Here is a 57,671-nt window from a genome sequence, read left to right as displayed (position 1 = left end):
AGTCGCCATCGTGCTGGCGGTGGGCGTGCTGGTCGCCACCACACGCTTTCGCGCTGAAGTGCTGTGGTTTATCCCGGCGCTGTTCCTGGTGATCCGGCCGGCGGCGGTTTTTATCGGACTGCTGGGAACGCCGGTCAGGGGTTCGCAGCGCCGCCTGATGGCCTGGTTCGGCATTCGCGGCATCGGCTCGCTGTATTACCTGCTCTATGCCATCAACCACCACCTCCCGCCCGCGCTGGCGCAACGGCTGCTTTCCATCACGCTCGCGGTGGTCGTCGCCTCGGTGATTGCCCACGGCATTTCTGTCACGCCGTTGATGAAACGCTATGAGGCGCGCAAACCGGGTAAACGCCGCGGGCCCTGAACAAGCGGTCCGGCGGGCGTCCGCACAGCGTCACAGAAAGTCACCTTATTGATAACGATAACGATTCTCATTTGTATAATCGCACTTTGACCGATTAACAAAGACACAGGAGTCGTCGTGAAACCAGCAATCAAACCCGCCATCCTTGCCGCCCTGGTGGCCCTGCTTGCCGTGCCGGCCATGGCCCAGCCCGCAGCAACGGCAGCGGCCGGTACCGCGCCTGGCACAGTGGCGGCACCAGCCACCACGGCGGCCGCCGTGGCAAAGCATTACGCCCACCTGGTGCAATCAAACTATGACGACACGCTGGCCAGCACGCTCATCCTGCAAAAAGCAGTGCAGGCTTTTACCGACGCACCGTCGGACGACGGCCTCAAGGCCGCGCGCAAGGCCTGGCTGGACGCGCGCGAGTATTACGGCCAGACCGAGGCCTTCCGTTTTTACGGCGGCCCGATCGATGACAAAAACGGCCCTGAAGGCCGCATCAATGCCTGGCCCATGGACGAGTCCTATGTCGACTACGTGAAAGACGCACCCAACGCCGGCATCATCAACAACCGCAAGGCCGTGATCAACAAAAAACGGCTGGCCAGCCTGAACGAGCGCAACGGCGAAGAAAACATCGCCACCGGCTGGCACGCGATTGAATTTTTGCTGTGGGGCCAGGACCTGAGCACCACCGGCCCAGGCAACCGTTCGTTTGAAGATTTTGTGGACGGCAAGAAACCCAACGCCGACCGCCGCCGCCAGTACCTCAAGGTGGTGACCGAACTGCTGGTCGACGACCTCGGCACCCTCACCAAAGCCTGGGCGCCCACGTCGACCTCCTACCGCGCGAAGTTCGAGCGCGGCGGCATGGAGTCGGTGCGCAAGATGTTTGTCGGCCTGGGCTCGCTTTCGCGCGGTGAACTCGCCGGTGAACGCCTCGAAGTCGCCCTGGCCAGCCAGGACCAGGAAGATGAGCACTCATGCTTTTCCGACAATACGCACCGCGACGTGGTGAACAACGCCAAAGGCATCCAGAACACCTGGCTGGGCCAGTACAAGCGCGCCGACGGCACGACGCTGGCCGGCCCGTCGCTGCGTGACCTGGTGGCGGTGAAAAACCCGGCACTGGCAGACCGCACCAGCAAGCAGATCGCAGCATCCGTCGCCGCCGCCGAAGGCATTCAGGCACCGTTTGACCGCGAAATCGTCGGCGCCAAAGACGCACCCGGCCGGCTGCGCGTGCAAAAAACCGTCGACAGCCTGGTGCAGCAAAGCAAGGACCTGGTGGAAGCCGCCAACGCCGCCGGCATCACCAAGCTGACGCTGGTCAAACCTTAATGGCCAAGGCCGCGTCGTCCCGGATGGTCACGCGCCCTGCGCGTGCAGTGCTTGCCTGCGTGGCCGCAGCGGGACTGGCAGGACTGGCCTTCTGGGCGTCGGCAGGGCCGGGTGCGCAAGCCGGCACGGCGCCCGACGACGAGAAAACCGGCGGCGACACCACGGTGTTTGCCACCGGCCACAACGCGTTTTCATTTCCGCTGGCCAACCTGGACGATGAGGAACGCACGCGTTTTGTCATCGGTAATTCTTTCTTCAAGCGCAACTGGGTACAGGCGCCGTCCTCCACCACCGCGCGTGACGGCCTGGGCCCGCACTTCATCGCCCGCTCCTGCGGCGGCTGCCATGTGCAGGACGGCCGCGGCGCACCGCCCGACTTCAACCGCGGCCTGGCCGACCAGCCGGTCGGCCTGCTGCTGCGCCTGTCGGTGCCGGGCAAGGACGCACACGGCGGGCCGCTGCCGGATCCGGTGTACGGCGACCAGTTTTCCAATTTCGCGGTGCAGGGCGTGATGCCCGAGGGGCAGATATCCCTGCGCTACGACGTGGTGCGCGGCAAGTTTGCCGACGGCACACCCTACCAGTTGCAAAAACCCCGCTACGGTTTCAGCAAACTCCATTACGGCCCCATGGCCAAAGATGTGATGGTGAGCCCGCGCATCGCGCCGCAGATGGCCGGCGTGGGTTTGCTCGAAGCGATTCCCGAAGCGGAAATCCTGCGCAATGCGCGCGAGCAAGCCGCCTCCGACAGCCCAGTGCGCGGCGTCGTCAACCAGGTGTGGGACGCGCCGACGCAGCAGATGCGCACAGGCCGCTTCGGCTGGAAGGCCAACGTCGCCACCCTGGCACACCAGACCGCGGGCGCCTTCCTCGGCGACATGGGCATCACCTCGCCGGTCTTTCCGAAAGAGACCTGCACAGCCGCCCAGAAAGACTGCCTGGCGGCGCCGCGCGGCGCACAGGGCAAGGCGAGCGAGATTGACGAGAAAACATTCAACGACGTGGTGTTTTATGAAACCACACTGGCACCGGCGGCGCGCCGCAATCCGCGCGATGCCCAGGTGGTGCGCGGCCAGAAACTGTTTGCCGACGCACAGTGCGCCGCCTGCCACCGCCCGAGCTACGTCACCGGCGAAAGCCCATTTCCGCGGCTGGGCAGCAAGGCCGTGCAGGGCCAGACCATCTGGCCCTACACCGACTTGCTGCTGCACGACATGGGCGAAGGCCTGGCCGACGGCCGGCCCGACTTCCTGGCCGATGGCCGCCAATGGCGCACGCCGCCGCTGTGGGGCATCGGCCTTGTGCCCGACGTGAACGGCCACAACCGCCTGCTGCACGACGGCCGCGCGCGCGGCGCGCTGGAAGCCGTGCTCTGGCACGATGGCGAAGCCAAAGCCAGCAAGGACAAAGTCCTGCGGATGAATGCGCAGGAACGCACCGCGCTGGTGAAATTCCTTGAATCGCTATGAGTGCCATGAAGGTATCGAGTGCCTGACCCAGGCATTGCAAGCGACAACCCATAAGGGAGCAGCCCGATGAATTCCCTCACCTCTTTGTTGCAGCCGGCCTGGCGCAGAGCCGTGCCGGCCATCGCCATGCTGCTGGCCGGCGGCGCGGCGCAGGCGCAAGTGGTCGCGCCCAACGTTGCCGTGCCGTTTTACACGGCGGGTGATTTCATGCGCGGCATCCATCGCTTCTGGTATGCGCCGCAAGCCGCCGCATTTGCCGAGCAGGCCGGCGGCCTGCCTGCGGCAATGCAAGCCGTGTGCGACGCGACCGCCACCACCGCACCCGAAAAACTGGAGCAAGCCAAAGAGCGCTGGAAAACCACCGCGCTCGCCTGGGACCGTCTGAGCGGCGTGCAGGCCGGCCCGCTGGTGCAGCGGCGCTCGGCGCGGCAAATCGACTTTTCGCCGACGCGGCCCGAGCTCATCAAGCGGGCAATTCAGTCAGCGCCGCAAGATGCCACCGCCATGGAAAGCATAGGCTCGCCGGCCAAAGGCCTGCCGGCGCTGGAGTGGCTGCTGTGGAGCCAGCCTGTTTCGTCGTCTGCACCCGCCACACCGGCCTGCCGCTACGCGGTGCAGGTGGCCGCCGACATCCAGCGCGAAGCCGACACGCTGGCCAAAGCCTTCGGCGAACTGGCGGCGCGCAAACCCGGCGAGTCGGAAGAAAGCAATGGGCCGGCGATGAGCGAGCTGGTCAATCAGTGGACCGGTGCGCTGGAACGCCTGCGCTGGGCCGAGATGGAAAAGCCCCGCATGGCCGGGGTGCAAGGCAACCGCAATGCCGCCTACGCGCGCAGCGCCAGCGGCCAGACGGCGGCGCGCTGGGCCGCGCAATGGCAGGCGCTGCGCACACTGGGCGCATCGCAGGCGCGTGAAGCCCCTTTGCCCGGCGCCGGCCTGGCGCCGCTGGAAACCTATTTGCGCGGACTGGGCCGCAACGAGCCGGCCAACCAGCTCGCACAAGCGGTGAACAAAACCGACAAAGCCATGCAAAGCGCATCGCCCGCCAACAAAGCCGGCATGGGCAGCGCCGGGCGCTCGCTGGCCGACCTGAAAAAACTCGCCGAAGCCGACATCGCGCCCGCGCTGGAAGTGAGCATCGGCTTTTCAGACGCCGACGGCGACTAGGCATCCACCATGAAAAAGGCTGACGCCCTGACAACACTGCAGCGCCGGCAATGGCTGGTGCTGGCGGCGGCCGGCACCGGCGCCTGGCTCAATCCCGCCCTGACAGCCGCCGTCACAGTCACTGCCCGGCCGCAGCAATTGGCCGCCGCCTGGGAGGCCGCGCACGGCTACCAGGTCGGTGTGCTGGCGTATCGCAGCGCCGCGCTCCGGGTCAGCGCCGCACTCGACGTACCGACGCGCGCCCATGGCGTGTGGGTCGAGCGCAGCGGCACGCTGCTGGCGGTGGCCCGCCGGCCGGGCGACTGGCTGCTGCGCTGGAAGCCCGAAGGCAACGGCACCGGTCAAGCCATCTCCTGGGGTTGGGCCGACCCTGACCGCGCCTTCAACGGCCACGTGATCGCTAGCCCCGACGGCAAAACGCTCTACACCACCGAAACGAATCTCGAAACCGGTGAAGGCCTGATCGGCCTGCGTGATGCCGCCACACTGGAGAAATTTGGCGAATGGCCGACCCACGGCATGGACCCGCATGAACTTTTGCTGGATGACGACGGCAGTTTGGTCGTGGCGAACGGCGGCATCCCCGCGCTGCCTGAAACCGGCCGGCTGAAAATTCACATGGACCGCATGGATGCCTCGCTGGTGCGGCTGGACACACGACGCGGCGCGCTGCTGGGACAGTGGCGACTGGCCGACAAACGCCTGAGCCTGCGGCACATGGCCTGGGGCCGCGCACCGGCGGCAGGCGGGGCGCGTGTCCTGGGCATCGCACTGCAGGCCGAGCATGACGACACGGCAACCAAAACCGCCGCGCCTGTGTTGGCGTTTTTTGACGGCCAGAAGTTGCAAACCTGCGCCGCTGCTGACGGGCGCGTGCTGGCCGGTTACGGCGGCGACATCGCCTGGGCCGCGGGCGGTTTTGCCGTGGGTTGCCCGCGCGCCAACGGCGTGGCCGTGTGGCAGGCCGATGGGCGCTGGACAGGTTTTTTTCCGCTGGAAGAAGCCTGCGCCGTCACGTCGGCCCCGGCCGCGGGCCAGGCTGACGCCATGTTGTGGGCAGGCGGGCGGCTCGCCGCACTGACACGCGACGGCGCAGGCCACACAGCTTTGCCGGCGGTCAGAAATGTGCGGCTGGACAACCACTGGGCGCCGCTTGCGGGTTAGATAACGGTTGGGCTGGCTGGGGGCATCGATGAATCGCTATCTTTTTGATAGCTGCTCGCGCCTGTTCTTATTGGGCTACCGGCACATTTGGCAAACAAAAAGGCCCTGAAACCGCGTCCTGGCAGGGATTTTTCCGGATTTTTGTCGTCCCCCGGACAACCAAAAAAGGCTATTTTCAAAGCGAAAAACGGCTTTGACCCAAGCGGGTCCTGCGCAAGCAGCTATTGTTTTTATAGCGCCCCGATGACCTGCGGATTCGAACGCAGCTTATTCGGCGCCCTATTCGGCACCGTTATTCGGCGGACTTCACAGCTTCTTCCACAGCTCGCCATCCCTGGAGCGGTAAGTGCCACCCGTGGCGCAGCAGCCCCCTGCACCGAAGGCGATGCGTCCGAGGGTGACGGTGACGACACCGTTGTCTGCCTGCAGCGATTGCCGCTCGCAATACGTGAAGAAGGGATAGAGATCGGGTTCGAGCACCATCTGCCAGTCGCCCTCGCCGCCCTTTCCGGGCTCCCTGGCCTCCTTTGGTATGGCGCGGTAGACCTTGCAATCATGCACCGCGAGGTGCACCGGCTTACCCTCCAACAGTCCCTTGAATACGCGCTCCGGCGGTATCGCTGCCATGGGGTCCGGCTCGGCAGGTGACGGAGCCGGGACACTGCCGCCGCCTGCCAGCCCCAATCCAATCCCAAGCCCGACAACCAGCAGGAGCTGACCCCACAGCATGTTCCGCTCAGGCCTTGTCACCGGTGAAAACGCCTGCCACGCCAGCGCAGCAGCAGCCGCGGCCGAAAGCGCTGTGGCGACCCAGACCAGCAGCTCGGCGGCTTCGGTGGCTGGACTGATCGTCCAGCCAACAGCCAGCACGGCCGCATTGACCAGCAACAGCACGAGGCAAGCCCATGGCCGCACCCGGGAGAACAAGCCAGCAATCAGCAAGAGCACCGTGCACAGCAACACCGCGGGCAGGACCACCACGCCTGAAAACAGCAGTTCGAACACGCCCAGCAGCCAGCCACCACTGCCCGCGACCTTGCCAACGGTGTACAGGTAAAGCGCCAGACCCAGGCCCGGCAGGGCCAACAGCTGTGCGGCGACAAAAGCAAAGGCGTAAGGTGCGTTGGAGGTCTTCAAGGTGTCTGGGATTCTAGAGTGCGGCCGGGATACTTCCGTATGCGGACCTGAGTGAATCCCGTACGCCCAAATGCCATCGCCCCGGCAACCTTTGGCTACCGGGGCGATAGTGCTGAAGCCGGCTGCTACCGGCGCCTTAGCAGGCTTATTGCTGGCTGGTCTTCACGAGTTCAGCAGCAGCTTGGGGTGCTGCACCGGCCTTCTCGGCGCGGGGAGCGCCGAGGTTTTGCTGGGCGGTGGCGCCGTTGTAGCTGGAAGCAGAGCTGGCATTTTGGGCGTGTACCACTTCGCTTTTGACTTCCGCGCGGGTTCTGGTCGCAGGTGCCTGCATCTGGTCAAACAGATAGGAGTTGAAGGTTTGGGCAGAAGCAGCCACGGAAGTCAGGGCGGCAACAGCCACAACGGAAGCGGCGATAAAGTTCGATTTCATGATGAATATCCTCTCAAAGTTAAGTGACGTTCCGGGCATGGCGGGCTCATCTTCCCGTCTGTCCAGCCTCGGTGAGTCGCCTTGTAGTGGGCTTCGGCTCATCGATGTATGAACTTTATTCCATTCAAATCAATCAAAAAATAGCAATTTCAACAATACATTACTGTCGAATCAGCAACAATAGAGGCATTATTTAGGGGTAAACCATGGACCGGCTTCAATCAATGCGCGTTTTTCAGCAAGTGGTGGATGACGGGAGTTTTGCAGCGGCAGCGCGCAAATTCGACATGTCTTCCGCCGTGGTGACCCGGCTGGTCGGCGACCTGGAAGATCACCTTGGGGTGCGGCTGCTGCAGCGCACCACCCGCCGCCTGGCACTCACCGATGCGGGGGAAACCTACCTGGCCCGCGTGCGCCATATCCTGAACGACATTGATGAAGCCCACGCCGCCGCCCAGGCGCACGCCCAGGAAATGTCAGGCGTCATCCGCATCCTGACGCCGCCGGTGTTCGCCACCCATGTGCTGGCGCCGCTGGTGGCCGAGTTCGGGCGGCGCTACCCCAAGGTCGTGCTGGACATCCATGCGGACTCGCCACTGGTGCCGCCCATTGAAGACTACGACCTGACCCTGCTGGGCGCCGCTGATACTTTCGACGCCAACATCATTGCGCGGCCCATCGCCTCCTCGGACGGCATCCTGTGCGCCTCGCCCGACTACTTGCGGGAGCATGGCATTCCGCTGCAACCGGAAGATCTCGCCAGCCACCGCTGCCTGCGCGTCAAGCTCCAGGCGAACCGGCACCGCACCCTGCGCCTCATCAACCCGGAGGAACACAACCGGGAAGTGGAGGTTCAGATCGAACCCGCGCTGCTGGTCAACAACACCACCGCGCTGATTCGGGCTTGCCTTGACGGCGCCGGCATCAGCATCCAGGCCATCGACATCGTGGCGAAGTACCTCCAGAACGGCGAGCTGCAGCGGGTTTTGCCGCATTGGATCACGGGAAGGAACACGCTGTATGCAGCGCTGCCCAGCCGCAAATTCATTCCTGCCCGCACCAGCGTGTTTCTGGAGTTCATGACCGAGTACACGCGCGCTGTGCTCAAAAAGATGGAAGCGCGGCAGGACTGAGCCTGCGCCGGGCGCACGGCAAAAGCACTCACGCCAGCGGCCGGTGTGGAAATGCGGCCTTGCGGCCCCATGTATCAACGGCAGCCTTTGCCCGGTTTGCCGGCGTATGCCGTGAAACTCCACCCTCGCCAAACACGTTGCGCCAATCGCGAAGACGTGAACGAACTTTTTGCACACCAAAAAGTTCCAGGACTACACGCCGTTATTGTTCCGGTTTCGACAATTGAATGTTCTGCCAATACGCACTTGTGTATCTGCGCCGCGGAACAAGGTTTGATACATCGGTGAGCCACCTATTCAAAGCGACTCAGCGATGAAGGCCTCACGGGCAGAACGCCCGTCCGACCTGTTTTCACAATTGTTCTTAAAGGAAATTCACCATGAAATCGACGAAACTTGTTTCCGCATCCGTTCTTGCCCTTGCAGCGCTCGCCTCGGCGAACAGCTTTGCCCAGGACAGCAACTACCCCGGCAATGAAGTGAGCGCCGCCAGCACCAGGACCCGCGCCGACGTCCGCGCAGAGTTGCTGCAATCACCGCGCGCGTCATACCAGGTCAACAGCGACAGCAGCTATCCTGGCACTGATGCCACCCCCGTTGCAGGCACCAAGACCCGCGCCGAAGTCCGCGCTGAACTGGAGCAGGCACAGCACGAAGGCTACAAGCTGAGCGTTGACAACTCCTACCCCAGCGACTTCAACGTACCTGCCGCACACGGCAGGGCACACTCCGCGGGTTAAGCAGCGCCGCACCGCCAGCCGGCGTGTGCATCTCTCGTTAAACCGCATTGCAACGTCCAGGAAGCCTCCGGCTTTCTGGACGTTGGCCTGCGCGCAGCACCGTCCCTTCCTTCCCTGTTGTCCATCCTGGCGTCGCGTGAAGGACATTCAACAAGTCAGCGATCAAAATTGCCTTGGCACGCATAGTTGCAAAATCATGTATGATACGTATCATGCGAAACACCAAGATCAACGCCAGAACGGCCGCCAAGGAGGCCTCCCACGAACGTATCGTCTCCGTAGCCGCGCGGGCAATACGCCGCAGCGGCTATAGCGGCACCGGCGTGGCCGACATCATGAAAGAGGCCGGCCTGACCCATGGTGCGTTTTACGCCCACTTCGCGTCGCGCGAGGCCATGCTGGCCGAAGCCGCAACGCGGGCCTGTGCCGAATCGGCGGCCGTGGTGGCGGGTGTTGCGGCCGGCTCGCCGCCTGAACAGGCCATGGCGGCCATGTTGCGCGCCTACCTCTCACCGGAGCACCGGGAGCAGGTTGAGATGGGCTGCCCCCTGGCCGCGCTGGGTTCGGAGACGCCGCGCCAGGCGCCTGAAGTGCGCCGCGCGACCACCCGGCATGTCAAGGAAATGGTGGATTTCGTCGCCCGCCAGTCACCCGATTGGGGCCAGCCCGGCGCCCACGAGCGCGCGCTGGCGACGGTCGCCACCATGGTCGGCACCTTGCTGCTGGCGCGCGTGGTCGACGAGCCCGCGCTGGCGGACAGCTTTTGCGAAGCCGCGCTGAAGCAGCTGGTACCGGTCTCCCACTGAATTCATTTTTTTTGAAGCACGCCTGCTTTTTTCTTCGCCATTACATATGACGATCATCATTCAAAATTCACTTCAAACTGAAAGAACAACACCATGAACACCGAAAACAAAATTGCCCTTGTGACGGGCGCCTCCTCAGGCATCGGAAAAGAGACGGCAGAGCGGCTTGCAAAAGCCGGCTACAAGGTCTACGGCACCAGCCGGCGCGGCGACCGGACGGGCGGGCAGCCCTTCGAGATGCTGGCCCTGGATGTGACCCAGGACGCGTCGGTTGAAGCCGCGGTGCAACAGCTGATTCAGCTTGAGGGCCGCATCGACCTGCTGGTCAACAACGCGGGCTTCGGCGTCGCCCCGGCTGGTGCGGAGGAAAGTTCGATCACGCAGGCCCAGGCGATCTTCGACACCAACTTCTTCGGGATCGTCCGAATGACGCGCGCCGTCGTGCCGCACATGCGCCGACAGGGCGCGGGACGCATCATCAACATCGGCTCGGTGCTTGGTTTCCTGCCAATGCCGTACGGGGCACTGTATGCGGCGACGAAGCATGCCATCGAAGGCTACTCCGAGTCGCTTGACCATGAGCTGCGCACGAGGGGCATCCGGGTCTCGGTCATCGAGCCTGCATACACGAAGACGCCGTTCGACGCGAACTTCCTGGAACCCGACGCTCAGCTCGATGAGTACCGCGAGGTTCGCGCTGCCGTGAGCCAGCGCGTGAAGGAAGTGATGGCAACTGCGGAACAGCCAGGCGTCGTGGCGGACGTCGTGCTGAAAGCTGCCAGTGCCGCTCGTCCCAAACTCCGATACACCGCAGGCGGACTCGCGAGTCGCCTGCGATTGCTCCGCACATTTGCGCCTGCGGGTCTGGTGGATGCCGGGATTCGAAAAGATCTGCGGCTCGACGTGATGCCAACAGTGACAACATCATGAAAGCATTCATCGTTGAACGTTATGGAAAAAAGAGCAGTTTGCGGTTGACGGACATGCCGAGCCCGGAGCTGCGCGATGACGAGGTCATGGTCCAGGTGCATGCCGCTGGCGTGAACCAGCTGGACTTCAAGATCCGCGACGGCGAGTTCAAACTCATACTGCCCTATCGCCTGCCTCTCATTCTGGGCCACGACGTCGCCGGAGTGGTCGTCAAGGTCGGCCCAGGCGTGCGGCAGTTCAAGCCGGGCGATGAGGTCTATGCGCGGTCCGATGATTTCCGGATTGGCACATTTGCGGAATTTGTCCCGGTCAAAGAGGCATCCCTGGCGCTCAAACCTGCGGGGCTCACGATGGAAGAAGCCGCGTCCATCCCGCTGGTGGCTTTGACGGCCTGGCAGGCACTGGTTGAAAAGGCCCAGCTGAAAAAAGGGCAGAAGGTCTTCATCCAGGCTGGCTCAGGAGGCGTTGGCACCTTTGCCATCCAGTTGGCCAAGCACCTGGGCGCCACCGTCGCCACGACGACCAGCACGGGCAATGTCGCACTTGTGAAGAGTCTGGGCGCGGACGTCGTGATCGACTACAAGACGCAGGACTTCGAAGACATCTTGCGCGACTACGACGTGGTCCTGAACAGCCAGGACGGCAAGACGCTTGAAAAATCCCTGCGGATTCTCAAGGCCGGCGGGAAGCTCATCTCCATCTCCGGCCCACCCGATCCCGCATTCGGCAAGGAAAGCAGTGCTCCTGCATTCGTAAAGCTGGTGATTCGCATGCTGAGTTCAGGCATCCGGCGCAGGGCAAAGAGCCGTGGAGTTGACTACGCGTTCCTCTTCATGAAGGCAAGTGGCAGCCAACTGCGCGAGATCACGCGGCTCTTCGATGCTGGAGCCATCCGTCCAGTGATGGACCGGGTCTTTCCGTTCGAAGCAACCAACGAGGCCTTGGCCTACGTCGAGGCGGGCCGTGCAAAAGGCAAGGTCGTCATCAAGGTCAAGTGAGCCAGTTTTCCCTCATCAGCTTTTCCCACCTACTGGAGTTTTCTCATGCAAATCAAAAACGCTGTTGTTCTCGTCACCGGCGCCAATCGCGGCATCGGCCTGGCATTCGCGCGCGAGCTGCTCGCCCGCGATGCCCGCAAGGTCTACGCGGCCGCTCGCGACCCTGCCACCATCACCTTGCCAGGCGTTCAGGCTTTGAAGCTCGACGTCACCAAGCCGGAAGACGTAGCGGCCGCCGCGGCACTGGCGTCGGATGTCACGCTGGTAATCAACAATGCCGGCATTGCCCAGCCGGGCGGTTTTCTGGCGGCCGACAGTGAAGATATCACCCGGCGCATCTTCGAGACCAACGTCTACGGCGTGTTGCGCATGAGCAAGGCCTTCGCGCCATTGCTCAAAGGCAACGGCGGCGGCGCCCTGCTCAATGTGTTGTCGGTAGCCTCGTGGGTGAACGGCGGTGAGCTGGCAGCTTATTCAGCCAGCAAGTCCGCGGCCTGGTCGCTCACCAATGCCTTGCGCAGTGAACTGGCGGCGCAAAAGACGCAGGTGCTGGGGCTGCACATGGCCTATGTAGATACCGACCTCACGCGCGGCTTCGAGGTTCCGAAGTCCAGCCCTGAAGACATCGTCAAGCGTGCGCTCGACGGACTCGAATCGGGGGCTGATGAAGTGCTGGCCGATGAAATCACCCAACATGTCAAAGCCGGGATGACGGCGGCCAGACCCAGCTACCTTCCGCAGGCATCCTGACTTCGAAACCTGGCCGGAGCCTCTGCGCCTGCAGGTTGTGGCCGATGCCATCGCCACGCCAACGCACGGGTGGTGACTCCACTTTCTATGGCTGAAAGTGAGGTGCGAGGCTGCTGTACAACCCTGCCAGACGGGCGGCGCGGTCCTGCATCCGCGTGCGCTCGGCCGCTCGCACCTCGAATACGCCAGTCACCTCTGGCGCACGAAATATTCCCGCCGCTTCGCCCGGATCGCAGGCCAGCCAGGCCAGCCGGGCCGCGCCCAGCGACGGGCCAACCTCGGCATCCGCGTGCCGGACTACCTGCAGGCCGGTAGCGTCGGCCAGCATTTGAGCCCAATAGGCATTGCGCGAGCCGCCGCCAATCAGGCTGACACACGCCAGGCCAGGCTGAACCGACTGCAGCGCGGCAATCCCCTGCGCCATGCCCAGGCACACACCCTCGAGCGTGGCATTCACAATGTCTTCGCGCTGCGTGCCTGCGTGCATGCCGAAGAACACGGCTTTGGCATGCGGATTGTTGTGCGGCGTGCGTTCGCCGTTCAGATAAGGCAGGAACAACGGCGTATCTTCACGCAAGCCGCGCTGCTCCGCCTGCGCAAGCAGCACGGCCACGTCGCGCTCTCCCAGCAGCCCCGCTGTGAACTCAAGGCACGAGGCGGCCGACAGCATCACGGACATCAGGTGCCAGGCCTGCGGCAGCGCGTGGCAGAAGCTGTGCACCGCCTGCTGCGGATTCGCGACAAAAGCGCCGGTAGCCACGAACACCACGCCGGACGTTCCAAGGGACAGCATCGCGTCGCCCGGGTTGACCACGCCGGCGCCCAGTGCGCCTGCGGCGTTGTCGCTGGCGCCGGCCACCACCGACACTTCGCGCAAGCCCCAATGCTGCGCCACCTCGGGCAGCAGGGTTCCGGTGACCTCCGGGCCTTCATACAACCTGGGCATGCAGTCGGAGGACAGACCGCAAGCGGCCAGGAGCTCGTGACTCCATTCGCGCCTTCCGACATCCAGCCACAGCGTGCCGGATGCGTCGGACAGATCGGTCGCATAGTCGCCGGTCAGACGCCAGCGCAGCCAATCCTTGGGCAGCAGTACTTGCCGGATCCGGTCGAACACGCCGGGCTCGTGTTTGGACACCCAAAGCAGCTTGGGCGCCGTGAAACCCGGCATCATCAGGTTGCCGGTGATCTGCCGCGACTGCGGCACCGCCCGCTCCAGTTCCGCGCATTCCGCCGCCGCCCGGCCGTCGTTCCAGAGGATGGCCGGCCGCAGAACTTCACCGCGCCCATCCAGCAAGGTTGCGCCGTGCATCTGCCCGGTCAGGCCGATGGCCTCGATCTCGCTGCCTGTGCGGCCGCCGCGCCGCAACTCCTGCAACGCGGCACCTACGGCGGCATCGCACGCACGCCACCATTCGGAAGGATGCTGCTCGCGCCACAAGGGATGGGGGGCATCCACCGACAGCGGCGCGGAGCCGCTGGCCACCAGGCGGTGGCCACGGTCCAGCACGACCGCCTTGACACTGGAGGTGCCCAGATCAATGCCCATGAACATCGGTCAGTCCCCGAACGGCGTCCACTTGGCCGTACTGGCCGCAGACTGCACCACCTTCTCGATGAACCGCACACCGCGGGCGCCATCTTCGAGGCGGGGATAGTCGGCGTCCAGCGGATCCGGTGTACTGCCGGATTGCAGCGCGCGGATGTGCGCAGCCACTCCCAGGTAGACATTGGCAAAGGCTTCGATAAAGGCCTCGGGGTGCCCCGTGGGCAGTCGTGTCGCGCGGCGGGCTGCCTCACCGAGCCACGGCGAGCCCCGCGTCAACATGCGGGCCGGGCCGTCGATGGGGGCATGCAGCAGCCGGTTGGGCTCCTCCTGGCGCCAATCCAGCGTACCGGTGGTGCCGAACACGCGCAGCCGCAGGTCGTTCTCGCAGCCCACCTCGATCTGGGACGCGATCAGCACGCCCCTGGCGCCGTTCTTGAACCGCAGCAGGACATTGCCGTCGTCGTCAAGGCGCCGGCCCGGCACGAAGATGGTGAGGTCCGCGCAGATGCTTTCCAGCTCCAGCCCCGTCACCGTCGCCACAAGGTTCTCCGCGTGCGAGCCGATGTCGCCGATGGCGCCGGCCACGCCGCTGCGCGCCGGGTCCGTCCGCCAGTCGGCCTGCTTCTGCCCGCTTGCCTCCAGGTGGGTGGCAAGCCAGCCCTGGTTGTATTCGACGATGACCTTGCGCACCACGCCGATCGCGCCGCACGCAACCATGTCACGCGCCTCGCGCACCATAGGATAGCCCGTGTAGTTGTACGTTACACCGAAGATGGAGCCGCTGCGCTTGACAACCCGAACGAGCTCCGCTGCCTCCTCGCTGGTATGGACCAGCGGCTTGTCACACACCACATGGATGCCCGCCTCGGCGAACGCGCGGGCGACGGGGAAATGCACATGGTTGGGCGTGACGATGGAAACGAAATCGATGCGCTCGTCCTTGCTGCGCCGCAGTTCGCCTTCCAGCAGGTCTTCCCAGCGACCGTGGTTGCGTTCATCCCGCAGGCCGAGGTCGCGGCCCGATGCGCGCGCGCGCTCAGCATCGGAGGACAGTGCACCGGCCACCAGCTCCATCTGCCCATCCAGCGCCATGGCCTTGCGGTGCACAGCGCCGATGAAAGCACCCTGCCCGCCGCCCACCATTGCATAGCGCAGTTTTCTCATGAGCCCGCCATCCCGCCCTGCTTGGCCTTGTCGAACACGGCATCGAAAGCACCCGCGGCAGGTTTGAAGTCCAGCCGCTTGCTGTAGGCCGCGCTTTCTGTGGCGCCATGCACCCGATCCATGCGGCTGTCTTCCCACTCAACGCTCAAGGGCCCGTTGTAACCCACGTCGTTGAGCGCGACGATGATGGATTCGAAGTCGATCTGCCCGCGCCCGACACTGCGAAAGTCCCAGTGGCGGCGCGCGTCGCCGAAATTGGTGTGCCCGCCGAAGACCCCCACGGTGCCGTCGCCCCGGCCCCACCACACGTCCTTCATGTGCACGTGATAGATGCGGTCACCGAATGTCCGGATGAACTTGACGTAGTCCACGCCCTGGTAGCCCAGGTGGCTGGGGTCGAAGTTGAAACCGAAACGCTTGTGACCTCCCACGGCGTCGATGGCGCGCTGCGCCGAAGCGATGTCGAAGGCGATTTCCGTGGGGTGCACTTCCAGCCCGAAATTCACGCCACACTGCTCGAACACATCGAGGATGGGTTTCCACCGGTTGGCAAAGTCGACGAAGCCCTTGTCCCAATACTCCTGCGAAGTGGGCGGAAACGCGTACAGCGAATGCCAGATGGACGAGCCGGTGAAGCCCGTCACCACCTTCACGCCCAGCTTGGCGGCGGCACGCGCGGTGTCCTGCATTTCCCGCGCGGCGCGCTGCCGCACGCCTTCCGGATCGCCGTCCCCCCAGACTTGCGGCGACAGGATGGCCTTGTGCCGCTCGTCGATGAGGTCGCACACCGCCTGGCCCACCAGGTGGTTGCCGATGGCGAAGCAGCGCAGCCCGTGCTGTTCCAGCAGATCGCGCCGGTCCTGCACGTAGCGATCGCTCGCCAGGGCCGCCTGCACATCGAAATGGTCGCCCCAACATGCCAGCTCCAGGCCGTCGTAGCCCATGCTGCGTGCCAGGGGTGCCAGCTCCTTGAGAGGCAGGTCCGCCCATTGCCCGGTAAAAAGAGTGACAGGTCTTGCCATGGCTGCCTCAGAACGGGGAATCGGGGAAGTAATACTGCTTGGCGTTTTCCCTGGTCACCAGCACCGACGGGATGATGGTGGTGGCCGGCAGTTTCTCACCCTTCACCCGTGCGGCGGCCGTGAGCTTCATCGCATCGGCAATCATGGCGGGCGAGTAGGTGACGTCGGCCGTCACGATCTTGTCGCCGTCCATGACCTTCTTGATGTAGTCCTTGGAACCTGCGCCGCCCAGCACGAGCTTGACATCGGTTCGCTTGGCCTGCGCGATTGCCTTTTGCACGCCGACCGCCATGTCATCGTCCGAGGCCCAGACGGCGTCGATCTGCTTGAAACGGGTCAAGTAGTCCTGCATCACCTTGAAGGCATCGTCGCGGTTCCAGTTGCCGTGCTTGGCATCCAGAACCTTGATATCGGGATAGTTCTTCATCACAGCCGTGAACGCGTCTACCCGCTGGTTGTCGATGACCGTGGGAATGCCCCGCAGTACTACGACGTTACCCTTGCCGCCCAGGGCTTTGGCCATGTACTCCGCCGATACCTTGCCGAAGCCGGGGTTGTCGCCGGCAACGTAGGCGTCCTGCGCATTCGCATCCGTCAGGCCGCGGTCGACAACCGTGACGTACACGCCTTTGCCCTTGACCTGCGCGACCGGTTGCGTGAGCGGCGCCGACTCGAATGGCAGGATCACGAGGGTGTCGATCTTGTTGGCTGTGTGCAAGTCCTGTACCTGGTTCGCCTGTTCCGAAGCAGACCCGGCCGTCTTGATGGTGACTTTCAGGCCCGGGTACTGCTTTTCCAGCTCGGACTTGGTCCGGTTGGCCCAGTACACGACCCCGCCCGTCCAGCCGTGCGTGGCGGCCGGTATCGAGACGCCGATGTGGGGCTTGCCCTGGGCCATGGCGGAGGGCGCCGCACCCAGCGCCGCGAGAACTGTGGCGCCTGCGGCCATCAGACTTATCAGTGATTTCATGGTTTGTCTCCTTATGTTGTGAGAAACGGCAGCCTTGCCACCTGTGGGGAACCGGTTACTTGCGCCCGCGCTGGAAGAACGCGACGGCGATGATCACGAAGCCCTGCACAGCCGCGTTCAGGTACACACTGATGATGCTGGTCAGATTGAGGATGTTGCCGATCACCGAGAGCAGCACGGCGCCGATTACGGTGCCGGTGATGCCGCCGGCGCCGCCACGCAAGGCAGTGCCTCCGACGATGACCGCAGCGATGGCTTCCAGCTCCCACAGCAGCCCGGTGCTCGGCGAGGCCGAACCCAGGCGCGGCACATAGAGCACGGTGGCAATACCCACGCAAATGCCCAGCAACATGTATGTGAGAACCTTGACGCGGTCCACCTCGACGGCCGCGTAGCGCGCAACCTGCTCGTTGGAACCGATGGCCTGAACGTAACGGCCAAAGGCAGTGCGGTTGAGAACGAGGCCTCCCAGCAAAGCGACAGCGGCGAATACCCACACGGGCACCGGCACCCCCAGCCAGCTGCCGTAATACACCGGGCTGTAAACATCGACCAGTGCACTGTCGAGCGTGATGGCGCCGCCGTTGGAGAAGTAGGTCAGGTACGCGCGGAAGATGCCCAGCGTTCCCAGCGTCACGATGAAAGGCTCGATACGACCCTTGCTGATGAGCAGCCCGTGGCCCAAGCCGAACAGTGCGCCAAGTACGACTGCGAAGGCCATGCCGGTCACCACGGCCGCCATGGGGTTCCAGCCGGCGCCTGCTGTCGCATTCATCAGCAGGATCGTGCTGCCCGCAATCAGCGCGGCCATGGATCCCACCGAGAGATCGATGCCGCCGGAAATGATGACGAAGCACATCCCCACCGCGATGATTCCGATGAAAGCCGTGCGGGTGAGCACGTTCATCGCATTGTCGAGGCTGGCGAAGTTCTCGTTGAGAATCGCACCCGCGATGCACATAAGTGCCAACCCGGCCAGTGGCCCGGCTCCCGTGAAAGAGGGCCATTTGCGCAGTGCCGGCCTGGCGACAGGCACTGGAGCGGCGGCGGTATCAGTGGGTTCCAGTTGCATGGGCAATCAACAGTTCTTCGGACAGCTGATCCTGCGCGAGCTCGGCAGTGAGCCTTCCCTGGCGCATCACAAGGACGCGATGACATAACCCGATCAGCTCGAGCAGCTCGGAGGACACGACGATGATCCCGCGGCCTTCGCTGGCCAGCCGCTGGATCAGGAAATAGATATCGCGCTTGGCGCCGACGTCAACTCCTCGCGTCGGTTCATCCAGCACCACGACTTTGGGATCGGGCTGTAACACCCGCGCGAGCGCCAGCTTCTGCTGGTTGCCGCCGGACAGGGCGGAAGCCGGTATGTCAGAGCGTTGCGTGCGGATGCCAAATGCCGTGGTCGCGGCCACGAGGGCTGCCTGTTCCCGCTGCGGGTCGAGCAGCGGCTTCGCATAACGCTCCAGCGCCATCAGCGTGAGGTTCTGCGCCAGCCCCATGCGCAGGTGCAGGCCACGCGTCTTGCGGTCCTCGCTGAGATACGTGAGCCCCAGCCGTGCGGCCGAACGCGGATTGCGCCGCATCCAGGTTTTGTCCGCTACCTGCACAGATTCCGCGCTGGAGGGGCGCAACCCCAGGAGCCCTTCGAACAGCTCGGTCCGGCCCGCACCGACCAGCCCTGCAAAGCCAAGCACCTCCCCGGCGCGCACCTGGAAACTTGCGTCGTGGCACCACCCGGGTACGGTCAGTCCTTTCACGTCCAGCAGGACGGGCGCGCCGGCCGCCACGGGAAGCCTGCCCGGAAAGAGATCGGCCAGTTCGCGCCCCACCATCAGGCTGGCCATCTGCTGGCGTGTCACGCTCTGCGTGGACCGGCGAGCCACGAAGCGACCGTCGCGCATGACGACCACCTCGTCGGTGATGCGTTCGACTTCGTCCAGCTTGTGGGAAATATAGAGGATGGTGGAGCCTGCCGCTCTCAATTGCCCGATGAGGGAAAACAGGCGCTCGGTCTCGGAGGGCGTCAATGTGGCGGTGGGCTCGTCCATCACCAGTACGCGCGCGCGCCGGCTGAGCGCGCGTGCGATCTCCACCAGCTGTTTCTCGGCCACGATGAGGTCGCCCACGCGGCGCGCGGGGCTGCAATTCAGGCCAACCTGACGCAATGCGGCGCCCGCCTCCCTGGTCATCAGGTCTTCATCCAGCAGCCCGTAGCGCTTGCGCTCATGGCCGAGGAATATGTTCTGCGCAATGGTGAGGTCATCAGCAAGGTTGAATTCCTGATGGATCATCACCACACCGGCCGCTTCGGCCTCGCGCGGCCCCTTGAAACGTACGACATGCCCGCCCACCTCTACCACACCCTCACTGGCGGCCTCGTAGCCGGCCAGGATTTTCATCAGCGTCGACTTGCCGGCTCCGTTTTCTCCAAGCACCCCGTACACCCGGCCCGGTGCGAGTTCGAAACTGACCCCATGCAGTACCTGCACGGGGCCGAAGCTCTTGCTCACGTCTTTGAAGCCGACCGTCAAACTCACTGAGTGCTCCTGCGTTCGGTTCTTCAGGCCGCGCCGGCGAAGATCGCGGCATTGACCCGGTTTTCCAGCCACTCCTGACGGCCGCTCACAGGCTTGGGCCGAAGATCGTTGACGAAGGCATATTCGGCGAGCTGGCTGAGGCTCATGTCGCCAGTGATGATGCGCCGCCCCAGTTCACCGTCCCAGTTCGCGTAGCGCTGCTGGCGGAACTGCTCAAGCTCGCGGGACTCCATCAAACGCGCGGCACTCTTGAGTGCCAGCGCCAGCGCATCGATCGCACCCACATGCCCGTGCAGAATGTCAACCGGATCCATGCTTTGGCGCCGCACTTTCGCGTCGAAGTTGAACCCGCCACTGCCGATTCCGCCGGCGCGGAGGACTTCGTAGAGTGCCAGCGTGAGGTCCTCCACACTGTTGGGAAACTGGTCGGTGTCCCATCCGTTCTGCGGGTCGCCACGGTTGGCATCGATGCTGCCGAAAATTCCGAGGGAGGCAGCGGTTGCGATCTCGTGCTGGAAGCTGTGGCCCGCCAACGTGGCGTGATTGGCCTCGATGTTGAGCTTGATCTCCTTTTCCAGGCCGAACTCCTTCAGGAAGCCATACACAGTGGCGCTGTCGAAGTCGTATTGGTGCTTGGTCGGCTCCAGCGGCTTGGGCTCGATAAGCAGTTGCCCTTTGAAACCGATCTTGTGTTTGTGGTTCACCACCAATTGCATGAATCGGCCCAGCTGCTGGCGCTCGCGCTGCAGATCGGTATTGAGCAGGGTGTCATAGCCTTCGCGCCCACCCCACATCACGTAGTTGGCACCGCCAAGCTGCTGGGTGGCATTGAGTGCGCTGAAAACCTGCGTCGCCGCGTACGCGAAGACGTCGGGGTCCGGGTTGCTCGCTGCGCCGGCTGCGTAGCGGGGGTGGCTGAACAGGTTGGCAGTCCCCCATAGCAGCGAAATGCCGGTTTCTTTCTGCTTCTGGGCGAGCACATCCACCATCGCGGACAGATTGCTGCGGTACTCGGCCAGGTTCGCGCCTTCCGGCGCCACATCGGTGTCATGGAAAGTGTAGAACGGGACATCGAGCCGGGAAATCAGGCCAAAGGCTGCGTCCGCTTTCTTCCGCGCCATCGTCAACTCGTCTCCACCGGCATGCCAGGGCCGCGCAAACGTGCCTTGTCCGAAGACATCGCTGCCGGGCCACACGAAAGTGTGCCAGTAGCAGACGGCAAGCCGCAGGTGCTGTGCCATCGGCTTGCCTAGCACGACGGCACTGGCGTCATAGTGACGGTAGGCCAGGGGCGTCGTGGCCTGAGGGCCTTCATAGCGTACGGGTGCGATGGATTCGAGAAAGTTCATGTTTGTGGTGGGTAACAGCTTCCAATGGCACCATCCTAGAACCGCCGGCCTCCGCCCGCGATTGCGAAATTTGCGAGGGCAGCTTGCGAAATTGCTTTCTGCAGCGCAGCAATCTGTCCGATATGCCGGTATCCTCATGGTCAACCGACCCGACCATGAAATCGTCATTACGTCAAAGTGGCCCCACCGTGCTGCGCGTGGCATTGCTCTTCCATGCGAGCAAGGTGTACGACCGTGAGATCATCACGGGCATCGGCGACTATGTGAACCACACGCGCGTCGCCTGGGATCTCTTCCTTGAAGAGGATTTCCGCTTTCGGCTTGACGGCATCCACGACTGGGACGGCGACGGGATCATCGCGGACTACGACGATCCGGCCGTGGCGCATGCCCTCACAGGAGTACGCGTACCTGTCGTCGCCGTCGGGGGCTCCTACGAGGATCCAGCGTGCTACCCCGTCGATGTGCCGTATGTTGCGACGGACAACCGCGAACTGGTCGCGCATGCGCTGACCCACCTGGTGGAGTCCGGGCTTTCTCGTTTTGCCTGCTACAGCCTGCCGGAATCGCCACTCAACCGTTGGGCCCAGGAGCGCGAAAAAGCGTTCACTGCCCGCCTTGCCCGCGATGGGTTGGCTGGTGAGATCCACCGGGGCCTGGCAACCAGCGCGCCCACATGGGGCAGCGCGACAAGGAAACTGCTCTCCTGGCTGCAAAGCCTGCCCAAGCCCGTTGGCATAGTCGCCGTCACAGACGCGCGCGCACGGCAGGTGCTGCAGGCTTGCATCGTCGGCGCAATCGCAGTTCCCGACGAAGTCGCCATCATCGGGATCGATAACGACACACTGGGCCAGCACCTGACGAGAATCCAGCTCAGCTCGGTCAGCCAGGGAACCCACGAAATGGGCCATCGCGCGGCGCACCTGTTGCACCAAGCCCTGAGCGGCTCGCCGGTGAACGACGTGCGTGTGGTCGTGCCCCCGGCTGGCGTGCATTCGCGCGCGTCCACCGCGCGCGACGTCGAACACAGCGCAACCGTGATGCGTGCTCTCCATTACATCCGTCAATACGCCTGCCAGGGCATCAAGACGGAGCAGGTTGCCGAAACGGTGGGGCTTTCGCGCTCATCGCTGGAGATGTACTTTCGCCGCGAGTTGAAGCGCTCCGTCCACGACGAAATCCTGCTGTACAAGTTGCAGCGTTGCTTTCAGTTGCTCAGCAACACGCAAATGGGCATCGATGACATCGCGCGGGCGAGCGGCTTTCGTTCCGTCCAGTACCTCAATACAGTGTTCAAACGGGAACTGGGAGCAACGCCGGCTTCGTGGCGGGAAAGCCGTCGGAGCTGAGCCGGCAGTTTCTCTGGTCCGCTACGCCTTGTGCCGGCGATAGAACGCGAGGGCGTTCTTGAACATCACTTTGTCGCGCACGCCGGCACCGAACGGGGCCAGATACGCCTCGGCGACAGCGATCTGGGCTTCGAAAGTCCCGTGCAGGGTGATTACCGGCCAGTTGCTGCCCCAGATCAGGCGGTCCTTGCCGAACGCGGACATCAGCACGTCGAAGTGCGGCTTGTACGAAGCGAGGTCGGTGGGAGACGGAAAAACCACGTCGCCGGGAGCGTACATGTCATAGAACGACGAAAACTTCATGTACAGATTCGGGCAGTCGCTGGCGAGGTGACGAACGTCGGACGCCCAGGCGGGGTCCACCGCCGGCCCGGTTGCGCCGCCCAAATGGTCGATGATGACGCGCAGATTGGGCACCGCGGTACAAAGCGCCTGCACCTGGCTCTTCGGGTTCCTGGTCCCCCGGCTGATGATGTCGAGCATCATACCGCGCGCTGCCAGGTCGCGCAGGCTGGTGAGCTGTGCCGCGCTGAGCGTGATGCCCTCAGCCGGGCCGGTGAGATAGCCGCGGATTCCCACAAAGCGCGGGTCAGCTGCGAAACGCGCGAGGTCAGCGGAAAAGTTCGGCGCGCCAATCTCGAGATTCCCGACGAAGAACGCGTAAAACGGATCGTTTTTGGTGAGGTCGAGGACCCACTGGTTGTCCTGAACAATGCCGCTCGCTTCCACGATCCCGGCCGCCACCACGCCCTGGGACCTGGCGAATGCGCTGTACTCCGGCGGCAGCACGTCGCGGAAGATCGGCCCTTCCGCCGCTGTGGGCCATGGCACACCGCCGGGCCGCGTCATCTGCCAGAAATGAATATGTGTCTCGACGATGGGCCGTTTGCCGGGCGAGGCGTTGCGTTCGGCGGATTCGATCGCAGCCTGCAGCGCCTGATCGACGGCACCACGCCCCCCGCGCGCCGTTGCGAGCCACGTCATGCCAGCGCCGCCGCTGCTGCCGCACAGTGCCTCAGGCCTTTGCTTACTGTCTCCTTCATGGTCCCCTCCTTGTCGGGTTGATGGGTGTTCCGGAACGAACCCTGTCATACGGTAAGTCAGTGATGGCTGACACAGTGTTGACGCTGATCGAGACGCCATTGGACGGTGACACGTCTCCGGCAGGATCGCGGATCAGGGTAAGACCAATATTACATATGTGTCAATATTGGCCTGACCAACCAACACCGCAGACCCGCGAAGCCCACAGAGAAGCAACGATGGATCGGAAATAACCGGCACCTCCCCGGCAAGTGGTTTTCACTCGGTGCAAGCGCCCGAACGCAGTGACCCGGCGAGAAACAGGGACGGCGCCGACGTCGTAGAGAGCCGCCACCCTCTCTAATCGGTGAAGGCTCGCGCCCGAGGCCAAGTCCACTTTCTTTCCTGCTGGCTTCGCCATGTCGTTTGCAGCGAAGTCTTTTCTCCTCTGAAGCGCACAGCCAGGAGGACAACTCCGGAATCGATATAGGTTGCAACCCATACGAATTCGTGTATGGATCAAGCCCAAAACATGATCGCCAAAGCAGGGCCGGCTTGCTATCATCCGCGCCATTCAGAGGGCCCGAATGCAACCACCTTCTTCCGGACTCCTTCTCGTCACGGGTGCCACCGGCAAGGTGGGCCGCGCGTTCATCCAGCGAGTACTGGAGGACGCCAGTCTCGAGCGCTTCCGCGTGCGGGCGCTCTGCCACAACCGTGTGTTGCAGCCCCGCGAACGCCTGGAGTGCGTGCGGGGCTCCATTCAGGATCGCGCGGACGTGCAGCGCGCGCTCGAAGGCGTGACACACGTGCTGCACCTGGCCACAAGCAAGGAAACGCCGGACGAGGTGATGGATGTCGCCGTCAAGGGCATGTTCTGGTTGCTCGAGGGCTGCCGGACAAGCACCACCTTCCGGCAATTCGTGCTGGTCGGCGGCGACGCCGCTGTCGGGCATTTCCACTACGCGCACCCCGTACCGGTGGTAGAAAGCCAGCCGCATACCGCCTACCCTGGATGCTATGCCCTGTCCAAAGTACTGGAAGAAGTAATGCTCCAGCAGTACCAGGCCCAGTATGACCTGAACGGCTGCTGCCTGCGTGCACCCTGGATCATGGAGAAAGACGATTTCCGCTTCACCTTGTCCTTCGGCGACGACGTGTTCGGAGGCCCGCGCTGGCGGGACCTGGTGACACAGAGCGAAGCGCGCGACCATGTACGCAGCGGCGCCGTCCCGGTGATGCTTGATCCGGATGGGCAACCGGTGAAGCGCAACTTCGTCCATGTATGCGATCTTGTGGATGCCATCTTGCTGGCCCTGGACGCACCACGCGCCCGGCAGCAACTGATGAACGTGTGCATGGACGAGCCACTCGACTATGGCGAGCTTGGGACATACCTGGCACGCACGCGGGGCCTGCCGCTCGTGCCAGTCCGCACACCCTACCACTCCACGTGGCTGGACAACACCAAGGCGAAGTTCCTGCTGGGCTGGCGCCCCCAGTTCGACATGGCCCGGATGGTCGAGTCCGCGTGGACGTACCAACGAGCGCCCGACGACCCTCGCATGGTCTGGTATCCCGGCTGAGTTCAGCCGCCCGCCACAGCACCGGGCGGTCAGTAAGGCAAGAGTGCTGCACCCGATCGAACAGATACGAAGACAGGAGACACAAGATGAACCCGATGAAACGACGCAGCTTTGCCGCCATCATGGCGGCCGCCGGCCTGGCATACGCTTGGGCGACACCGGCCTGGAGCCAGGCGAAAGGCAAGAAGCTGGTGATCGGCTTCGCGCAGACCGGCGCCGAAAGCGAGTGGCGCACAGCCAATACGGACTCCGTCAAGGCCGCTGCCAGCGCGGCCGGCTATGAACTGAAGTTCTCTGACGCACAGCAGAAGCAGGAGAACCAGATCAAGGCAATCCGGTCCTTCATCGCCCAGAAGGTGGACGTCATCATCCTCGCGCCGCTCGTCACGACGGGCTGGGATACCGTGCTGCGGGAGGCCAAGTCCGCCAAGATCCCCGTCATTCTGGAAAGCCGCAGTGTGGTGGTGAAGGATCCCTCCACCTGGACCACCTTCGTGGGTTCGGACTTCGTCGAGGAAGGCCGGCGCGCCGCCCAGTGGTTGCTTGATAACACCAAGAACACCACGGGCGACGTGAACATCGTCGAACTGCAGGGCACCGTGGGCTCCGATCCCGCGATCGAACGGAAGAAAGGCTTCGAGGAAGGGCTCAAAGCCAATCCGCGCTACAAGATCATCCGCTCGCAGACCGCCGACTTCACCCGCGCCAAGGGCAAGGAAGTCATGGAGGCCTTCCTCAAGGCTGAAGGCAAGAAGGTCAACGTGCTGTACGCGCACAACGACGACATGGCCATCGGCGCGATTCAGGCCATCGAGGAAGCGGGCCTGAAGCCGGGCAAGGATATCCTGGTAATCGGCGTGGATGCGGTCAAGGGCGCCTTCGAGGCGATGATCGCCGGCAAGATGAATGTCAGCGTGGAGTGCAACCCCCTGCTTGGTCCCCAGCTGATGGAAGCGGCAGCCAAAGCCGCCTCGGGGCAAACGCTGCCACGCTGGATCAAGTCGATCGAGGGCGTGTTCCCGGCCGAAGTGGCTGCCAAGGAATTCCCGAACCGCAAGTATTGACACTGACAGTCGGGGCCCGCTGCAAGCCACAGCGGCGGGCCCAGCTGCGGCTCATCATTCTCAGAGTCGCCGCGACGTCGTGAGCTACACCAGGCTGCGTGCCCAGACACCAGACGTCGCCAGGTAGCAGGCGTACAGCGACGTCGTGGCCGTGATGAAAAGGCGGTTACCTCGCGGCCCGCCGAACTCTACATTGGCCACCGGCTCGGGAACGAGGATCCGGCCGAGCAGTTCGCCCCGCGGCGAGAAGCAATGCACGCCGTCTCCGGCGCTGGTCCACACATTGCCGCGCAGGTCTACGCGAAGGCCGTCCGGTATGCCCGCATCCACGGTGGCGAAGACTTCGCCGCCTCGCAGCCGGCCGCCGGCTGCCACGTCAAACACCCGAATGTGTCGTGGCCCCTGCGGATCATGCGATGCCCCGGAATCCGCCACATACAGCAGGGTGCCGTCCGGAGAAAACGCCAATCCATTGGGCTGCACGAAGTCCGTGGCGGCAGCTTCCATTCGCCCGCTCCCGGCGTCGACCCGGAACACGTAACGGCCACCGTACTCGGGCTCGGCCGCATAACCCTCGTAATCGGACAGGATCCCGTAGGTCGGGTCGGAGAACCACACGGCGCCATCGGGCGCGACAACGGCGTCATTCGGCGAGTTCAGCCGCTTGCCTTCAAAGGCGCGTGCGATCACGATGCGCCTGCCATCGAGCTCGGTGCGGCTGACGCAGCGCGTGCCATGCTCGCAGCTGATCAGGCGGCCTTCGCCATCACGCGTATGGCCGTTGGCGAAGTTGGAGGGCCTGCGAAACTCTACTACGTTGCCCTCGCCTGCGCCGTCAGGCACCCACCGCAGGACGCGGTTGTTGGGGATGTCGCTGAACAGCAGGAAGTCGCCGGCCGGAAAATACACGGGGCCCTCCGCCCAACGCGTGCCGGTGAAGAGCTTTTCTACAAACCCGTTCGGCGGAACCAGTCCGCGAAAACGCACATCGTGCAGCAGGAAATCGCCCCGGATGCCATAGCGGTCAGCCAAGATCACCTCACCCTGGCCGAACGGCCATACAGCAGCAGCATGCACAGGATCAGCGCGCCGTAAATGATCTGGCGGCCCGCCTCGGGCATCTGCAGCACCGCAAGCACGCTTTGCAGCAGCACGATGAACACTACGCCTGCAACGGTGCCCAGGTAGCTGCCGCGGCCGCCCAGGATGTTGGTGCCGCCCAGCACGACCGCGGCGATCGCGGGCAGTACGTAGGGATCACCCATGGCCTGGTAGGCGTTGGCCGAGTAGCCGGCGAGCAGTATGCCGGCGAGCGCTGCCAGAGCCCCGCAGGCCACGAAGCACAGCACGATGACTTTGCCGGTGCGCACGCCGGACAGGTAGGCGGCGCGCTCGGTGTTGCCGATGATGTACACGTAGCGGCCGATGGCAGTGCGCGCCAGCACCAGGTAGAACAGCAATGAGACGGCCACCCAGGTCCACACGGCATTGGGCACGCCAAACGTCCTGCCGACGCCCAGTGCACGCATCAGCTCGGTAGCGCCGTGCACCGGTGCATGCCCGCCTGAGTAAAGGACCATCAGGCCCTGCAGCACGGCGTTCGCGCCCAGCGTGAAAATCATCGAAGGGATGCGCAGGATCGCCACCCCCAACCCATTGACCAGGCCGATCAACGCGCCGCAGGCGATGCCTGCGGGGATCGCCCAGCCGGCGCCATAGGTGGCGCCCGCGGCGGCGGCCATCATTGCCCCGGTGGTGATGGTCCAGGGCACCGACAGGTCAATGTGGCCCAACAGGATGACGGCCATGAGCCCGGCGGCTGTGATGCCAAGGAAGGCGGCGATCTGCAGTTGCAGCAGCAGGTAGCCCGGCATCAGGAAGTTGCTGTTGACGACGCTGGCGGCCAGCAGAAGGGCCAGCGAACACAGGGCCACCATGGCCGGCGGATTCAACAGCAGTCGCTGGAACACACGCTTGCTGGTGGCGGAGGAGCGCGGAGTGTCAACGGAGAGGCTGGTCATCAGAACAGGTCCAGGCGGTTTCGCAGGCGAAGCACGTGGAGCGCGCCGACGCACACAGCAGCCAGAAGGATGAGTCCTTCGAACAGCGGCTGCCAAAGCGCAGGCGCATTGAACACGAACAGCAGGTCGCCAATGGTGCGCAACACGAAGGCACCCAACACCGATCCCACCATGCCCCCTGCGCCCCCATAGAGCGAGGTTCCGCCGATCACGACCGCCGCGATGGAATTGAGGGTGTACAGGCCCGCCTGCGGCGAGCTGGCCTCGCCCGACAGGGAGATCAGCGACAGCAGCAACCCGGCAAGCCCTGAAAGCAGTCCCGCGGCGGTGTACGCGATGAATTTGGCCCGCTGCGACGGAACGCCCGAAAGATAAGCCGCCTGCTCGGACGACCCCACGGCATAACAGGCGCGGCCGATGACCGTGCGCCTGAAGGGCATCCAGCCCAGCACGATGACCACGGCCAGCAACACCAGCGTTGTGGGAATCGTGCCGAAGAGACGACCGGTCAGCGCGTCTGACAAGCCCTCGCTGACCTCCCCGCCCGGCGCAGGACGCAGCAGCAAGGCCAGGCCGAAGAACACTGCGCCCGTGGCGAGCGTGACGATGATCGGCTGCAGGCGCCCGAATACGACGATTGCACCATTCAGGGCACCGGCCGCCGCCCCGGAGGCCAATACCAGCACCACCCCGAGTGCCACTTGCCAAGGCGCACCGTTCACCACGACGGAGGCCAGGCAACTGGTGAGCACCATCACCATCCCCACGGAGAGGTCCAGGCCGCGCGTGATGACAGGCAGGGTCTGGGCCATCGCAACGATGGCCAGCAGCGCCGCCTTGTTCGAGGCCGTGGTGACGATGCCGACCGATATCGAGCGCGGATGCTCCAGCAGGTACAGCGAAAACATCAGGATGAACACCACCAGCGCACTCAGCGGACCACTGTTGCGGCGCAGCCCTCGCAGCCATTCTTCCCTGTTCATGTGACGGCCTCCGGTTCGGTTGAAGCGAGGGATACGTTGAGGGATGAGGCCACAATCGCCTGCTCGGTGATCTCCTCCCCGACAAGCGTGCGCGCGATGCGTCCTTCGTACATGATCAGGATGCGGTCCGCCAGGCCGATCAGTTCTTCGTAGTCGGTGGAGTAGAGCAGGATGGCCACGCCCTGGGAAGCAAGCTGGCGCAACAGGACATAGATTTCCTGCTTGGTGGCCACATCGATGCCGCGTGTGGGATCGTTCAGCAGGAGCACGCGCGGCTGGGTCATCAGCCACTTGGCGATCACCACCTTCTGCTGGTTGCCGCCGGACAAGGTCTGCACCGGGTCTTCCACGGAACCGATCTTGATGCGCAACTTGTCCACCATCTGCGCCACGGCCGCCTGCTCGCCCCCCGGGCTCAGCAAGCCGTAGCGCGTGAGCGCCTCCAGCCGGGCAAGGCTCGCATTCTCACGGATACTCATGGGCAAGACCAACCCTTCGGTCTTGCGATCCTCCGGGATGAGGGCAATCCCCAGCCCGGGTTGCTTGCATATGTGTGGCGTCAGATTGGTGACCGGTTGACCAAAAACCTCGATTTCGCCGTGCACACCCTTAAGCACGCCGAAAAGCGCCAGCAGCAATTCGCGCTGCCCCTGTCCGTCCAGCCCTCCCAGGCCGACGATCTCGCCTCGCAGAATCTCCAGCGAAATGTCCCGGAGGCTGGGCTCCCAGCTCAAGGACTTGACCGTGACAGCCGGTCGCGCATCCGTGGCCGGACCGGTCTTGGGCGGGTACGACTTGGCGACGTCACGACCGATCATGAGTTGCACCACTTCAGCGTCGGTCCGCGTGCCGTTGGCAAACGTGTCGACGCGGCGACCACTGCGAAAGACCGAACAGGTACCGGCGAGCGCCTTGACCTCGTGCATGCGGTGCGAGATGAACAGCGCTGCGACGCCCTGGTCTCGCAGACTGAAGAGCAGGCGGTACAGGCGTTCCACGTCTTCGCTGCTGAGGGCGGAGGTCGCCTCGTCCAGGATGAGCAGGCGCGGCTGCGCACCTAGCGCCTTGGCAATTTCGACGACCTGCCGGCGGGATAGCGGCAGGTCGCGCACGCGGTCCATGGGATGGATGTCGCCGCAACCCAGCAAGGAGAGTAGCTCGGTAGCTCGCTCTTGCTGAGTCCTGGCGTCGATCAGGCCGTACTTCATCGGGGGCCTGGACAGGAAAATGTTGTCGCACACGGACAAGTCCGGGACCAGCGACAGTTCCTGGAACACGCAGACGATGCCGCGCTCGCGCGCGGCGTTCGGAGAGTCCAGCCGCAGTTCCTTGCCGTCCAGCAGGATGCGACCCGCGTCGGGCTGAACGACGCCGGCGATGATCTTGATCAAGGTCGACTTGCCGGCACCGTTCTCGCCCAGAACAGCGTGGATTTCACCTGCCGTACAAGCAAAGTCCGCGCTGTCAAGCGCACATACGCCGCCGTAGTGCTTGGTGATGCCCTGGAGTTCGAGCAAGAGTTTCTGGGTCACGAAAAGAAAAGCCTCCAAACAGGAAAAAGCCGGGCGCGGCCACACAGCCCGGCGTTAAAACTCCAAGGCTGATCTCAGGTATTTCCCTCGCTCTGCTTCATGATGTCCGGCGCCGTCAGGTTGATGTTGCAAGGCGGAAACTCGTTGGCCACGTAGAAGGTGTCGGGCAAATCCGGGTAGAAGTTCTTGCCGGGTGCCATGTTCTGGTATTCCACGTAGGGAATGGGCACCGAGATGTACTGCGGCAGCTTTTGGCCTTGCAGTGCGGCGATGGCCGCCTTCAGGGCCACGGAGACCAGGCCAGGAGACTGCGCGGCCGAAGCGCCTTTGAGGCCGTCCTTATGGTGCTGATAGACCATCTTGCGAAAGCCATTTTCCCCTTCCGCACCGATCGGCACGAACGGGTGCTTGGCCTCGATCAGCGCACGAATGGTGCCGTTGGATCCAGCCTGCGTGTAGATGCCGTTGAAGCGGCCATGCACGGCAATCGCGTCGGCCGCTACCTTCTGCGAAGTGCCGTCGTCCCAGTTGCCCACCACTTCGATGATCTGGACCTGCTTGTGCTTGTCCATGATCTCGCGGAAACCCAGGTGGCGGTCGCGGTCCACCGAGTTGCCCGGCAGGCCGCGGATCTCCAGCACCTTGCCGCTGGTCACGCCATTTTTCTCCAGCCAGCGGCCCATCAGGCGGCCCATCTCCAGCTGGTCTTCGTTCACCTGAATCACCTCGTCGGTGTCGAGCACATTGTCGAACGGGATCAGCACGACACCGGCCTCCTTGGCGCGCTTGATCACCGGCTTGAACGAGGTGGGCGACACCGCGATCGTGAGGATGGCGTCGAAGCCCGCATTGATGAAGTTGTCGATGGCACCAAGTTGCGCAGCCACGTCCGTGCCGGTGGACACGACCTTCAGCTCCTTGATGTGCTGCTTCATCTCCGGCGTTGCTGCATAAGCCTTCAGCGACTTGATCATCTGGATGCGCCAGCTGTTGCCGGCATAACCATTGGCCAGCGCGATACGGTACGGCCCCTTCTTGGCCGGATACTGGATGGTCTTGGTGTTGCCGGAGAACGGCTTGAAGCAGGCCGGCTCGTAGGTCTGCGCCAGCGCCGGCGCGCCCAGGCCGGCCAGTGTTGCGGCCGCGCCCGCGGCCAGAATATCTCGTCTCGTTTGCATGCTTGTCTCCTGTTTAGAGTAAGCCGGTCTCTGAAGCCGGCGAGCTGACAACGGCGCAGGATTGCGCGAAGCATTTGGCCAGGCCAAAACTTAACCAATTCATTTTTGGTCTGGCCATAACGGACCGCATCAGGGCTTTCCCTTGACTTGCGCCGCTTCGAAGGCTGCATCGCCCCTCAGAACCCAAGGCGCCGCAGGCGGGTCAGCCTGCCTGCGACGCCAACACGGGCGGCGAGCTCCAGGAGCGGGTCGACATGACAGTCCGGAAATCCTCGACCGTCGCGTTGCGGCCGCCAAGTAACGTGGCTTCGCGCTTGTGGAACTCAGGATCGGAGAGAGTAATGCTGTCGCGGACGATGGAAACGAGGATGTACTTTCCATCGTGGGCGAGGAACCGGAATCCGCGTTCCTTCACGGATCACGTCAGCATGATTGGCCTTGTGCAGGGGTCAGGCCGGTAACGACATATTTGCTAATTTGGACTGACCACTCTCGGCGGCGAGCTTTCGAATCTCGGAAAACCTGGGGAGACTCCCAGCAGCGGAAGCGGTACTTTCGCAGCCTCTGATATTCCGTTCAAAATTAGTTCCGGCATCTCGCCATCAAACAAGGCCGGCCCGGCCAGGCGGTCGACCCAGTCCAGAAGCTGCATGCCGCAGTACACCACGTGGCGCCCACGGATGGTGATGCGCAGTCCCCGGCGGTGGCGCTGGAAGACTGGCTCCCCGACCGCGTCCTCGAAAGCCTTCAGCCGGTGGCTGGCGCCCGACAGGGACAAGTGGCAGCGACGCGCAGCTTCCGACAATGAACCGGACTCGGCGCAAAGCACCACGAGCCGGATCGAAGCGAGATCGAAGCGTTGAAGGTTGATAAATTTGGTCATGCCAATTTTTTGAATGTACCAATTTTGGTCTGACCAGACAAGGTTTTTCCACCACAACTTACCGGCCATGGCCACGCAGGGGCACCGCCCGACGGTATGATCCTTTCGTTACACCTTCCCCGTCATGAGAGTTACCAAGCCTGCCGAACCCCGCCGCCTGTATCAGCAGATCGCCGATCAGATCAGGGAATTGATCGCCAAAGGATCGTTCCAGGTCGGCGACCGTCTGCCGGCCGAGCGCGAGCTGGCATTGCTCCTGGGCGTGTCCCGCCCTTCGCTGCGCGAGGCATTGATTGCCCTGGACGTCCAGAGCAGTGTCGAGATCCGTGGCGGCTCGGGTGTCTACGTCTGCCCTCAACCTAAACGCACTTCCGGGAAGGCCACACCCGCACTCGGCGAGAGCCCAAGGGAACTGATGCAGACGCGCTCCGCCCTGGAGAGCGCGGTGGTGATCCTTGCCTGCGCGCGCGGCACCCCTGAGCAGCTCAAGCAGCTTAGGACGATCGTCACGAGAATGAGGGCTGAAACGGATCGCAACCGCGCCCCGCTGGATCTTGATCGACGCTTTCACATGACGCTCACGCAGATGAGTGGTAATTCGGTTATGGCCCGCATCATCGCCGAGTTGTTCGATGAACGGCACAGCCCGATCTCGGCCAAGCTGTCTTCGAAATACGAGAACCCACGCACCTGGAAGGCTGCGCTGAAGGAACATGAAGCTATTCTCAGCGCTCTGGATGCACGCGATCCGATAGCCGCACAGGCTGCCATGCTCGCCCATCTGCGCGCCTCCGAGCTGCGTTGGGTGGGGGACTGACCCCGTCCCCTGAGGTGTGCATCCATGAGCGCACGATGCGCGGATTGCTATCGCTCGCACCGGAAATTGAATTGGTGCCGGGCCCGAGTCGAGCCTAGCATCGCGCGTGCCCCCCGCCGCTGCACATCGCAATTTAGGAGACGATTCACATGAACATGCAAACTCGCTATCCCAGCCTGAAAGACCGGTCCGTCCTCATCACCGGGGGGTCGACCGGCATCGGTGCCACCTTGGTGCGGCAGTTCGCAGCGCAAGATGCGAAGGTCGGGTTCATCGACATCGACGTGGACAACGCACTCGCCCTTCAGGCAAGTGTGGCGAAGGAGCTCGGCAAGCGCGTGCATTTCATGCGCAGCGACGTCACCGACACTGACGAAATGCGCCAGGCGATCAAAGTGCTTCGCTCCCAGATCGGGCCGATCCGGGTGTTGCTGAACAACGCGGCCAACGACGAGCGACACCTGATCGAGGACACGACACCGCAATCCTGGGACGCGGGTGTCGCCGTGAACCTGAAGCACCAGTTCTTCGCGGCACAGGAAGTCGCGCCGGACATGAAAGCGCTGGGCGGTGGCTCCATCGTCAACTTCGGCTCGGTCAGCTGGATGCTCAAGCAAGGCGGCATGCCGGTTTACACCACCTGCAAGGCGGCCGTGCAAGGGCTCACCAGGAGCCTGGCGCGAGACTTCGGGCCCTTCCGCATTCGGGTGAACACCCTGGTGCCGGGTTGGACCATGACGGAAAAACAGTTGCGGCTGTGGGTCACACCCGAGTCCAAGGCAGACCTGGCCCGTGCGCAATGCCTGCCGGGGGATTTGATGCCTGAACATATTGCGAAGGCAGCAATGTTCCTGGCTTCCGATGACAGTGAAATGATGACGGCGCAGGACCTGGTCATCGATGGAGGCTGGACATGAGCGACGGGCCACTCGAAGGCTGTTGAGTTCCGTTGAAAGCCCGAACGGGAACGCGGGTGAAACCGGACGCCAGCAGGCTTGTCATCATCGCCAAAATCGAAACTCAGCCTTCAACGGCTCTATTGAAGTATGGTTTTTCAAGCAGGTAATACAGTCCACTAGCCAAAATTATGACGGCGCATAGAACCACGGCGTAATAAAAAAACACCATGCCGATTGAATCAGCGGGCGAAAAGCGGTTAAGAAAAGTGCCGATTACTATCGCGTGAATGATGTAAAAAGAGTAGCTGATTTTCCCAATGAAGCGCAACAATGTATGAGCAAAAAACCGCTGCACTTTACTTCCTTCCTGTAAGCAAGCTTGCAAAATGACGGTAAAAAAAATACCCGCAATTATGTAAAAACCTGCTTGAAAAGGATAAGTCACAATTCGTCCGCTCCAAAGAGACCAAATTATTTGCAAAATCAAAATGCCCAAAAATGACGTGCCTACTGCAGCCTGCCAGACAGCCGACTGGACAATTGACTCCTTAAACCTTTGAAACAAGACCAGGGCGACACCAAACAAAAATCCAATGAATCGCTCCGGTTGGAAAAACACTGGCCAGCCAATGACTTCACGTGCCAGATATGGGAAACTGGCTGCAAGTAGAGCTACCGTGACAATCAACCAAATCTCGTTTTTAAAGTTCAGTGCCGCCGCTGCAAAAATGAACAGGTAAAAAAGCCATTCCCATGTTAATGACCACGTTACATCGTTAAGTAGTGGTACTCCAAATAGGGGGGCAAGAAAACTGGCATTCAACGCCACAATTCCAATGCTGATTCCTGTGGTACCGGTTGCAACGTAGAGGCAAACAAGGACATGAACAGGAAGCAACCGAAGTGCGCGTTTTTTAAAGAATGAAAACCCTTGGCGCTTACCGCGAATGCTCAGATAGATTAAATATCCGCTGATCACAAAAAACAGATCAACACCCAAATGCCCTGCGCGAAGGATGCCAATCACCCTGCTCAGCAGACTGTCGTTGGCCAGGAAGTAGTTTTGGGCGGAATAGAAGCCAAAAAAATGGACGTTGAATACCATCAGTATTGCCAACGCCCGTAAACCATCCACTGATCCTATGCGCGACCTTTCCAGGTCGAAGGTTGCTTTGAAGCTTTCCAAGCTAACACCGAACAACCTGGAAGTCATGGGATTGTAGAAAACCTACAAGAATTGTAGAAACGCCCCAGAACCCTAAAAGGGCGCTGGGGCGCATGGAATATGGTGGCCTGGGGCGGAATCGAACCACCGACACAAGGATTTTCAATCCTCTGCTCTACCGACTGAGCTACCGGGCCTGAGCCTCAGATTATATATCACCAGAAAGGGAGGCCCGGCCCGCTGGGGGCCGGCGAGTCAGACGCCGCGTTTGCCGCGGGTCAGATCCACGCCGAGTTGCTTGAGCTTTCGGTAGAGGTGGGTACGCTCAAGGCCGGTTTTCTCCGCCACACGGGTCATGGAGCCGCCTTCCTTGGCCAAATGAAATTCGAAGTAGGCTTTTTCAAATTCGTCACGCGCGTCGCGCAATGGTTTTTCCAGCAGAAAACTCTGCGTGGCCTGCGGTCCCAGGTCGACGGGTGTCGGCAAGGTCCCGCCGGTCATCACGGCTTCTACCGTGAGGTCGGCTGCGTGTGCCGCGGGGCTGCTGTTCATTACGGCGGGTTTGCGGGGAGCTGCCTTGGTGAGGCCCTGCTCCACGGCCTTCAGGAGTTTTTGCAGGGTGATGGGTTTCTCAAGAAACGCCATGGCGCCGATCTTGGTAGCCTCGACTGCCGTATCGATCGTGGCGTGGCCGCTCATCATGATGACGGGCATGGTCAGCAAGCCACTGGAAGACCACTCCTTGAGCAGCGTCACGCCGTCAGTGTCGGGCATCCAGATGTCCAGTAGCACGAGGTCGGGCCTGGAACGTCCGCGGGCGGCGCGGGCCTGAGCGGCGTTCTCGGCGAGCTCGACCTGATGCCCTTCGTCATTAAGAATTTCTGAGAGAAGGTCGCGTATGCCCAGCTCGTCGTCGACCACCAGAATATTTGCCATGATTGAATTGCTGCCTGCCTGTTATTGCGAATGCCGTGCGGATATCGAAGTGTTACTGAATGTGTTGTTAAGCCACAACTGCAAATGATAACGACACTTGTGCCCCTTGCACCAAACCGTCTGCCACGCGGTTCGAAATATCGATGCGGGCTCCGTGTTCATCTGCAATTTTTTTGACGACCGCGAGCCCCAGCCCCGTACCCTTTACCTTGGTCGTGACGTAGGGCTCGAACGCGCGTTTGAGGATATGTTCGGGGAAGCCCGTTCCGTTGTCGCGCACCGTCAGACGCACACGCCTGGACGTTTCAGAGTATTCGGTCTTGAGCGTGACCCGCCCGTCCTCCTTGCCTTCCTGCGCATCCTGGGCGTTCTGCAGCAGGTTATGGATGACCTGGCGCAGCTGCTGGTCGTCGCCCTGGATTTTCGGGGCCTTGGGGTCCAGCTCTGTAACGACCGGAACCGCGGCACTGCCGCTGCGCAGTTCGCTGTGATCGTCACTGAGGTAGAGCTGCATCACATCGTTGATCAATGCATTGAGGTCAACAGGCTTGAGTTCGGCTGCCGGCAGGCGGGCGTAGTCGCGGAATTCATTCACAAGCCGCTTCATCGCGTCGACCTGGTCGACGATGGTTTTGACGGATTTGGTGAGCAACAGCTGCTCGGGTTCGCCGACCTTGCCGGTGAGTTTCATTTCGAGGCGCTCAGCCGACAGCTGGATCGGCGTGAGCGGATTCTTGATCTCGTGGGCCAGGCGGCGCGCCACCTCGCCCCAGGCCTGCGCGCGTTGGGCCGACACCATTTCGGAAACATCGTCAAACACCAGCAAAAACTCTTCGGTGCCCGGCATCTTGGCGCCACGGGCGATCAGCGTGATGGCGTTGTCGGGCGCACCGGGCACGGCCGCGTTGAGCTCAAAAGACTGCTGCCAATGCTCAAGCCCGTGCGGCGCACCATCGCTGAGGTAATCGGTGAACTGGGCCAGCACATCTTTGGCAAACAGGCCCAGGCCTGGCACTTCGCCCAGCGATTTTCCGTGGTATGCCGCCAGCGGCGCACGCAGGATGCGGGTAGCCCCAGGGTTGCTGGACTGGATGCGGCCATGCACATCCAGCACGATCACGCCGGCGGTGAGGTTGTCCAGAATGGTCTGCAGGTTGGCGCGCGCGGCATCAACCTGGCTCATGCTTTGCTGCACTGCCGAGCGGGCATCGGCCAGCTGCTGTGTCATGTCGGCAAAAGAACGCGTGAGCCCGCCCAGCTCGTCCTTGCCCTGCAGGGCGGCCTTGGGTGTCAAGTCGCCCTGGGCCACCTGGCGCACGCCCTCCGCCAGCACCAGCAGCGGCTTGGCCAGCTGGTTGCCCAGCACCACGGCCAGCAGTACCGCACCGAATACGGCCAGGAACAAGCTGAGCGTGAGTGTGCCTATATACATCTTGCGCAGGCCTCCGCGTGCCAGCGCGCGCTCCTGGTATTCGCGGTTAGCTTCCTGGACGGCGACAGCATTGGCCACCAGGCCCTCAGGCAGCAGCTGGGTCACCTGCAAAAACCGCGCGTCGCCCAGCACGTTCACATTGGGGTTGTTCACCACGGCAATCGCCTTGACCCGCGCAACGGCCCCCGGCGCGGTACCGGCAGCCCCACCTGCGGCCAGCTCGCCGTTGCCGGCAGACACCACCTCATCGAGGCCTTCAATCTGCGTGACAACGCGCTGTGTGCGTGCTGCGCGCAGTTGCTGCACCGAAGGGCGTTCGGGTTTCAGCAGAAATCGCGACTCACCTGCGCTGGCGATCACCTGGCCCGAGGGGCTCCAGAGCACCACATCGCTGGCCTGGAGCTGGTCGCGCAGGCGTTCAAGTGCGAGGCCAGCCATGGCGTCCGGCGTCTCGGAAATTTGGGTGGCGGCCTGTCGTGTCTTGTTGCCAAGGTCGGCGGCCAGGGTGTCCAGCGTGGCCCGGCCCAGGTTCAACCCGGCCGCCAGCGCCCCCTCCACTTCCACGTCAAACCAGCTTTCAATCGACCGCGACACAAACTGGTAGGACACCACATAAATCATCAGCCCCGGCATGAGGCCGACCAGCGCAAAGATGGCGGCCAGCTTGACCAGCAGCCGGCTGCCGAAGCGGCCGCGGTACAGCCGCAGTGCAAGGCGCGCCACAATCCATCCGATGACCAGCAGCAGCAAGCCGGCAACGGCCACGTTGAGCACAAAGAGCAGTGCGTAATTGCGCTCGTACAGCTCGCGATTGCCGGTGGCCTGCGTCAGCAGGAACATCAGCACCAGGCCGAGCGCCGCGATGGCCCCCACCCCGACACCGACCGTCCAGCGAAAAGCCTTGCTGCTCTTGAGGGAGCCGCCGCTGACCTGCAGGTTCACTTGACGCCCTCGGCGCTGGAGACCACAGGCGTGGCGGGCTCCAGTTTCAGCCGCTCCCTGACCTGCGCGGAGATATTCCAGTCTTTTTGCCCGGCTACCCCGATCTGGAAGGGGCGCGGCAGCTGCGTCAGGTCGAGCCTGAAACTGAAATCAAGCTTGTGGGCGGCGTCGGGGTCGACCTCGGCCGCATCGGCGATTTTCCAGCGCGCCACGCGCTGGATGGCAGACAGGGCCTCGGGAAGGGTCTCGTAATTCTGGTTCAGTGTGGCGCGCAGGCCCGCCGAACTGGTGATGAGGCCCGAAGCAATGTTGACGCGCCAGCGGCGGGTCAATGGCTGGTATGCCAGGCGAACGGTGCGGGCCGCACTGGCCACGCGCGGGTCCGTCCAGTACCAGCGGTCGCGGTAAATGTCGGCTTCGACCACAAAAAACATCGGGATCCCCTTGAGCAGGGCGTCTTCCACGACCGCCGGAAGCTCAAACCGGACCTGCGCGGACAGGTGAACACCATCGTCACCGCGCTCCACGCGCAGCTGCGTGATCTCGGTGGCCAACGCCGGTCCCGGTGCGGCCATCGCGATGCAAAGGCACAGCCCTGGCAGAAAACGCCCCATGATGCCCACCGCACGCCGCCAGCTGTCAGCGGCTGCGTTTTTCAAGGAGGGCGTAATAGAAACCGTCGTGTTCACGCATCAAATTGTCCGGGAAGACCGTCGCTCCGACGCCACTTTGGGGGAGCAAATGCCCCGGCGAAGGCTTTAATAAGGCGTCGGTGTGGTGCGTAAGAAACGTTTGTATCTGGTTGTCGCCTTCCGCGCGAAAAACTGAACAGGTGCAATACAGCAGGCGCCCGCCGGGCTTGAGCAAAAGCCAGAGCGTTTTAAGCAAATGCGCCTGGATGTCGGCCAATTGGGTGATGTCCGTGGGCCGGCGCAGCCAGCGTACATCCGGGTGGCGCCGCACGATGCCCGAAGCCGTACAGGGTGCATCCAGCAGGATCGCGTCGAATGCCTGCCCATCCCACCAGGAATCAGGCTGGCCGGCATCGCCGACACGGATGTCAGCCTGCAGACCCAGGCGGTGCAGATTCTGCTTCACGCGCTCGCAGCGGCGCGCATCAATGTCCAGCGCTGTCACGTCGCAATCGGCCAGTTCAAGCAGGTGAGCGGTTTTGCCGCCCGGTGCAGCACAGGCATCCAGCACTTTCAGCCTCCCGGCTTCACCGCCCTCGGCTTTCAAACCATCCAGAAGCAAAGGCGCAGCCAGCTGCGCCGCGGCGTCCTGAACCGAAAAATGCCCTTCCGCAAAGCCCGGCAACGAGCTCACGGCCTGCGCACGGGCGAGGATGACTCCCTGCCTGCCGACCGGTGTTGCTTCAATATTGATAGCTGCCAGCGCATGCTGGTATTGGGCTTGAGTCGTTTTTCGCTCATTAATGCGCAAGATCAGCGGTGCCTGGGTATTGTTGGCCTGCAGTATGGCCTGCCAGTCCCCGGGGTGGTCCTTGCGCACCCGGTCTATCCACCACTGGGGATGGTTCCACACGGCCTGCGGGCTTTTCTCGGTGCGTGCCACCAGCTCCTCGCGTTCGCGCAAGAACCGGCGCAGGCACCCATTGATAAAGCTGGCCTGGTGCTGTGTGGCGTCGCCGCGCTTGGCGGCTTCAACGGTCTGGTCGACCAACGTGTGTGCCGTGTATCTGGCCCCCGCGCTTGTCGCTTCGCGGGCCTTCGGCGGTGCGCTGCCCCATTCAGAAGAAGAAGGGGCTAATTTTCCTGGGGGCGGCCCGCCGGAAAATTGTTCCGGCCAGCTGACATCGATTTCGTTCCAGGCCAAGGCGAGGGCGACACACAGCAACGCATCTGCCTCGGGCGGCGGCGGGCGGCGCGCCAGTTGCTGGCGCAAGGCCTCGGCGCGGCCCAGCCAGCGCAGCGTGTGAAAACCCAGCGCCTGGACGCCGGGCCGCAACGCGGCATCCACATCTTCCAGCGCGGCGGTCATGGACTGGCCATCACGCACGGCCATTAAAAGGGAAGCAGCGCCCTGAAGCTGGCGCCACAGGGGGACTTGGGTCGGGTTGTCTTGCATTTGTCTCACGGATACCGCCCGAAGGGGACGGCAACCTGTATTAGACCAGTAGCAAGTCCCCGCCGCGCCACCCCGAATTGCAAGCAGGGGCCGCGGGACCGGCTTTGCCGGACCGCAGGCGCAGCGGCCCCCTCGGGGGGCAGGGAGTTACGCGAAGCGAACGACCGTGGGGGCTAACTGAGACTGTCTGCCCAGATATTGCTCGCCCAGTTCAGCGCGTAGACGCCCTCAAGCTCGGTAGGCCCGGCACTGACGCCGCCGGAGCCGGCTACCGCCTTGAAAGTTTTCTCTGCCACCACATACTCATGCACGCTGGCCACATGGATCACATTCTTGTTGTCGACAAAGCTGTAGCAGGTATTGGTGAGCATGGGCGCGGGGTTGACCTCCCAGCCCGAGAGCTGGGCCACGATGGCGGCGGCCGCCACTTTGCCATGGTTGTTGGCCATGTGGCCGCTCTTGGGCATGGCCGGCGCGACCTGAATGGAGTCGCCGAGAACATGCACGTCCTTTGCGGCAGTGGATTCAAACGTCAGGTAATTAACGCCGCACCAGCGGTTGTTGGCCTGGTTGTTGAGGCCTGCCTGCACGGCAATCGTGCCGGCACGCATGGCGGGCAGCACATTGAGCACGTTGGCTTTCACGTCGTCCTGCACATCAAATTTGATAAGGCCGGCCTTCGCATCGACCGACGTGGCCTTGTGCTGGCCCCGGTATTCGACGATGCCCTTGTACTGCTCGGCCCACACTTTCTTGAAGAGCGGCCCTTTGGATGTCACGTCCGGATTGGCATCAAGGATGAGCACCTTGCTGCGCGGTTTGGCGGCCTTGAAGTAGCCGGCAATGACGCTGGCGCGTTCGTACGGGCCGGGTGGGCAACGGTATGGCGCTTCGGGAATGGTGATCGCGTAAACGCCGCCGTCGGGCATGGCTTCAAGCTGCCGGCGCAGCGCCACGGTTTCCGCGCCGGCCTTCCAGGCCTGCAGGACCTGGCCGGAGGCATTGGCGTCTTTCAGGCCCTCGATGCTGCCGAACATCAGTTCGACACCAGGCGAGACCACCAGCTTGTCATAGGCGATGGTGGCGCCGCCTGCCAGCGTAACCGTTTTCTTCGCGGTATCGATGGCGCTGGCGTAGTCCTTCACCACGGTGACGCCGTGGTTGCGCGACAGGCCCGCATACGACGTCGTAAGGTCGCCGATCTGCTTGCCGCCGCTGAGCACGAGGTTGGAGATAGGGCAGGAGATAAACGCGTCCTGCGGCTCGATCAGCACCACGTCGATCTTGTTGTCCGAGAGCAGGCGCACATATTTGGCAGCTGTGGCGCCGCCGTAGCCGCCGCCTATAACAACCACTTTGGCCTTGGAAGGAATCGAGGTGCTGGCGCAACCGGCCAGGCCCAGCAGGCCCAGGGCAGCGCTTGACTGCAGGAAAGAGCGGCGCTTGAAGCCCGCCAGCGAAACAGTGTGAGGAGACGTATTCATGGTGTCTGTTCCTTACTTCTTCTGTGCAGCAAAGTAGCTGGCCAGCGACTCGATCTGCGCGTCGTTGAAGCCCTTGCTGATCTGGTGCATCACCGTGGCGGGCCGCGTACCGGCCTTGAAGGCGTTCATCTGCGCAACGATGTAACCCTTGTCGAGGCCTGCAAGCGAAGTGACCGCGGAACCCCGAACCACTTTGCCATTGGTACCGTGACAGTTGGCGCAGGTTGCCGCCAGACCCCTGGCGTAGAGCGCTTCTTTGGTGCCGGCGTTTTGCGCCTGCGCCATGGGGCTGAGCGCAAGGCAGAGCAAGGGCAGCGCAAGGCGCTTGAAGCTCCTGAATATTGGAAGACGTAACGTTCTCATAGGTTCTCCTGTCGTTTTGGGGCAGCCGTCTTTTCAACTGACAATTTAACGTGGCGCTCCCTGCACCCTATAGGGAGTATCCAGTACTTCGGCAGCAGTTGGAGCCCTGCCGTTCAACCCAATGGCGATGTGCTTATTGGAAAGTTATTGCTGCCATGGCGAATCTAGAAAATGGCGTCCGGCCGCGTCGGCATTTCATCATCGCGCTGCGTGGGTAGCGCCTCCATTGACCGGCCATAGATGCGGCGAATGCGCTCGGCCAATGGAGGATGGCTGGCGAACCAGTGGGTATCTGCACGAAGGCCCACCAGCAGCATGTGCTGCACGGCCGGGTGCACGCTGCGCGGCATCAGCCCCTGCGCCTGCTGGCCCGCCACCTTGCGCAGCACGCCACCCAGGCCATCCTTGCTGCGCGTGAACTGCACGGCTCGCGCATCTGCCAGGAACTCGCGCTGGCGCGACACCGCCGCCTTCAGTGCACGCCCCGCAAGCCATCCGAGCGAGCCTGTGGTCATGATGGCAAAGCCGGGCAAGGCAAGGAAAGAACGCCCGCCGCTGTCGTTCTGCGCGCACATGCTGCGTCCGAGGTTGAAGACCATCTCAAGCCCGAACACCATACCGGCCAGCCGCATGTTCAGACGCGTATCGCCTTCGCGTATATGGCTGAATTCATGTGCCACCAAGCCCTGCAGCTCGTCGCGTGTCAGATACTCCAGTGCACCGCGCGTTACCGCCACCACCGAGTCGTCCTCATCCCAGCCGGTGGCAAACGCATTGATGCCCTCTTCCCGGTCGAGCACCATGGCCTGGGGCGGCCGCATGCTGGCGGCAATGGCAAGCTCACTCACGATGTTGCACAGCTTTTGTTCGGCCTCCCGGCTGGCTGGCCAGGCTTCCCGGGCACCCGCACGGCGCGCCAGCTTCTCACCGCCGCCCTTCAGCGCAGAGGTTTCCAGCCACCAGCCGCCAAACACGAACAGCAGGGTCATGCCCGTGTTGACCGCAAAGAAGTAGCCGGGGTAGCCACTGAAGCCGGGGGCCACCAGGCGCCAGGTGAGCGCCAGCGCGGCATTGACCGCCACAACCAGTGCAAGCACTGTCAAGCCGAACAGCACCAGCAGCCGCGTGGTCTGCCCGCGCGCTGTCTCCTGGCGCTCAAAAAAGCGCATTCACAGCCCCCCCTTCAATACCCGAGGAGCACGCAGGCAGCTTACAGAGGATCCAAACCAGCCAGGGCCGCGGAACCGGCTTTGCCGGGCCGCAGGCGCAGCGACCCCCGAGGGGCTGGAGCCTGCGGCTCCAAAGCTGCTTGAGCAGCTTTGGACAGGCGACAGAGGCGAAGCGTCTCGCGAGCCGCGGCCTGCAAGGCCTCGCGTGATACACGAAGTGACAAGCGTGGGGGCCACGTTTTCAGAACTGGACACGCACAGCCTGACGCTCGGCCGGTGTTTCGGTTGCGCGCAGCATGGCTGAGGGCGCAAAACCGAACGTGCGGGCAATCAGCAGCGCGGGAAACTGCCCCTGCGCATTGTTGTAGTCCAGCACGGCATCGTTATAAGCCTGCCTGGCAAAACCGACCTTGTTTTCGGTGCTGGTGAGCTCTTCGCTGAGTTCACGAATGGTCTGGTCGGCCTTGAGTTCGGGGTAGGCCTCGGCTACGGCAAAAAGCCGCCCCAGGCTGCCGTCCAGCGACTGCTCGGCGGCGGCCAGCGCCACGACGGCGCCAGCATTGGCCGGGCGGCTGCGCACCGCATCGCTGGCCGTGCGCGCCTGGTTGCGCGCAAGCATCACCGCCTCAAGCGTGCTTTGCTCATGCTGCAGGTATTTTTTGGCGGCTTCGACCAGATTGGGAATCAGGTCGTAGCGGCGCTTGAGCTGCACATCGATCTGGGCGAAAGCGTTGGCAATGATGTTTTTCAGCCGAACCAGCCGGTTGTAGGCGCCTACGGCCCAGAAAACCAGCAAGGCAAACACAATGACGAAAACAAGCGTGCTAAGAGGCATGGATATTCCTTGGTGCGACATGAGCTGACACTCACCCGACAGCTCGGCGGGCGACTGCCGCGAGGTTAACTGTTTTTGGGCTCAATCGGCAAGCTTGCAGGCTGTTTTTGATTGCCACAAAACGCTATGATTTTTATAGCTGATTGCGCACATCCGATATGCGCAAAACCCCAATTTCGCTTAGATCCCCGCCTGCATGATTGCCACGCGACGGACGTCCTGCCATAAAAAAAGCCCCACACCCTTGCGGGATGTGGGGCCTGGCGCCTTTTACGGCGCGGGAGTCAGTCTGGCTTACTCGGAAGCCGCGCTGTCGCCACCCGCTTCGGCTGCGGCGGGCATGGCTTCGAGCTCGGCCGCTTCGGCTTCAGCGATGGCGCGGCGCTCTGCGTCGTCCATCTGGTCCTTGGCTTTGCGTGCCTCGTGGTAGGCCATGCCGGTACCGGCGGGAATCAGGCGGCCGACGATCACGTTTTCTTTCAGGCCACGCAACTCGTCGCGCTTGCCCATGATGGCAGCCTCGGTGAGCACGCGGGTGGTTTCCTGGAAGGAAGCCGCAGAAATGAACGAATCGGTCGACAGCGAAGCCTTGGTGATACCGAGCAACAAGTTGCTGAACGTTGCCGGAATCTTGCCGTCAGCGCGCAGGGCGTCGTTGGCATCCAGCATGGCAGAACGCTCGACCTGTTCACCAGCGATGTAGCTGGAGTCACCCACGTTTTCAACGACCACGCGGCGCAGCATCTGGCGAACAATCACTTCAATGTGCTTGTCGTTGATCTTCACGCCCTGCAGACGGTAAACGTCCTGCACTTCGTCGACGATGTAGCGTGCCAGCTCTTCCATACCCAGCAGGCGCAGGATGTCTTGCGGGTCGGCCGGGCCGTCCACAATCGACTCGCCCTTGTTGACCACCTGGCCTTCGTGCACCAGGATGTTCTTTTCCTTCGGAACCAGGTCTTCCCAGACCTTGCCTTCAGGATCAGTGATCTGCAAGCGGACCTTGCCTTTGGTTTCTTTACCGAAGGACACAGTACCGGTCATTTCAGCCAACGTGCCCTTGTCTTTCGGCGTACGGGCTTCGAAGAGCTCGGCAACACGCGGCAGACCGCCGGTAATGTCGCGGGTCTTCTGGCCTTCGATCGGGATGCGGGCCAGCACTTCGCCGGGGCCCACGTCCTGGCCGTCACGCACCTGGACCAGCGCACCCACCTGGAAGCCAATCGTCACCGAGTGATCGGTGCCGGGGATCTTGACTTCATGGCCGGAGGCGTCAATCAGCTTGACCTGCGGACGGATCACTTTCGTGGCGCCGCGGCGTTTCGGATCGATCACCACCAGGGTGGACAGACCCGTCACATCGTCAACCTGCTTGGCAACCGTCACGCCTTCTTCCACGTTCTCGAAGGCCACCTTGCCGGCGAACTCGGTAATGATGGGGCGCGTCAGCGGATCCCAGTTGGCCAGAATGGCGCCGGCCTTGATGGTCTGGTCGGCCTTGACGGTCAACGTGGCACCGTACGGCACCTTGTGGCGCTCACGCTCACGGCCGTGTTCATCATGGATGATGATCTCGCCGGAACGGGCGATCACGACCAGCTCGCCCTTGCTGTTGGTCACATAGCGCATCGGCGCATTGAAACCGATCACGCCGTTGGACTTGGCTTCGACGCTGGAGGCAATCGCTGCGCGCGATGCGGCGCCGCCGATGTGGAAGGTCCGCATCGTCAGCTGCGTGCCGGGCTCACCGATCGACTGCGCGGCGATGATACCGACGGCTTCGCCGATGTTGATGAGGCCGCCGCGACCCAGATCTCGGCCATAGCACTTGGCGCACAGACCGAAACGGGTTTCGCAGGTCAGTGCCGTGCGCACTTTCACTTCGTCCACGCCGGCTGCTTCGAGCTCTTCGATCAGGTCTTCGTCCAGCATGACCCCGGCCTTGGCCAGCACCGAGCGGTTTTCCGGGTGCAGGATGTCTTCGACCGCTGTGCGGCCGAGGATACGGTCGCGCAACGATTCGATGACTTCACCACCTTCGACGATGGCGCGCATGAGGGAACCCTCTTGCGTGCCGCAATCTTCTTCGGTGACCACCAGATCCTGAACCACGTCGCAAAGGCGGCGCGTCAGGTAGCCGGAGTTGGCCGTTTTCAGCGCCGTATCGGCCAGACCCTTACGGGCACCGTGGGTGGAGATGAAGTACTCCAGCACGTTCAGGCCTTCACGGAAGTTGGCGGTAATCGGCGTTTCGATGATGGAGCCGTCTGGCTTGGCCATCAAACCGCGCATACCGGCGACCTGGCGAATCTGCGCAGCGGAACCGCGGGCGCCGGAGTCGGCCATCATGTAGATGGAGTTGAAGGACTCCTGCTCGACTTCCTTGCCGTTGCGGTCCAGTACTTTTTCTTTCGAAAGCTGGGCCATCATCACCTTGGACACTTCGTCGCCGGACTTGCCCCAGATGTCGACCACCTTGTTGTAGCGCTCGCCGGACGTCACGAGACCCGAGACATACTGCTGCTCGATTTCTTTGACTTCCTTTTGTGCGCGCGCAATGATGGCGGGCTTTTCCTTGGGGATCAGCATGTCGTCGATGCAGATCGAGATGCCGGCTTTTGTCGCCAGGCGGAAGCCCGACTGCAGCAGCTTGTCGGCAAACACCACGGTCTCTTTCAATCCGCACTTGCGGAAAGACACGTTGATCAGCTTGGAGATTTCCTTTTTCTTCAACGCCTTGTTGATGTTGGAGAAAGGCAAACCTTTGGGCAGGATCTCGGACAGCAGTGCACGGCCGCCCGTGGTTTCCCACAGCTTGGTCGACGGCACAAATTCGCCGGTGGCCTTGTCTTTGGTGTACTCGGTCAGGCGCACGCTGATGCGGGCGTTCAGGTCAAGCTCACCCGCGTCAAATGCCCGGCGCACTTCGCCGGTGTCGGAGAACACCAGGCCTTCGCCCTTGCCGTTGGTACGGTCGCGGGTCGTGTAGTACAGGCCCAGCACAACGTCCTGCGAAGGAACGATGGACGGTTCGCCGTTGGCAGGGAACAGGATATTGTTCGAAGCCAGCATCAGGGTGCGGGCTTCCATCTGTGCTTCTACCGACAGTGGTACGTGGACAGCCATTTGGTCACCGTCGAAGTCGGCATTGAAGGCCGAACAGACGAGCGGATGCAGCTGGATGGCTTTGCCCTCGATCAGGATGGGTTCAAAGGCCTGAATGCCCAAACGGTGCAGCGTAGGCGCACGGTTCAGCATCACAGGGTGCTCTTTGATCACCTCTTCCAGGATGTCCCACACCACTGGCGTGCCGGATTCGACTTCCTTCTTGGCTGCCTTGATCGTCGTGGCGATGCCGCGCGACTCAAGCTGCGCAAAGATGAAGGGCTTGAACAGTTCCAGCGCCATGAGCTTGGGCAAGCCGCACTGGTGCAGCTTGAGTGTTGGGCCCACAGTAATAACAGAACGGCCGGAGTAGTCGACGCGTTTGCCCAGCAAATTCTGGCGGAAACGGCCTGACTTGCCCTTGATCATGTCGGCCAGAGACTTCAGTGCGCGCTTGTTGGCGCCCGTCATGGCCTTGCCGCGGCGTCCGTTGTCGAGCAACGAGTCCACAGCTTCCTGCAGCATGCGCTTTTCATTGCGGGCAATGATTTCAGGCGCCTTCAGCTCCAGCAAACGGCGCAGACGGCTGTTGCGGTTGATCACGCGGCGATACAGGTCGTTCAGGTCGGAGGTCGCAAAACGGCCGCCGTCCAGTGGCACCAGCGGACGCAGGTCCGGCGGCAGCACAGGCAGCACGTCGAGCACCATCCAGCCCGGTTTGATGCCGGACTTCTTGAACGCTTCCATCAATTTCAAGCGCTTGGCGTTCTTCTTGATCTTGATTTCGGAACCGGTCAGGTCGTTGCGCAGCTTCTCGATTTCAACGTCGAGATCCAGCCCTTCGAGCAGGTCCTTGATGCCTTCCGCGCCCATCTTGGCGGTGTATTCATCACCGTATTCCTTGCGCTTGGCGTCATAGTCGTCTTCCGACATGATGCTGAATTTCTTCAGCGGGGTCATGCCGGGGTCGGTGACTACATATGCTTCAAAGTACAGCACGCGTTCGATGTCTCGCAGCGTCATGTCGAGCACCAGGCCCAGGCGCGACGGCAGCGACTTCAGGAACCAGATGTGCGCGCACGGTGCGGCCAGATCGATGTGACCCATGCGCTCGCGGCGAACCTTGGTTTGTGTGACTTCAACGCCGCACTTTTCGCAGATGACACCGCGGTGTTTCAGGCGCTTGTACTTGCCGCACAGGCATTCGTAGTCCTTGATGGGGCCAAAGATCTTGGCGCAAAAAAGACCGTCGCGCTCTGGCTTGAAGGTACGGTAGTTGATGGTTTCAGGCTTCTTCACTTCGCCGAAAGACCACGAACGGATCTTCTCGGGCGAAGCCATGCCGATCTTGATGGCATCAAAATGCTCATCCGGCGTGAATTGCTTGAACAGGTCGAGTAATGATTTCATGAGTTAAATCCTTTTCTTTCCTGTTGATTAGCTGCGTTCGAGTTCGATGTCGATACCGAGCGAGCGGATTTCCTTGACCAGCACGTTGAACGACTCGGGCATGCCGGCCGTGATCGCGTGCTCGCCCTTGACGATACTTTCGTAGACCTTGGTACGGCCCTGCACGTCGTCCGACTTGACGGTGAGCATTTCCTGCAGCGTGTAGGCGGCGCCGTACGCTTCCAGCGCCCAGACCTCCATCTCGCCGAAACGCTGTCCGCCGAACTGCGCCTTGCCGCCCAGCGGCTGCTGGGTAACGAGCGAGTAAGGACCGGTCGACCGTGCATGCATCTTGTCGTCCACCAGGTGGTGAAGTTTCAGGAAGTGCATGTAGCCCACCGTGGTCGTGCGCTCGAACGCATCACCCGTACGGCCGTCATACAGCTGGGCCTGGGTACGCGTTGCCGTCAGGCCCTTGGCCTTGGCAATGTCGTCCGGATACGCCAGCTGGAGCATGCCCATGATCTCGGCCTCGGAAGCACCGTCAAACACGGGAGTGGCAAAAGGCACGCCAGTGGTGAGGTTGCCGGCCATCTCGATGATGTCGGTATCCGACAACTTCGCCAGGTCCTCTGCGCGGCCTGACTTGTTGTAGATCGTTTCCATGAACTTGCGGATTTCCTGCACCTTGGCTTCGGCTTGCAGCATGTCCCCGATGCGATGGCCCAGGCCCTTGGCGGCCCAGCCCAGATGCACCTCAAGCACCTGGCCCACGTTCATCCGTGAAGGCACGCCCAGCGGGTTCAGCACGATGTCGCACGGTGTGCCATCGGCCATGTGCGGCATGTCTTCGACCGGAACGATCTTGGACACGACACCCTTGTTGCCGTGACGGCCGGCCATCTTGTCGCCAGGCTGCAGGCGGCGCTTGACGGCCAGGTAAACCTTGACCATCTTGAGCACGCCCGCTGGCAACTCGTCGCCCTGCGTGAGTTTTTTGCGCTTTTCTTCGAAAGACAGGTCGAAGCTGTGGCGCGTCTGCTCCATCGAGTTCTTGACGCTTTCGAGCTGCGCAGCCACTTCGTCATCGGCAGGACGGATGTCAAACCAGTGGTACTTCTCGACATCGGCCAGATAGGCCTTGTCGATCTTGGTGCCCTTGGCCAGCTTCTTCGGGCCGCCGTTGGCAACCTTGCCTATCAGCAGTTTTTCGATACGGTCGAACGCGTCGGCCTCGACGATGCGCAACTGGTCGTTCAGGTCCAGGCGGAAGCGCTTGAGTTCGTCGTCAATGATCTGCTGGGCGCGCTTGTCACGCACGATGCCTTCACGGGTGAAGACCTGCACGTCGATCACGGTGCCTTGCGAGCCTTGGCTCACGCGCAGCGAAGTGTCTTTCACATCGCTGGCTTTTTCGCCGAAGATGGCGCGCAGCAGCTTTTCTTCCGGTGTCAGCGTGGTCTCGCCCTTGGGCGTGACCTTGCCGACCAGCGTGTCGCCCGGCTGGACTTCAGCGCCGACATAAATGATGCCGGACTCGTCTAGGCGGTTCAGCTGTTGCTCGGACAGATTGGGAATGTCGCGCGTGATTTCTTCGGCACCCAGCTTGGTGTCACGGGCCATCACGACGAGTTCTTCGATGTGAATCGAGGTGTAGCGGTCTTCGGCCACTACGCGCTCGGAGATCAGGATCGAATCCTCGAAGTTGTAGCCGTTCCATGGCATGAACGCGATCAGCATGTTCTGGCCAATGGCGATTTCCCCCAGGTCAGTCGATGCACCGTCGGCAATCACGTCACCCTTGGCCAGCTTGTCGCCGATCTTGACGATAGGACGCTGGTGGATGTTGGTGTTCTGGTTGGAACGCTGGTACTTGATCAGGTTGTAGATGTCCACACCGACTTCGCCGGCGAGGGCTTCTGCGTCGTTGACGCGCACCACGATACGGGTTGCATCAACGTAGTCCACCACACCGCCGCGATTGGCAGTCACCACGGTGCCGGAGTCAACCGCAGCAACCCGCTCAATGCCCGTGCCGACCAGCGGCTTTTCAGGGCGCAGTACAGGCACGGCCTGACGGGACATGTTGGCGCCCATCAACGCGCGGTTGGCGTCATCATGCTCGAGGAACGGAACCAGGGAAGCCGCCACCGAGACGATCTGTGCAGGAGACACGTCCATGTACTGGACGCGTTCTGCGCCCACCAGTACGGACTCACCGTTTTCCCGGGCAGACACGAGGTCACCGGTCAGCTTGCCGGCATCGTCCAGAGCCGCGTTGGCCTGGGCGATGACGTATTTGCCTTCTTCGATGGCCGACAGGTAGTCGATCTGGTCGGTGATTTTGGCGTCCACCACACGGCGATACGGGGTTTCAATGAAACCGTATTCGTTGAGGCGGGCATACAAGGCCAGCGAGTTGATCAGACCGATGTTCGGACCTTCAGGCGTTTCAATCGGGCAGACGCGTCCGTAATGGGTCACGTGCACGTCGCGCACTTCAAAACCGGCGCGTTCGCGGGTCAAACCGCCCGGGCCAAGAGCCGATACACGGCGCTTGTGGGTGATTTCGGCCAGCGGGTTGGTCTGGTCCATGAACTGCGAGAGTTGCGATGCACCGAAGAACTCTTTCAGCGCAGCCGAAATCGGTTTGCTGTTGATGAGATCGTGCGGCATCAGCGGCTCTTGCTCGGCCTGGCCGAGACGCTCTTTCACGGCCTTTTCGATACGTGCCAGACCGGTACGGTACTGGTTTTCAGCGAGTTCGCCGACACAACGCACGCGGCGATTGCCGAGGTGGTCAATATCATCGACTTCACCGTTGCCGTTGCGCAGGTCCACCAGGATCTTGACGACAGCGAGGATGTCCTCGTTGGTCATGACCATGGGGCCAGTGGACGAATCACGGCCCACGCGGGCATTGAACTTCATGCGGCCGACCTTGGACAGATCGTAGGTATCCGGGTTGTAGAACAAGCGCTGGAACAGGGCCTGCACGGCATCTTCGGTGGGTGGCTCGCCGGGGCGCATCATGCGGTAGATGGCAACGCGCGCAGCAAACTCGTCTGCGGTTTCGTCGGAGCGCAAAGTCTGGGAAATGTACGAACCCTGGTCGAGTTCATTGGTATACAAAACCTGCAGGTCCTGCACGCCGGCAACGCGCAACTTCTTCAGCAGCACTTCGCTCAGTTCATCATTGGCCTTGGCGATGATTTCACCGGTCTCAGCATCAACGATGTTCTTGGCGACCACACGGCCGATCAGGAAATCTTCGGGAACGCTGATCGTCGTGGTGCCGCTTTGCTCCAGCTCGCGGGTATGGCGAACCGTGATGCGCTTGTCTTTCGCGACCACGACCTTGCCGTTTTTGTCGGTAATGTCGAAACGGGCCACTTCACCGCGCATGCGCTCGGCCACGAATTCCATCTGTGCACCGCTATCCATCAGGCGGAAATTGTCGAACACAAAGAAATTGGCCAGGATGGATTCCGGGTTCAGGCCAATGGCCTTAAGCAGAATCGTGACAGGCATCTTGCGACGACGGTCAACCCGGAAGTACAGGATGTCTTTGGGGTCGAACTCGAAGTCGAGCCACGAACCGCGGTAGGGAATGATACGGGCCGAAAACAGGAGCTTGCCCGAGCTGTGGGTCTTGCCCTTGTCGTGTTCAAAAAACACGCCAGGCGACCGGTGCAACTGGGACACGATCACGCGTTCGGTCCCGTTGATCACAAAAGAGCCCTTGTCGGTCATGAGCGGCACTTCGCCCATGTAGACCTCTTGCTCTTTGACTTCCTTGACCACCTTGGACTGCGATGTGGAGGATTCGCGGTCATAAATGATCAGCTGCACCTTGGCACGTACGGCCGAGGCGAAAGTAAGGCCACGAGTCTGGCACTCGCGCACGTCAAATGCGGGTTTGGCCAGGTTGTACTCGATGAACTTCATCTCGACAAAACCATTGTGCGAGACGATGGGGAAGGCGTTTTCAAACGCTGCCTGCAGGCCTTCAACGGTCCGCTTTTGAGGCGCACGGTCGGCTTGCAGGAACGCTGTGTACGCGTCTTTCTGCATTTGCAGCAAATAGGGAACAGTCAACACGCTTTCGCGGTTGCCGAAGCTTTTGCGGATGCGTTTACGTTCGGTGTAGGAATAGGCCATGAGTTCTCCGCGTTGATGGGCTCTGGCGACTCTCGTGCCCGAATACACCACGTATTCAGGCAGCTTGGTGGTTGGCCACTACCAACCATGGCGGACGGTGACGCATTGCACGTCACCCGAACCAAGGCGTTTTCTGCAGTCGGGGTCAGAAAACACTGGAAAAAGGACTGGTATCAATCATTTTTCCAGTGTTTCTACAAAACACTGAACAGGCTGCAGGCCTGTCAGGGTTCGAAGAACACTGGAAAGCAGACGGTTAAGTCTGCTTTTCGGTGTGTTCCTTGAAACACGAAAGGCTGGAAGCCCGACTACGGTCTTCCAGCCTTCTCAAACACCAAGAATTACTTGAGTTCGACTTTCGCGCCAGCTTCTTCGAGCTTCTTCTTCGCAGCTTCTGCGTCAGCCTTTGGAGCGCCTTCCTTGACGTTCTTCGGAGCGCCGTCAACCAGGTCCTTGGCCTCTTTGAGGCCCAGACCGGTGATTTCGCGAACGGCCTTGATGACCGACACCTTGTTGGCGCCAGCTTCGAGCAGCACGACATTGAAGTCGGTCTTCTCTTCAGCAGCTGCAGCAGCACCGCCGCCACCGCCAGCAGCGGGAGCAGCCATCGCAGCTGCGCTCACGCCAAATTTCTCTTCGATGGATTTCACCAGTTCGTTGAGTTCGAGGACCGTCATGCTATCCAGCGCGGTCAAAAATGCGTCTTTATCGAATGCCATTTTGAATTTCCTAAAAAGTTGGGTACAAATTACGCTGCTACAGCTTCAGCTGCTGCGGGGGCATCGGCTGCGCCGCCGCCCTTTTTGGCCGCCAGGGCGCCCAGCACAACGGCCGTACGCGACATAGGCGACATCAGCAAGCCACACAACTGGGCGAGCAACACTTCCTTGGAAGGAATGTTGGCCAGTTGCTTCACGCCGTTCACGTCCAGGGATTTACCGCCAAATGCACCACCGCGAATCACCAATTTGTCATTGGTTTTTGCGAAGTCAGCGACTACTTTTGCAGCAGCCACAGCATCTGTGGAAAAGCCATAGATCAGCGGGCCCGTCATCTGGTCGGACACGACTTCGAATGCACTGCCTGCCACGGCACGGCGAGCCAGGGTGTTCTTCAGAACACTCAGGTTCACGCCTTTGTCGCGGGCTTGGCTGCGCAGACGGGTCATGTCAGCGACCGTGATACCACGGTATTCCGCCATCACGAGCGTTTGAGCTTTAGCGGCGAGGCCAGTCACTTCATCAATGACGGCTTGTTTCTCACTGCGGTTGAGACTCAAGGTCTACTCCTTAAAAATGTGTGGTCAGCTTCCAGCGGCTTTCACCACCTTCAACCTTCAACACGCTCATGTTCAGCGACCAACTGTTTCAGATTCTTTGCAAAACCATCTGCAGCGGGACCGCCATCTGCGTTGGCTGTCTTTCGATTAAGCGGCAAGCCCAAAAAGCCTGCCACGCCAACGGTCTTTGATGACCTGCCGGAACGAACCCCGGCAGCCCACCACATTGGGCGCCCTTTGCGGGGCACCCAAATTTCTGCGATTACGCCGCGATGGTTTGCGTGTCGACGCGAACGCCCACACCCATCGTTGACGAAACCGCAACTTTCTTCAAATACACACCCTTGCTCGAAGCCGGCTTGGCTTTTTGCAACGCGTCGATCAGTGCAGCCAGATTGCCTTGCAACTTGGCGGTGTCGAACGAGCGGCGGCCAATCGTGCCGTGAACAATACCGGCCTTGTCGACACGGAACTGGACCTGGCCGGCTTTGGCATTCTTGACGGCTTGCGCCACGTCAGGCGTCACGGTGCCAACCTTGGGGTTGGGCATCAGGCCGCGGGGGCCGAGCACTTGGCCCAGCGTACCCACGATACGCATGGCATCAGGGGAAGCAATCACCACGTCGAAGTCCATCTTGCCTGCCTTGATTTCGGCAGCCAGATCGTCCATGCCGACGATGTCTGCGCCAGCGGCTTTGGCTTCTTCAGCCTTGGCACCCTGGGCGAACACGGCCACGCGCTTGGTCTTGCCGGTGCCGTTTGGCAGCACGACAGCACCGCGAACGACCTGGTCGGATTTCTTGGCATCGATGCCGAGCTGCACAGCCACGTCGATGGATTCATCGAACTTGGCGACAGCAAATTCCTTCACGAGGCCAAGGGCGTCGGAGATTGCGTACAGCTTGTTGCTGTCGATTTTGTCGCCAATGGTTTTTTGGCGTTTGGTCAGTTTGCTCATACAACACCCTCCACCGACACGCCCATGGAGCGGGCCGTGCCAGCAATCGTACGAACTGCAGCGTCGAGGTCAGCAGCCGTCATGTCTTTCATTTTGGTTTTGGCGATTTCTTCAAGCTGTGCGCGGGAAATCTTGCCGACCTTCACCGTGTGCGGCGTGGACGAACCCTTGTCGAGCTTGATGGCTTTTTTGATCAGGACGCCTGCCGGAGGCGTCTTGATGACGAAGGTAAAACTCTTGTCGGCAAATGCCGTGATCACCACAGGCAGTGGCAAGCCTGGCTCAACACCTTGGGTCTGCGCATTGAATGCCTTGCAGAATTCCATGATGTTCAGGCCACGCTGACCGAGCGCAGGGCCGATCGGGGGGGACGGGTTGGCCTTACCAGCTGGCACTTGCAGCTTGATGAAGCCGACGATTTTTTTCGCCATACTTTTCTCCTTGCGGGTCATAACGCCTGAACGCTGCCAAGGCAGGTCCGGGCTCCCCGGGGGTTACACAACTCAAAAACAATCCGCAAGGACCGTTTCGCGCCGAGTTGCAAGGCGCGAAATTATTTACCGAATCGAAATTACGTTTTTTCGATCTGGCTGAATTCCAGCTCTACCGGCGTTGCACGTCCGAAAATCGTGACTGAAACGCGAACCTTGTTTTTGTCGTAATTGACTTCTTCGACCGTACCGTTGAAGTCGGTGAAAGGACCATCCTTGACGCGGACGTATTCGCCCGTTTCAAACTCGACCTTGTGGCGCGGCTTCTCGGTGCCAACCTGCATCTGGCTGACGATCTTCTGAACGTCTTCCTCAGAGATCGGGGCCGGACGATTCTTGGCGCCACCGACAAAACCCGTCACCTTGTTGGTGTGTTTCACCAGATGCCAGGTCTCATCATCCATGACCATTTCAACCAGCACATAGCCCGGAAAAAATCGGCGCTCGGTCGTCTTCTTCTGACCGTTCTTGATCTCAACCACCTCTTCAGTGGGCACCAGGAAACGACCAAACTTGGACTGCATGCCCGCGCGGTTGATGCGCTCAACGATGTTGCGCTCGACCGCTTTTTCCATGCCGGAATAGGCATGGACGACATACCACTGCATGCCTGGGGTCGGCGTGAGAGACGTTCCCGCCGCCACTTCGCTGACTACCGTGCCGTTCAGATCGCTCATTATTTTTTCCATCCCAGGATCAGGTCGTAAAACACCCATTCGAGCGTTTTGTCCGTAAGCCACAAGAACAAGGCCATGATCACCACAAAACCGAATACATAGGCCGTCATCTGGATGGCTTCTTTACGAGCCGGCCAGACAACTTTCCGGACCTCGCGCCATGAGTCGCGCCCAAAAGCCACAAATTGCCTGCCCGACTCCGAAGTCATGAACACAGCAACCGCCGCCACCAAACCAGCAATCAAGGCACCCCACTGGGCTAATTGACCCTGCTTGGCAAAGAAATAGAAGCCCACCAGCGAGGCCAGCACCAGCGCGACAGCCACAGCCAACCTGGCCTTGTCGGCGTTGGTACTGACAGTTTCAACTTGAGAAGAGGCCATGGTCGCCGATTTCCTGTTCAATCTTCATGCGTCTCTGCAGACGCTTAAGCCCACCTGGAGTTTTTGACTCCTGGCGGGCTTGCTTTTTATCTTTTCAAACCACCCTCAGCATCGACACTCATCAAAGCCGGGTGGCAGGGGCAGTAGGAATCGAACCTACAACCTTCGGTTTTGGAGACCGACGCTCTGCCAATTGAGCTATACCCCTCCATCAAACCTTACAAATTACGCAATGATTTTGGCAACGACGCCGGCGCCGACGGTCTTGCCGCCTTCGCGGATGGCAAAGCGCAGGCCTTCTTCCATGGCGATCGGGTTGATCAGCTTGACGGTGATCGACACGTTATCGCCTGGCATGACCATTTCCTTGCCTTCTGGCAACTCGATCGCACCGGTCACGTCCGTCGTGCGGAAGTAGAACTGGGGGCGATAGTTGTTGAAGAATGGCGTGTGGCGGCCGCCTTCGTCCTT

General features: G+C 61.9%; 50 protein-coding genes, 2 tRNA genes and 1 pseudogene (1 of these 53 running past the window's edge). 16 read left to right on the top strand and 37 right to left on the bottom strand.

Annotated features, from left to right (window positions below; translation table 11 throughout):
- From AC1D13_RS14965 to AC1D13_RS14945, 5 genes are all read left to right on the top strand, one after another.
- Positions 1 to 364, top strand: the final stretch of a protein-coding gene (locus AC1D13_RS14965) for a cation:proton antiporter (protein ID WP_477666864.1). 968 nt of this gene lie to the left of the window's left edge; only the last 364 of its 1,332 coding nucleotides appear in the window; the start codon falls outside the window, past its left edge; the stop codon is at positions 362 to 364.
- A 180-nt stretch (positions 365 to 544) separates the two neighbouring features.
- Positions 545 to 1,690 carry an imelysin family protein gene (locus AC1D13_RS14960; RefSeq protein ID WP_477666971.1) on the top strand — a complete coding sequence of 382 codons (1,146 nt, stop codon included), beginning with the start codon at positions 545 to 547 and terminating at the stop codon, positions 1,688 to 1,690.
- Entirely contained in the window at positions 1,690 to 3,159 is a 1,470-nt protein-coding gene (locus tag AC1D13_RS14955; protein WP_477689806.1) for a di-heme oxidoreductase family protein, read from the top strand. Before AC1D13_RS14960 ends, AC1D13_RS14955 begins: the two co-directional genes overlap by 1 nt.
- A 66-nt stretch (positions 3,160 to 3,225) precedes the next feature.
- A complete protein-coding gene (locus AC1D13_RS14950) occupies positions 3,226 to 4,326 on the top strand; it encodes an imelysin family protein (RefSeq protein ID WP_477689805.1) in 1,101 nt (366 codons plus the stop codon).
- 9 nt (positions 4,327 to 4,335) lie between these two features.
- Positions 4,336 to 5,490: a DUF1513 domain-containing protein gene (locus AC1D13_RS14945; protein WP_477689804.1), complete on the top strand. Its 1,155-nt coding sequence runs from the start codon at positions 4,336 to 4,338 to the stop codon at positions 5,488 to 5,490.
- Positions 5,491 to 5,796: 306 nt separating this feature from the next.
- Here the strand turns inward: AC1D13_RS14945 and AC1D13_RS14940 are convergent, their stop codons facing one another.
- Complete coding sequence (locus AC1D13_RS14940) at positions 5,797 to 6,627, bottom strand: hypothetical protein (RefSeq protein WP_477689803.1); 831 nt, start codon at positions 6,625 to 6,627, stop codon at positions 5,797 to 5,799.
- 145 nt (positions 6,628 to 6,772) lie between these two features.
- A complete protein-coding gene (locus AC1D13_RS14935; RefSeq protein ID WP_477666869.1) occupies positions 6,773 to 7,057 on the bottom strand; it encodes a DUF4148 domain-containing protein in 285 nt (94 codons plus the stop codon).
- 206 nt (positions 7,058 to 7,263) lie between these two features.
- Here AC1D13_RS14935 and AC1D13_RS14930 point away from each other — a divergent pair, with 206 nt between their 5' ends.
- From AC1D13_RS14930 to AC1D13_RS14905, 6 genes are all read left to right on the top strand, one after another.
- Complete coding sequence (locus tag AC1D13_RS14930) at positions 7,264 to 8,190, top strand: LysR family transcriptional regulator (RefSeq protein ID WP_477666870.1); 927 nt, start codon at positions 7,264 to 7,266, stop codon at positions 8,188 to 8,190.
- 380 nt (positions 8,191 to 8,570) lie between these two features.
- Entirely contained in the window at positions 8,571 to 8,930 is a 360-nt protein-coding gene (locus AC1D13_RS14925; protein WP_477666871.1) for a DUF4148 domain-containing protein, read from the top strand.
- 200 nt (positions 8,931 to 9,130) lie between these two features.
- Positions 9,131 to 9,736, top strand: a complete 606-nt coding sequence (locus tag AC1D13_RS14920) for a TetR/AcrR family transcriptional regulator (protein WP_477689802.1) — start codon at positions 9,131 to 9,133, stop codon at positions 9,734 to 9,736.
- Between the two features lie 93 nt (positions 9,737 to 9,829).
- The gene (locus tag AC1D13_RS14915) at positions 9,830 to 10,666 is read left to right on the top strand and encodes an oxidoreductase (RefSeq protein WP_477689801.1); all 837 of its coding nucleotides are present in this window, start codon (positions 9,830 to 9,832) and stop codon (positions 10,664 to 10,666) included.
- Positions 10,663 to 11,664, top strand: coding sequence for an NADP-dependent oxidoreductase (locus AC1D13_RS14910; protein ID WP_477666874.1), 1,002 nt, complete (start codon positions 10,663 to 10,665; stop codon positions 11,662 to 11,664). Before AC1D13_RS14915 ends, AC1D13_RS14910 begins: the two co-directional genes overlap by 4 nt.
- 45 nt (positions 11,665 to 11,709) lie before the next feature.
- Entirely contained in the window at positions 11,710 to 12,414 is a 705-nt protein-coding gene (locus AC1D13_RS14905) for an SDR family oxidoreductase (protein ID WP_477666875.1), read from the top strand.
- A gap of 85 nt (positions 12,415 to 12,499) precedes the next feature.
- Here the strand turns inward: AC1D13_RS14905 and xylB are convergent, their stop codons facing one another.
- From xylB to xylA, 7 genes are read right to left on the bottom strand one after another with little or no spacing between them, the layout of a single operon-like run.
- The gene (gene xylB, locus AC1D13_RS14900; protein ID WP_477666876.1) at positions 12,500 to 13,969 is read right to left on the bottom strand and encodes a xylulokinase; all 1,470 of its coding nucleotides are present in this window, start codon (positions 13,967 to 13,969) and stop codon (positions 12,500 to 12,502) included.
- Between the two features lie 3 nt (positions 13,970 to 13,972).
- On the bottom strand, positions 13,973 to 15,127 hold the full coding sequence (locus AC1D13_RS14895) for a Gfo/Idh/MocA family protein (RefSeq protein WP_477666877.1): 1,155 nt from the start codon (positions 15,125 to 15,127) through the stop codon (positions 13,973 to 13,975).
- Positions 15,124 to 16,149, bottom strand: coding sequence for a sugar phosphate isomerase/epimerase family protein (locus AC1D13_RS14890; RefSeq protein ID WP_477666878.1), 1,026 nt, complete (start codon positions 16,147 to 16,149; stop codon positions 15,124 to 15,126). The genes AC1D13_RS14895 and AC1D13_RS14890 overlap by 4 nt, the downstream gene beginning before the upstream one ends.
- A gap of 7 nt (positions 16,150 to 16,156) precedes the next feature.
- Positions 16,157 to 17,119: an ABC transporter substrate-binding protein gene (locus AC1D13_RS14885; protein ID WP_457282651.1), complete on the bottom strand. Its 963-nt coding sequence runs from the start codon at positions 17,117 to 17,119 to the stop codon at positions 16,157 to 16,159.
- A 55-nt stretch (positions 17,120 to 17,174) separates the two neighbouring features.
- Positions 17,175 to 18,185: an ABC transporter permease gene (locus tag AC1D13_RS14880; protein WP_457282702.1), complete on the bottom strand. Its 1,011-nt coding sequence runs from the start codon at positions 18,183 to 18,185 to the stop codon at positions 17,175 to 17,177.
- Positions 18,172 to 19,659 carry a sugar ABC transporter ATP-binding protein gene (locus AC1D13_RS14875; RefSeq protein ID WP_477666879.1) on the bottom strand — a complete coding sequence of 496 codons (1,488 nt, stop codon included), beginning with the start codon at positions 19,657 to 19,659 and terminating at the stop codon, positions 18,172 to 18,174. The genes AC1D13_RS14880 and AC1D13_RS14875 overlap by 14 nt, the downstream gene beginning before the upstream one ends.
- A 23-nt stretch (positions 19,660 to 19,682) precedes the next feature.
- Positions 19,683 to 21,008 (bottom strand): xylose isomerase, encoded by a 1,326-nt coding sequence (gene xylA / locus AC1D13_RS14870; protein ID WP_477689800.1) that lies wholly within the window; start codon positions 21,006 to 21,008, stop codon positions 19,683 to 19,685.
- Between the two features lie 155 nt (positions 21,009 to 21,163).
- Between xylA and AC1D13_RS14865 the strand changes: the two genes are divergently transcribed.
- Entirely contained in the window at positions 21,164 to 22,357 is a 1,194-nt protein-coding gene (locus AC1D13_RS14865; protein WP_457282648.1) for a XylR family transcriptional regulator, read from the top strand.
- 21 nt (positions 22,358 to 22,378) lie between these two features.
- Here the strand turns inward: AC1D13_RS14865 and AC1D13_RS14860 are convergent, their stop codons facing one another.
- The gene (locus AC1D13_RS14860) at positions 22,379 to 23,341 is read right to left on the bottom strand and encodes an amidohydrolase family protein (RefSeq protein ID WP_477689799.1); all 963 of its coding nucleotides are present in this window, start codon (positions 23,339 to 23,341) and stop codon (positions 22,379 to 22,381) included.
- Positions 23,342 to 23,967: 626 nt separating this feature from the next.
- On the opposite strand from AC1D13_RS14860, the gene AC1D13_RS14855 reads away from it, so the two are divergent.
- Positions 23,968 to 24,966, top strand: coding sequence for an NAD-dependent epimerase/dehydratase family protein (locus AC1D13_RS14855; RefSeq protein ID WP_457282646.1), 999 nt, complete (start codon positions 23,968 to 23,970; stop codon positions 24,964 to 24,966).
- Positions 24,967 to 25,052: 86 nt separating this feature from the next.
- Complete coding sequence (locus AC1D13_RS14850) at positions 25,053 to 26,030, top strand: ABC transporter substrate-binding protein (protein WP_457282645.1); 978 nt, start codon at positions 25,053 to 25,055, stop codon at positions 26,028 to 26,030.
- Between the two features lie 84 nt (positions 26,031 to 26,114).
- Here AC1D13_RS14850 and AC1D13_RS14845 read toward each other — a convergent pair whose 3' ends face one another.
- The 7 genes and pseudogenes from AC1D13_RS14845 to AC1D13_RS14815 all read right to left on the bottom strand — a co-directional run bounded on the left by AC1D13_RS14845 (position 26,115) and on the right by AC1D13_RS14815 (position 32,627).
- Complete coding sequence (locus AC1D13_RS14845; RefSeq protein ID WP_477689798.1) at positions 26,115 to 27,062, bottom strand: SMP-30/gluconolactonase/LRE family protein; 948 nt, start codon at positions 27,060 to 27,062, stop codon at positions 26,115 to 26,117.
- A 2-nt stretch (positions 27,063 to 27,064) separates the two neighbouring features.
- Positions 27,065 to 28,051, bottom strand: coding sequence for an ABC transporter permease (locus AC1D13_RS14840; RefSeq protein WP_477689797.1), 987 nt, complete (start codon positions 28,049 to 28,051; stop codon positions 27,065 to 27,067).
- Entirely contained in the window at positions 28,051 to 29,034 is a 984-nt protein-coding gene (locus AC1D13_RS14835; RefSeq protein WP_457282642.1) for an ABC transporter permease, read from the bottom strand. Before AC1D13_RS14835 ends, AC1D13_RS14840 begins: the two co-directional genes overlap by 1 nt.
- Positions 29,031 to 30,566, bottom strand: a complete 1,536-nt coding sequence (locus tag AC1D13_RS14830; protein ID WP_457282641.1) for a sugar ABC transporter ATP-binding protein — start codon at positions 30,564 to 30,566, stop codon at positions 29,031 to 29,033. Before AC1D13_RS14830 ends, AC1D13_RS14835 begins: the two co-directional genes overlap by 4 nt.
- A gap of 74 nt (positions 30,567 to 30,640) precedes the next feature.
- Positions 30,641 to 31,744 carry a sugar ABC transporter substrate-binding protein gene (locus AC1D13_RS14825; RefSeq protein WP_457282640.1) on the bottom strand — a complete coding sequence of 368 codons (1,104 nt, stop codon included), beginning with the start codon at positions 31,742 to 31,744 and terminating at the stop codon, positions 30,641 to 30,643.
- A gap of 253 nt (positions 31,745 to 31,997) precedes the next feature.
- Positions 31,998 to 32,150, bottom strand: a pseudogene (locus AC1D13_RS14820) (dehydrogenase); the annotation flags it as partial.
- A gap of 66 nt (positions 32,151 to 32,216) precedes the next feature.
- Positions 32,217 to 32,627, bottom strand: coding sequence for a helix-turn-helix domain-containing protein (locus tag AC1D13_RS14815; protein ID WP_457282639.1), 411 nt, complete (start codon positions 32,625 to 32,627; stop codon positions 32,217 to 32,219).
- 124 nt (positions 32,628 to 32,751) lie between these two features.
- Here AC1D13_RS14815 and AC1D13_RS14810 point away from each other — a divergent pair, with 124 nt between their 5' ends.
- Both AC1D13_RS14810 and AC1D13_RS14805 read left to right on the top strand, forming a co-directional pair.
- Positions 32,752 to 33,444 (top strand): FadR/GntR family transcriptional regulator, encoded by a 693-nt coding sequence (locus AC1D13_RS14810; RefSeq protein ID WP_457282638.1) that lies wholly within the window; start codon positions 32,752 to 32,754, stop codon positions 33,442 to 33,444.
- A 149-nt stretch (positions 33,445 to 33,593) separates the two neighbouring features.
- Entirely contained in the window at positions 33,594 to 34,361 is a 768-nt protein-coding gene (locus tag AC1D13_RS14805; RefSeq protein ID WP_457282637.1) for an SDR family NAD(P)-dependent oxidoreductase, read from the top strand.
- 103 nt (positions 34,362 to 34,464) lie between these two features.
- Here AC1D13_RS14805 and AC1D13_RS14800 read toward each other — a convergent pair whose 3' ends face one another.
- The 20 genes from AC1D13_RS14800 to AC1D13_RS14705 all read right to left on the bottom strand — a co-directional run.
- Positions 34,465 to 35,556: an acyltransferase family protein gene (locus AC1D13_RS14800; RefSeq protein ID WP_477666884.1), complete on the bottom strand. Its 1,092-nt coding sequence runs from the start codon at positions 35,554 to 35,556 to the stop codon at positions 34,465 to 34,467.
- A 73-nt stretch (positions 35,557 to 35,629) separates the two neighbouring features.
- Positions 35,630 to 35,705: transfer RNA gene (locus tag AC1D13_RS14795), tRNA-Phe, on the bottom strand.
- Positions 35,706 to 35,763: 58 nt separating this feature from the next.
- On the bottom strand, positions 35,764 to 36,444 hold the full coding sequence (locus tag AC1D13_RS14790) for a response regulator (RefSeq protein WP_457282636.1): 681 nt from the start codon (positions 36,442 to 36,444) through the stop codon (positions 35,764 to 35,766).
- 67 nt (positions 36,445 to 36,511) lie between these two features.
- On the bottom strand, positions 36,512 to 38,818 hold the full coding sequence (locus tag AC1D13_RS14785) for an ATP-binding protein (protein WP_457282635.1): 2,307 nt from the start codon (positions 38,816 to 38,818) through the stop codon (positions 36,512 to 36,514).
- The gene (locus AC1D13_RS14780) at positions 38,815 to 39,477 is read right to left on the bottom strand and encodes a DUF4390 domain-containing protein (RefSeq protein WP_457282634.1); all 663 of its coding nucleotides are present in this window, start codon (positions 39,475 to 39,477) and stop codon (positions 38,815 to 38,817) included. The genes AC1D13_RS14785 and AC1D13_RS14780 overlap by 4 nt, the downstream gene beginning before the upstream one ends.
- Positions 39,458 to 40,906, bottom strand: coding sequence for a 16S rRNA (cytosine(967)-C(5))-methyltransferase RsmB (rsmB, locus tag AC1D13_RS14775; RefSeq protein WP_477666886.1), 1,449 nt, complete (start codon positions 40,904 to 40,906; stop codon positions 39,458 to 39,460). Before rsmB ends, AC1D13_RS14780 begins: the two co-directional genes overlap by 20 nt.
- Before the next feature lie 173 nt (positions 40,907 to 41,079).
- Positions 41,080 to 42,390: an FCSD flavin-binding domain-containing protein gene (locus AC1D13_RS14770; protein WP_477666887.1), complete on the bottom strand. Its 1,311-nt coding sequence runs from the start codon at positions 42,388 to 42,390 to the stop codon at positions 41,080 to 41,082.
- 12 nt (positions 42,391 to 42,402) lie between these two features.
- A complete protein-coding gene (locus AC1D13_RS14765) occupies positions 42,403 to 42,753 on the bottom strand; it encodes a c-type cytochrome (protein WP_477689796.1) in 351 nt (116 codons plus the stop codon).
- A 164-nt stretch (positions 42,754 to 42,917) separates the two neighbouring features.
- A complete protein-coding gene (locus AC1D13_RS14760; protein ID WP_477689795.1) occupies positions 42,918 to 43,922 on the bottom strand; it encodes a M48 family metalloprotease in 1,005 nt (334 codons plus the stop codon).
- A 241-nt stretch (positions 43,923 to 44,163) separates the two neighbouring features.
- Positions 44,164 to 44,757 (bottom strand): LemA family protein, encoded by a 594-nt coding sequence (locus tag AC1D13_RS14755; protein ID WP_457282630.1) that lies wholly within the window; start codon positions 44,755 to 44,757, stop codon positions 44,164 to 44,166.
- 294 nt (positions 44,758 to 45,051) lie between these two features.
- Positions 45,052 to 49,272 (bottom strand): DNA-directed RNA polymerase subunit beta', encoded by a 4,221-nt coding sequence (gene rpoC / locus AC1D13_RS14750; protein ID WP_457282629.1) that lies wholly within the window; start codon positions 49,270 to 49,272, stop codon positions 45,052 to 45,054.
- A 27-nt stretch (positions 49,273 to 49,299) separates the two neighbouring features.
- Positions 49,300 to 53,412: a DNA-directed RNA polymerase subunit beta gene (rpoB, locus tag AC1D13_RS14745; RefSeq protein WP_457306669.1), complete on the bottom strand. Its 4,113-nt coding sequence runs from the start codon at positions 53,410 to 53,412 to the stop codon at positions 49,300 to 49,302.
- Between the two features lie 341 nt (positions 53,413 to 53,753).
- Positions 53,754 to 54,131: a 50S ribosomal protein L7/L12 gene (gene rplL / locus AC1D13_RS14740; RefSeq protein ID WP_431094480.1), complete on the bottom strand. Its 378-nt coding sequence runs from the start codon at positions 54,129 to 54,131 to the stop codon at positions 53,754 to 53,756.
- Between the two features lie 29 nt (positions 54,132 to 54,160).
- Positions 54,161 to 54,691, bottom strand: a complete 531-nt coding sequence (rplJ, locus tag AC1D13_RS14735; RefSeq protein ID WP_457282627.1) for a 50S ribosomal protein L10 — start codon at positions 54,689 to 54,691, stop codon at positions 54,161 to 54,163.
- Positions 54,692 to 54,953: 262 nt separating this feature from the next.
- Entirely contained in the window at positions 54,954 to 55,649 is a 696-nt protein-coding gene (rplA, locus tag AC1D13_RS14730) for a 50S ribosomal protein L1 (RefSeq protein ID WP_457282626.1), read from the bottom strand.
- A complete protein-coding gene (gene rplK, locus AC1D13_RS14725) occupies positions 55,646 to 56,080 on the bottom strand; it encodes a 50S ribosomal protein L11 (RefSeq protein ID WP_007871338.1) in 435 nt (144 codons plus the stop codon). The genes rplA and rplK overlap by 4 nt, the downstream gene beginning before the upstream one ends.
- A gap of 140 nt (positions 56,081 to 56,220) precedes the next feature.
- Complete coding sequence (gene nusG, locus AC1D13_RS14720; RefSeq protein ID WP_228778638.1) at positions 56,221 to 56,748, bottom strand: transcription termination/antitermination protein NusG; 528 nt, start codon at positions 56,746 to 56,748, stop codon at positions 56,221 to 56,223.
- 68 nt (positions 56,749 to 56,816) lie between these two features.
- Entirely contained in the window at positions 56,817 to 57,200 is a 384-nt protein-coding gene (gene secE / locus AC1D13_RS14715; RefSeq protein WP_457282625.1) for a preprotein translocase subunit SecE, read from the bottom strand.
- Between the two features lie 132 nt (positions 57,201 to 57,332).
- Positions 57,333 to 57,408, bottom strand: a tRNA-Trp gene (locus AC1D13_RS14710).
- Positions 57,409 to 57,425: 17 nt separating this feature from the next.
- The coding region (locus tag AC1D13_RS14705; RefSeq protein ID WP_477686924.1) for an EF-Tu C-terminal domain-related protein at positions 57,426 to 57,671 on the bottom strand (246 nt) is incomplete at its 5' end.

The organism is Polaromonas sp. P1_E12 (genome assembly GCF_056405975.1).
Note: the sequence above shows the minus strand (reverse complement) of the source record. Positions and strands in the feature narration are given on the sequence as shown.

What these genes read in the sequence shown, in the direction of transcription:
- AC1D13_RS14935 (WP_477666869.1), bottom strand. Translation starts at nt 7,057, where the DNA reads ATGAAATCGAACTTTATCGCCGCTTCCGTTGTGGCTGTTGCCGCCCTG.
- rplL (WP_431094480.1), bottom strand. Translation starts at nt 54,131, where the DNA reads ATGGCATTCGATAAAGACGCATTTTTGACCGCGCTGGATAGCATGACG.
- rpoB (WP_457306669.1), bottom strand. Translation starts at nt 53,412, where the DNA reads ATGGCCTATTCCTACACCGAACGTAAACGCATCCGCAAAAGCTTCGGC.
- xylA (WP_477689800.1), bottom strand. Translation starts at nt 21,008, where the DNA reads ATGAACTTTCTCGAATCCATCGCACCCGTACGCTATGAAGGCCCTCAG.
- AC1D13_RS14815 (WP_457282639.1), bottom strand. Translation starts at nt 32,627, where the DNA reads ATGACCAAATTTATCAACCTTCAACGCTTCGATCTCGCTTCGATCCGG.
- AC1D13_RS14770 (WP_477666887.1), bottom strand. Translation starts at nt 42,390, where the DNA reads ATGAATACGTCTCCTCACACTGTTTCGCTGGCGGGCTTCAAGCGCCGC.
- AC1D13_RS14805 (WP_457282637.1), top strand. Translation starts at nt 33,594, where the DNA reads ATGAACATGCAAACTCGCTATCCCAGCCTGAAAGACCGGTCCGTCCTC.
- AC1D13_RS14840 (WP_477689797.1), bottom strand. Translation starts at nt 28,051, where the DNA reads ATGACCAGCCTCTCCGTTGACACTCCGCGCTCCTCCGCCACCAGCAAG.
- xylB (WP_477666876.1), bottom strand. Translation starts at nt 13,969, where the DNA reads ATGTTCATGGGCATTGATCTGGGCACCTCCAGTGTCAAGGCGGTCGTG.
- nusG (WP_228778638.1), bottom strand. Translation starts at nt 56,748, where the DNA reads ATGCAGTGGTATGTCGTCCATGCCTATTCCGGCATGGAAAAAGCGGTC.
- AC1D13_RS14905 (WP_477666875.1), top strand. Translation starts at nt 11,710, where the DNA reads ATGCAAATCAAAAACGCTGTTGTTCTCGTCACCGGCGCCAATCGCGGC.
- AC1D13_RS14945 (WP_477689804.1), top strand. Translation starts at nt 4,336, where the DNA reads ATGAAAAAGGCTGACGCCCTGACAACACTGCAGCGCCGGCAATGGCTG.
- AC1D13_RS14865 (WP_457282648.1), top strand. Translation starts at nt 21,164, where the DNA reads ATGAAATCGTCATTACGTCAAAGTGGCCCCACCGTGCTGCGCGTGGCA.
- AC1D13_RS14760 (WP_477689795.1), bottom strand. Translation starts at nt 43,922, where the DNA reads ATGCGCTTTTTTGAGCGCCAGGAGACAGCGCGCGGGCAGACCACGCGG.
- rplA (WP_457282626.1), bottom strand. Translation starts at nt 55,649, where the DNA reads ATGAGCAAACTGACCAAACGCCAAAAAACCATTGGCGACAAAATCGAC.
- AC1D13_RS14825 (WP_457282640.1), bottom strand. Translation starts at nt 31,744, where the DNA reads ATGCAAACGAGACGAGATATTCTGGCCGCGGGCGCGGCCGCAACACTG.
- AC1D13_RS14960 (WP_477666971.1), top strand. Translation starts at nt 545, where the DNA reads ATGGCCCAGCCCGCAGCAACGGCAGCGGCCGGTACCGCGCCTGGCACA.
- AC1D13_RS14950 (WP_477689805.1), top strand. Translation starts at nt 3,226, where the DNA reads ATGAATTCCCTCACCTCTTTGTTGCAGCCGGCCTGGCGCAGAGCCGTG.
- rpoC (WP_457282629.1), bottom strand. Translation starts at nt 49,272, where the DNA reads ATGAAATCATTACTCGACCTGTTCAAGCAATTCACGCCGGATGAGCAT.
- AC1D13_RS14855 (WP_457282646.1), top strand. Translation starts at nt 23,968, where the DNA reads ATGCAACCACCTTCTTCCGGACTCCTTCTCGTCACGGGTGCCACCGGC.
- AC1D13_RS14790 (WP_457282636.1), bottom strand. Translation starts at nt 36,444, where the DNA reads ATGGCAAATATTCTGGTGGTCGACGACGAGCTGGGCATACGCGACCTT.
- AC1D13_RS14925 (WP_477666871.1), top strand. Translation starts at nt 8,571, where the DNA reads ATGAAATCGACGAAACTTGTTTCCGCATCCGTTCTTGCCCTTGCAGCG.
- AC1D13_RS14885 (WP_457282651.1), bottom strand. Translation starts at nt 17,119, where the DNA reads ATGAAATCACTGATAAGTCTGATGGCCGCAGGCGCCACAGTTCTCGCG.
- AC1D13_RS14800 (WP_477666884.1), bottom strand. Translation starts at nt 35,556, where the DNA reads ATGACTTCCAGGTTGTTCGGTGTTAGCTTGGAAAGCTTCAAAGCAACC.
- AC1D13_RS14755 (WP_457282630.1), bottom strand. Translation starts at nt 44,757, where the DNA reads ATGCCTCTTAGCACGCTTGTTTTCGTCATTGTGTTTGCCTTGCTGGTT.
- AC1D13_RS14890 (WP_477666878.1), bottom strand. Translation starts at nt 16,149, where the DNA reads ATGGCAAGACCTGTCACTCTTTTTACCGGGCAATGGGCGGACCTGCCT.
- AC1D13_RS14860 (WP_477689799.1), bottom strand. Translation starts at nt 23,341, where the DNA reads ATGACGTGGCTCGCAACGGCGCGCGGGGGGCGTGGTGCCGTCGATCAG.
- AC1D13_RS14915 (WP_477689801.1), top strand. Translation starts at nt 9,830, where the DNA reads ATGAACACCGAAAACAAAATTGCCCTTGTGACGGGCGCCTCCTCAGGC.
- rsmB (WP_477666886.1), bottom strand. Translation starts at nt 40,906, where the DNA reads ATGCAAGACAACCCGACCCAAGTCCCCCTGTGGCGCCAGCTTCAGGGC.
- AC1D13_RS14810 (WP_457282638.1), top strand. Translation starts at nt 32,752, where the DNA reads ATGAGAGTTACCAAGCCTGCCGAACCCCGCCGCCTGTATCAGCAGATC.
- AC1D13_RS14910 (WP_477666874.1), top strand. Translation starts at nt 10,663, where the DNA reads ATGAAAGCATTCATCGTTGAACGTTATGGAAAAAAGAGCAGTTTGCGG.
- secE (WP_457282625.1), bottom strand. Translation starts at nt 57,200, where the DNA reads ATGGCCTCTTCTCAAGTTGAAACTGTCAGTACCAACGCCGACAAGGCC.
- AC1D13_RS14920 (WP_477689802.1), top strand. Translation starts at nt 9,131, where the DNA reads ATGATACGTATCATGCGAAACACCAAGATCAACGCCAGAACGGCCGCC.
- AC1D13_RS14895 (WP_477666877.1), bottom strand. Translation starts at nt 15,127, where the DNA reads ATGAGAAAACTGCGCTATGCAATGGTGGGCGGCGGGCAGGGTGCTTTC.
- AC1D13_RS14765 (WP_477689796.1), bottom strand. Translation starts at nt 42,753, where the DNA reads ATGAGAACGTTACGTCTTCCAATATTCAGGAGCTTCAAGCGCCTTGCG.
- rplK (WP_007871338.1), bottom strand. Translation starts at nt 56,080, where the DNA reads ATGGCGAAAAAAATCGTCGGCTTCATCAAGCTGCAAGTGCCAGCTGGT.
- AC1D13_RS14930 (WP_477666870.1), top strand. Translation starts at nt 7,264, where the DNA reads ATGGACCGGCTTCAATCAATGCGCGTTTTTCAGCAAGTGGTGGATGAC.
- AC1D13_RS14850 (WP_457282645.1), top strand. Translation starts at nt 25,053, where the DNA reads ATGAACCCGATGAAACGACGCAGCTTTGCCGCCATCATGGCGGCCGCC.
- AC1D13_RS14955 (WP_477689806.1), top strand. Translation starts at nt 1,690, where the DNA reads ATGGCCAAGGCCGCGTCGTCCCGGATGGTCACGCGCCCTGCGCGTGCA.
- AC1D13_RS14835 (WP_457282642.1), bottom strand. Translation starts at nt 29,034, where the DNA reads ATGAACAGGGAAGAATGGCTGCGAGGGCTGCGCCGCAACAGTGGTCCG.